The sequence below is a fragment of the Serratia sp. L9 genome (assembly GCF_050632285.1).
In the GTDB taxonomy this organism is placed as follows: Bacteria; Pseudomonadota; Gammaproteobacteria; order Enterobacterales; family Enterobacteriaceae; genus Chania.
The window spans coordinates 4259427-4317097 of the sequence record NZ_CP192591.1 but is presented as its reverse complement, the minus strand read 5'-3'; the positions used below and the strand labels follow the sequence as shown (position 1 = coordinate 4317097).

The following is a 57671-nucleotide window of genomic DNA, read 5'->3' as shown; positions in this document are numbered from 1 at the left end:
CCAGCAAAGCACCGGCTCGCCGATCTGCCGACAGCAAAAAATAGGTCTTGTAGCCATAGTGAGAGCCGCCATGGCCAAGCAAAGTGTGGCGGCCAAGAGGGATTTGTGCCAGCCCGAGCCCATAGCGGCTGACCTGGCCCTGGTTAAGCAGACGTGGGGAACTGAGCTGTGCCAGTACGCCTTCGCCAGGTGGGGTGTCAGCCAATAAACATTGCATCCAACGTGTTATCGCGTTGGCACTGCCGGTCAGGCTGCCAGAGGCAGAAAGATGCAATCCGGCACAGGTCTGTTGCCACCCCTGGGAAGTATGCCAATAGCCTGGCACCAGTCCTGGCACCACATCAAACCAGCTCTCAGGCGCTTGCAGTTGCACATCAAGCGGGCGGGCCAGATGTTGCTGTACCAGATGGTTAAAATGATATCCCTTGGCCTTGAGGGCCTCTTCTACCAAACGGTAGCCGGTATGGGTATAGGTGATTTCGTTGCCGGGCAGGTAGTTGAGCCGAGTCAAACTCTGGATGAATGCCATCACGGGCTGGGCATCGCTAATCGTGCTGGCGGAAATACCAAGCAGGCCCAAGGTTTCACCAACGTCGGGCAGGCCGCTGGTCATATCCAGCGCCTGACCAACGGTGACTTGTGCCAGTTGACCCTTTAAGGCGGGTAACAGTTTGCCAAGGCGATCATCAAGATGCAGGGCGTTGTCGGTGGCGTTGAGAGCTAATGCGGCAAAGATATGTTTTGTCATCGAGGCATAGCGCACTACGCTATCAGCGGTAAAGGGTTCATGACGTGCCAGATCGGCCAACCCGGCACAGACCACTGCCTGAGTTTTCACTTGGTCGAAGAGGGTAATAGCCCCACCTGGTTCGCCTTGAGTTTGCCAGCCAGCTAACAGTTGCGTGGCTTTTACCTGCGCAGCACGCCAGTTTAGCGGGGTATCGGTCATGGTTACCTCCTGAATTACTTGTCGAGACAGGCCATTCTGGCCAGATGAGTGCTCATACTCCCCACAGCAATAATCATCAGGTGGAGAGAGTGAGGGGCCCGGGTTAGATCTTTTGTGTTGCAGGTCTAATTTGCTATCGCCCTCTGTCACGAGCGGATGGGCTAAAATAGCCAGATTTTTGCCCGATTGTGGCGCATGGCAAGGGATGCGGGCCGCTGTTTTGTGCGTTGTTCGGATCCGCTCAAACTATTTCAGGCAGAATTGCGATGGAGTGCTCAAAATGCAGAGGGACAAGGGGAATATTGGACGAAAATGCTCCAGCCCAGAGGGGCCGGAGCGGCAAGATAACCTGCAGTCAAGCCCGCAGTTCTCCCCAGGTCAACATGCTTTCCAGCATTTGCTGCAGCAGGCGCTGCAAGGGCGCCGCACGCACGGCGTCAAAGGCGAACGGATACTGTTCGGACATATAATTAACCTGCGCCAGCTCCAGTTGCACTGCATGTACGCCTTCCTGAGGTTGCCCGTAAGCGCGGGTAATATATCCTCCTTTAAAGCGCCCGTTGAGCACGTGGCTGAACTGTTGCTGCTGTTCACAACAGGTGACCAGCCGATCGCTCAACGCAGTGGCACAGCTTTCGCCGCTGTTGGTGCCCAAATTAAGGTCTGGTAGTTTGCCTTCGAACAGGCGCGGGATCACGCTGGCAATCGAGTGGGCATCAAACAGCAACGCATAGCCATGTTTTGCTTTCTGGCGTGCGAGCTCATTTTGCAGTTGTTGGTGATAGGGCTGCCAGATGTTTTGCAGATATCCAGCGCGTTCCTGGTCATCAGGGGCGGCATCAGGGAGAAAACTAGGGCGGCCATCGAACAACACATCGGGGAATAAACCGGTGGTGGCGGTGGTATAGAGCGGTTTGTCATCTGCCGGGCGGTTAAGATCGATCACAAAGCGGGAATAGTTACCAACCAGAATGCTGGCACCCATAGCGCGGGCAAATTCGTATAGCCGTGGAATATGCCAATCGGTGTCCGGTAAGGGTCGTGCGTCGTCGGTTAAGCCCTTTTCTACTGCCGGTGTCAACCGGGTTCCTGCGTGAGGGATACTGATCAACAGCGGCAGATTTCCGCCCTGAAACTCAAAAGGATCGCGAATCATCATTTACGGACTTCTCCTCGGAAAATTACCGTGCAAGGCAGTTGACCGCCTAGCCAATATGCCAGTTCCGCCGGGCGCGCCAGCGGCCAATGAACAAAATCGGCCACTTTGCCAGTTTCCAGTGAACCATGACTTTCCTGCAGGCCCAAGGCAAGGGCAGCGTGTAGCGTAACCCCCGCCAGCGCTTCTTCCGGCGTCAAGCGGAACAGGGTACAGGCCATATTGATCATCAGGCGCAGTGACAAGGCGGGGGAGGTGCCGGGATTGGCATCGCTGGCGACAGCCATAGCGACGCCGTGTTTGCGGAACAATTCGATCGGTGGGCACTGCGTTTCGCGCAGCAGGTAATAGGCCCCCGGCAACAAAACCGCTACGGTGCCGGCCGCTGCCATTGCGATGGCGTCTGCTTCGGTGGCGTACTCCAGATGGTCGGCAGATAATGCATGATGCCGCGCCGCCATTGCGCTGCCGCCTAGAGCGGATAGCTGTTCGGCGTGCAGTTTAACCGGCAGGCCAGCTTTCTTTGCGGCAGCGAAAACCCGTTCGACTTGTGCAGGGGAGAAGGCCAGATGTTCGCAGAACGCATCCACCGCATCGGCCAGGCCTGCTGCTGCCGCTTCTGGAATGATGCTATTGCAGACCAATTCAATATATTCATCGCTGCGCCCGGCGTATTCCGGTGGCAGGGCGTGGGCGGCCAGGCAGGTGGTTTTTACCTCGACGGGCAATAATTCACCCAGTTTGCGGGCTACGCGTAACATTTTGAGCTCACTTTGCGGTGTTAACCCATAGCCTGATTTGATTTCCACGCAGGTCACGCCTTCGGCCAGCAATGGACTCAAACGGAACATAGCCTGTTCCAGCAGTTGCGCTTCTTGCGTGTCTCGCGTGGCATTCACGGTAGAGAGAATGCCACCCCCTGGGCGGCGATTTCGGCGTAGCTCACCCCATTAAGCCGTTGCTCAAACTCACCGCTGCGATCGCCGCCAAATACCAGATGTGTATGGCAATCAACCAGCCCAGGAGTCATTATCCCACCGTCAAACTTCGTGGTTTTTGCCGCGGTTATGGCAGGCATTGACGCCAGCTCACCTATCCAGACAATTTTGCCTTCCCGTACGGCGATAGCACCATCGCTGATGATGTGATACTTGCCTTGGCGCATGGTGACAATATCGGCGCCTTGCCACAGGCTGTCACAGTGGATCTCAGACCTCATGGTATTTCCGCTCCCACATGGTTGTATATACAATTAAAAATAACCTAACGTATTCGCCAGCATGCTACAAGAGAGAGGATAAGAATTTGTTACCGGGATGTGATGAAAAGCGAAAAAACGGGTGCGGGGTGCCGCACCCGAGGCAGAATTCAGACCTGGGTGGTAAAACGGCCAAACAGTTGGTAGCGGCTGCCTGGGTAGAGCAAGCGTGCGGAGGTGACCACGGTTTTACCCGACCAGGTGCGGCGGTGGATCAGCAGGCCAGGCTCATGGTCTTCCAATTGCAGTAATTCGCGTTCATGCCGGGTTGGCACCACGGCTTCAACTATATGCTCGCCCGCCGTCAGCGGGGCAGACTGAGTCAGGTAAATATAAGGTGTGACCCGGTCGAAATCCTGTGTCATGTAATCGGGGGCTGCCTGCGGGTTAACGCAGCGATCTTCCACCTGCACTGGCACATCATTTTCGTAATGCACAATCTGGGAATAGAACAATTGCTGGCCCGGTTGTATCCCCAATGCCGTAGCCTCTTCATCGCTGGCTGGTCGCGCTTTAAACTGCAGGATTTTGCTGCTGTGGCGATGCCCACGGGCGGCAATTTCATCGGCTATATTATGGACTTCCAATAAGGCAGTATGTGCCTTGGCTTCGGCAACAAAGGTGCCGACGCCCTGCATACGGATCAGAAATCCTTCGCTGGTCAGCTCACGCAAAGCGCGGTTAATCGTCATGCGGCTGACGCCCAACTCAGCCACCAGTTCGCTTTCTGAGGGGACGCGTTGATGTGGCTGCCAGTGGCCTGCACGGATCTGGCTGATTATTGCCTGCTTGACCCGTTGATAGATTGGGGCGGGGGTATCGCTCATTGCTGCAACCAACTGCACCAGGGTCTGTTGATCTACCACGACGTTAACCTCGTCAAATAAAAAAATAATAACATCAGTTTACTGTTGATGTTGGAGTACGTATATGTATATACAAGTAGGGGCCAATTCACCAGATTAATGAAATTGGTTCACATTTTTTTACCTGCGCGCTTGCTGCGCGTTCTTAGCCGTTACACCTACTTTGGAATACTGCTATGCCTGCTTATTTTGCCTCTCGCGCACTGCTCCCCTCCGGTTGGGCACATAACGTGCGGCTCGATGTTGACGCGTCCGGCCAACTGACCCAAGTGACCCCGAATGCTGAACTCGCTGATTGTCTGCGCCTGCACGGTGATGTGGTGCCCGGTATGCCGAATCTGCATTCCCATGCTTTCCAACGGGCGATGGCCGGGTTGGCGGAAGTGGCAGGCGATCCGCAGGACAGCTTCTGGACCTGGCGCGATCTGATGTATCGCCTGGTACAACGCCTAACCCCGGAGCAGGTTGGGGTTATTGCCCGTCAACTGTATATCGAAATGCTCAAGGGCGGCTATACCCAGGTCGCAGAGTTCCATTACCTGCATCACAATCCGGACGGTAAATCCTATGCCGATCGCGGCGAAATGACGGGCCGCCTCAGTTTGGCTGCCCAACAGGTCGGCATTGGCATGACGTTGCTGCCGGTGCTTTACAGCTATGCGGGTTTTGGTGCTCAACCCGCGCAACCGGGGCAAAAACGTTTTATTCAAGACGCCGACAGTTATCTGGAGCAGCAACAGGTGATTGCTCGCCAATTGGCAGGGCAACCATTGCAGAGCCAAGGGCTTTGCTTCCATTCTTTGCGCGCGGTCGATCTGGGCCAGATGCAGCAGATCCTGGCGGCTTCGGATGGTAATCTGCCGGTGCATATTCATATTGCCGAGCAGCAAAAAGAAGTGAATGATTGCCTGGCCTGGAGCGGCCAACGGCCGGTGGCCTGGCTGTTTGAGCATCTGCCAGTGGATAGCCGTTGGTGTCTGGTGCATGCCACCCATCTGGATCGCGAAGAACTGGAGCAATTGGCGCGCAGCAAAGCGGTAGCCGGGTTGTGCCCGACCACCGAGGCCAACTTGGGCGACGGTATCTTCCCTGGCGATAGCTATCTGCATCACCAGGGGCGTTGGGGGATTGGCTCAGATAGCCACGTCTCATTGAGCGTGTTAGAGGAGTTGCGCTGGTTTGAGTATGGTCAGCGGCTGCGCGATCAGCGCCGTAACCGTCTGACGACGCCAGAACAACCTGCAGTAGGGGATGTGCTCTATCACCAAGCATTACAAGGCGGTGCGCAGGCCTGTGGTGCGGCGATTGGCAAACTGGCTGTGGGATATCGGGCGGACTGGCTGGTGCTGGATGGCGATGACCCGTATCTGGCTGCGGCACCGGACGCATCAATCCTCAACCGCTGGCTGTTTGCCGGTGGTAAAGAACAAATCCGCGATGTGTTTGTTGCCGGCCGCCAGGTGATTGAGCAGGGGCGCCATGCGCTGCAGCAGCAAAGCAGTGCCGAGTTCCTGCAGGTGTTAAAAACATTCATGCAGGAGATGTGATGAAACTTACCTGTTTTAACTTTGCCGAGCTGCCGGTCAGCCCGTGGCGTAATGGCGGTGGGGAAACGCGTGAAATCACCAGCCAACCCCCAGGCGGCGAGTTTGATTGGCGTGCCAGTATCGCCACCATTGCACAAGATGGCCCATTCTCGGCTTTTAATGGCATCGATCGCTCCATCACTCTGCTGGAAGGTGATGGCGTGCATCTGTACAGTGCAGGGCAGATTGACCACGGGCTACAGAAAATCGGCGAACCCTTTGCTTTCTCCGGCGATGTGGCGTTGGACGCCAAGCTACTGGGTGGCAGCAGCCAGGACTTCAACATCATGACGCGGCGTGGTCGGCAAACGGCGCAGGTGCAGCGGATTGTTGAAACCATTGGCCTGTCGCTCCAGCATGCCGGTGTGCTGTATGTGTTAGGTGGGGAATGGCAGTTGCCTGACGGTAAGCGACTGGCCATTCGGCAAGGTTGCTGGTGGTTGCCAGGAGAAGGGCCGCTGCGGTTGATTGCTCAAGGGAACGACGCGGTAGCTCTGTGGGCCGATATCCTGCCAGCCGATCTGGCGTAATGTGACGGTGCTAATCGGTTAATTAGTGACGTTGTCACACGACGGCAATGCCCCAGCCTGCAAGTTGTGCTGGGGCAAAGTAGTGATGGAATTACAGTTTAGGCCCCGCATTAACCAGTTTTTTGCCCGTAGGGGTAACGGTATATTTACTAAAATTATCAATAAAGCGTTGAGCCAGATCCTGTGCTTTCTCCAGCCACAGCGACTCGTCGGCGTAGGTTTTGCGTGGATCGAGTATTGAGGGATCTACACCAGGCAATGCATCAGGCACCGCCAGTTCAAAGATCGGCAGGGTAAAGGTTTGTGCCTGCTCGATATCCCCACTGAGAATGGCATCGATAATGCCGCGCGTGTCTTTAATTGAGATCCGGTTACCGCTGCCATTCCAGCCGGTATTCACCAGATAAGCCTGTGCGCCCGCCGCTTCCATACGTTTTACCAATACTTCGGCGTACTGCGTCGGGTGCAACGCCAGAAAGGCGGCGCCAAAACAGGCTGAGAAGGTCGGGGTTGGGGTGGTAATCCCGCGCTCGGTGCCTGCCAGTTTGGCGGTGAAGCCAGAAAGGAAGTGGTATTGCGTCTGCGCCGGGGTCAGGCGCGAAACCGGTGGTAATACGCCAAAGGCATCCGCGGTCAAAAAGATGATTTTCTTCGCGTGACCCGCTTTGGACACCGGTTTGACAATGTTGTCGATATGGTAAATCGGGTAAGAGACCCGCGTGTTCTCCGTCTTGCTCGAATCGTCAAAATCAATGCTGCCATCGGCCAGCACCTGAACGTTTTCCAGCAGCGCATCGCGGCGTATCGCCTGGAAGATTTCCGGTTCCGCCTGAGCAGAAAGCTTGATGGTTTTGGCGTAACAACCGCCTTCAAAATTGAAGATCCCATCATCATCCCAACCGTGCTCATCATCGCCGATCAACTGGCGTTTAGGGTCGGTAGACAGCGTGGTTTTACCGGTGCCGGAAAGGCCGAAGAAGATCGCGACATCCCCCTGATCCCCCACGTTGGCCGAGCAATGCATAGAAGCTATGCCTTTCAAGGGCAGCAGGTAGTTCATGACCGAGAACAACCCTTTTTTCATTTCGCCGCCATACCAGGTACCGCCAATCAGTTGCATACGCTCGGTCAGGTTGAAAGCCACAAAGTTTTCCGAATGCATCCCTTGTTGTTGCCAGTCCGGATTGGTGCATTTGGCGCCGTTGATAACCACAAAGTCAGGTTCAAAATTGTTAAGCTCGGCCTGCGAGGGGCGGATAAACATGTTTTTGACGAAATGCGCCTGCCAGGCCACTTCGGTAATAAAGCGCACTTTCAATCGGGTATCGGCATTGGCTCCGCAAAATGCGTCCACCACAAACAGCCGTTTATCGGAAAGCTGCTCACCTACCAGGGTCTTCAGGCTCTGCCAGACTTCTGGCGTGAGCGGCTGGTTATCATTTTTGCCGGTGCCGCTGTCGGCCCACCAGACGGTATCGCGCGTAGTGGCGTCACGTACAATGTATTTGTCTTTTGGCGAACGGCCTGTGAACTCACCGGTATCCACATTGACCGCCCCAAGCGTAGTAAGCACGCCGCGTTCCAACTGCGGTAAGTCGGCGCGGATCTCTTCGGCAAACAGTTGCTCGTAATCAGGATTGTGGACGATTTCGCTAGTGCGATAAATACCGTAACGGGCGAGGGTTTGTGGGGTAATAGTTGCAGACATATCGACTTCCTTATTGGCCTATGTTGGGCCTCGCTTGGCACGGTGCTGCATGCAAAAGCAAGGCGCAGTTCCGTTGTTCGGATCAGGCTTGCGCCACTCCCGTTCTAAATACCTGCCAGACGGTAATCAGGGGCACACTGCATCATCGCGCAGAGCTGCCTTCTAAAGCATAGCAGTGAAGGATGTTGGGTGTTGTTGATAATGGGAAACCGTAGCGGGCAGGTCAGGGGGATGATTAACCTGAGTCAGCGGCTAATTCCCGACAAATCCTATTAATACGCGGCGCAAAGCATGAGAATCTAGCGCTAGAGAGGCCGGGCTTGCATACCTTGGGCTTTCACGGATCGCCAGCCATCCGGCTGGCGATTCACTTCCCATCTTTCAGCATGTTTATTGCGGCGCTAATCAGGATCCGTTGTTCAATATCTTGGCTCTGGGCCAAGTGCTGCATCAGTTGGTTGGACAGGCTGGCTACCGATAGCACCTCGCCGCGATGGCGCAGTTGCATCACGCTGTCACCAATCAACCTGGCAACCTCATCCCATACCGGTTTTATCTCCTGCTCCGAGAACTTCATTAGCTAACCTCGGCTGGCTTATTTTTGGTCAATGTAGCAGTTGCACACCGGGTTCGCCACTTGGCTGGTCGTAGGGTAATAAAACCGGAAGGATAAAAAATAATCCGTCAGTGTTTCTTCTTGTTTTTATAGTCGATACTGGTTTTGTCGAAATCACATGAGGGCAAAACCATGAAACTGGTCGAACAATTGGCTGCTTATTATCAGCTTAGCCAACATGCAGAAGTGAAAAACCGTTGGTGCCGTTGGTGGCTACCACAAGGGGAAGCGCGCATCGCTTATTTGCGGGAATTGCTGGAGCCGCTGGCAACAACCTCATCTGGCCGAGAGGCGAAGGTGAAAAAAACAGCAGCGGATTAGCCGAAGACCATCGCGGCCCAACGCAGTAATAACAGTGCGGTACAGATCAGAACCAGGATCACAAACATCTTCCAATGCTTGGCACGCATACGCTTGGTTGGCAATTTTACCTCCTTGATTCTCTTTAGCTGCAGAGATACCAAATAACCAGGCCAGCAATTACGATGACCATAAAAATGATGATTTTCAGTAAATCGCTGAAAGTGTCATCAGGATCTTTCTCTGCATTGTTCATATGGCTGCCCGGTAGGCTGCGGTTAACTACGTCTTGTTGCACAGTATGCATGCTGCAGCGTATTACGCCCAGAGCATTAGCGAAAAAACACGTAAAAAGCGATAAACTCCCCGCCTTGGCGGGTGCAGGCAGCAGGGAATACAGTGTACTATCCTGAGTGCATTGGTGACTCAATAAAAAGGTAAGGCAATGGCTGTTCCTGAAAAGTATGAAAATGTAGAACGCTGGGCGTTTGGTGATACCGAACAACAGGCGGATGAACTGGCCAAACTGGTATTGGCAGGGGTAAAAACTGCCACATGCTCCAGCCTTGACGGTGAAGGGATCCCACAGCCTGGTGATGTCTTTGTGATCGTAGAGGGTAAGAACGAGCCAGTTTGTGCGATAGAGTTGACCACGGTAGAGATGAGCACCTATGAACAGGTTGGCGAAGCTCATGCCTTGGCGGAAGGTGAAGGCGATCGAACCCTGGCCTACTGGCGCAAAGAACATAAACGCTTTTTTGAAGAGTACGAGCTGTTTTCGCCGGATATGACCCTGGTGCTGATGCACTTCAAGGTTATCGAAAAGTTCTGAGTGACTGCGCCTGCCGCAAGCATCCTGTTTTGCTTTGGAAGAGGCCATCGAATAAAAAAGCGCGCTGTGCCCAATGGGAGCACAGCGCGCTTTTTTTGTTTGCATGGTTTATTCAAGCCGCATCACCCATGCATCGTTTTTCCGATCATAATGGTGTTTGTACAGCAGTGACTGTTTGCCATCAAGGGTCGCCGGGATGCTGGTGTGCTCGTCCCAGCCATCCAGTTGCATACACAGGTCGGGGTCTGATTTGCAGGGAATGGTAAGCGTGCTTTTCCCTTCGGCATGTTGTGATGCAGACGTCAAATGTGCGTCATCAACCTCGAAACTGCCTATTTTTACCACGGTTTTGCCCATTGGAACTCCTTGCTCATGCTGGTGGTATGAGGTGTGACCAGTTTAGGTCGACCGTATGAGCATAGACAAAGGGGCCAAGAAAGCCACAAAAATTTCTCACAGGTGCGAGGTTTAATACTCCACCACAAAGCTGACATTGTCCTGATAAGTGCCAACCGCTTGCTCAGGTTGTGCCGGATTGATGGCCGCTTTATAGGATATCGCCTGCGCCAGGCCAGTGCCTGAGCCGCTTTGTTTGTTGGTGCTGTCCCACACCGTCGTCGTGTCAGGCAGATAGATCTGGTATTGCAGAAAGTTGGTCGTGCCGCTTTTCATCTGCCGCCAGCCGGTTACCGGGTTATTACCGTTGGTGAAATAGGTATTGTAGCCTTCGGTTTTGGTGCAGGTCAGGTTGATACTTTGGGTGATCGGATTAAATTGTCCCACCAAAGCCATGCTGCCGAAGTTGATATTGCTGGTTGTGCCTATCAGGCAATCTTTGGTGATGGCTGCAGTGACGGAAACCGAATTGAGTACATTGGTGTCGCTCCAGGAGCCCAGGCAAACCAACACTCCTGTATAGCAGACGGTATAGGTCCAACTCAGGTTAATGGTGTCGGTGTAGGTGCCAGCGCGCACGTTAGCACCCACGGTTGTCTGGATATACAGCGGGATCGAGACGTTGGAAGAGACGAAAATCAGTGAAATCAGGTTCAAGGAACCGTAATTGATGGTCTGCCCGGTGGTATAGGGATATTGGTAGTTGGCATCAGGATAAATCAGGTAAGGGATTTTATCCCCAGAGCCACTGTTATCGAGCAGAAACATATTGTTGGTCGTAGTGAGGATTTTCACTATGACCGAGTTGGAGGTCAGCACATTCAACCCAACGCCGGTACAGTTCAGGCCACCGCTACCCTGGGCATGTATCAGTGAGCTATACGCGCTGATTGAGGTATTGCTGCCCAGATTCACCGAGCCTGCTGTTACAGCACACGCGGCCAGCGCTTGGTTGCAAAAAACAACATGGCGCACAGTAATAGCGTGGGTAATCCCCTCATCATTCTCTTCCTCATTAATTATCTCTGTCAGCTATTGGCAAATGAACGGCCCGATACTCTGCATGCCTGCTGTTTTCTCCAGGCTGAATTCTGCCTGGCAGGGCGGGCTGCCGTCGGCGGGGATCACGCTCAGGCGGTTATGCTGCTGCACCGGGTCCAGATAGGTCATGCCGTCCCAACCCACGTAGCTCTGTTGATGGCTGCCCATTACGGCGACCTGGCTACCGTTAGCCAGAGGAGCGCCATGTTTGTCGACCAGTTTGACGTCCGCCGCCGCGACTTTTTCAATCGGGAAATCGACCAGATAGCCACTCTGCTGGCGGATGGACACCGTTTGCTCCACCTGCGGGATGGCGACATCGGCGGGTAAGGTAAGCGGGTCAATCTGAAATTTGGCGTGATAATACGAGGTGACAGTTGGCACCAGCAGATAGCCTTGGCTGTTGGTGGTGCCAATCAGTTGATTTTCATAATGCACCGGAATACCGGCATAGCCCTGTGTGGAGACCAGTGCGAAGGCGTCGCTGATGGTGTTGGTGGCGTAAATGCCGCCATTCATCGCCACCAGCGAGCCGCTGACTTCGCCCCAACGAGTATAGGCGCCGCTGTTGCCGTAGAATCCTCCGCGGGTTTCTAACAAGCGGGTACGCCAGGTGACGTCTGCTTGATGATAGGCGCTGCTGTTTTCCTGGCCATTGGCGTAAGACAAGTTCCAGCCCAACCCTCCTTCAGTCGGCGCGGCACGGCTGTAGTTTACGCGCTCGCTCCAGCGGTTGTTATTGTCGCGTGTGCTGCTGACGTTGGCTGTCCCCCAATTATTTAACGGAATGGTGAGCTGCAACTGGCTGCTGAAACCATTGCTACCGATTTCCCGGTTTACAGACGCATACAGACTCAGGTTACGCCAAAGCGACAGACTGTAAGAAAAGTTCACCAACCGCGTGCGCTGGCCAATCGCATCGCGCACATCAAAGTAACCAGCCCCAATGCTGCCATATTGGTCAAGGCCAATGCTGCCGGTAAGCTGATCGGAACGGCGGCTCAGACGGAAGTCACTTTTATAGACGGCAAGATCGCCATAACCGGCGCTGCGTAAAATCCGCTGGGCGTTCAGGCTATAACGCTGGTTGCTGTAGGTGTAGCCAACGCTGGTCTGATCGCCATGATGACTGGAGTACTGAAACACTGGTTCGGGTTGCGAATCGGTGAGCGGCCTACCGGTCAATGGATCCAGCGGCTCTGGTGGGTGGTAAGTGCTATCGCTGTTAAAGGCGCCGTCGCTGGCCTGGCTGAGGCTGTAAGAGGTGTTCAGTACTCCCCATTGCCCCAGACGTATGCCGATACCCGCACCACCAACCGCCAGTTGTTCTGCACCTTCGGCCCGCCCTTCCAGCGTTATCCAATCTGCCAGACCATGACGGCCACTGGCGCTGGCGACCCACTGGCCATAGTCGGCCGAACTGATGCCATAATTGCGCCGCAAGGCCCCGGTCGAAACACTGAAATCACTCAGTCCAGCCTTGAGCAGGTTGCTGGCAACATAGAAGGGCACGACGGTGCTGACCTGGCGCCCCAGTGCATCGGTGGTGACAACGGTCGCTTGCCCGGCGCCGTTGATAAACGGCACGGTATTAAGCGTAAAAGGCCCGGGGTTAACGTTTACCGAACTGCTTTTATAGCTGTTGATAAACAGATCAACGCTGGTGGGTACTGAAGCCTGGCCCGAGAATTGGGGTAGCGGATAGGTGATCAGATCCGGGCGGGTAGCAAAGTTGCGCGCCAGTTGGAGCCCACCCAGACGCACTGCGCTGGTCCAAGGCAGCGAGCCGGTCGTCAGATCGCCGCTGGTATAGCTCAGCATGCGGTCGTCATCGTTATAACGCCACTGACTGTCATAACGGATATAACGGCTGGCCTGCTCTCCATCACCGCCGTTAATCGTGCCACGGAAAATACCGGTATTGGCGATCACTCCGAACCCATCAAACAACCGTTGTTCACTCCAGGCCGAAAGGTTACCTGGCTGATGGGTGCTGCCGGTTTGGCTGGCATAAACATCATAGTTGAACAAGAAACCGAGGCTGCTTTGTGCCTTGATGCGCTGCTCCTGGTTTTGGGGGTTGAAGTGCTGTGCTGGCAACCAGTCATTTGGCACATTGATCAATAACTGCTGGTTTTCCCCGCTGTAACTGACGTCAACCTGTTGCCATTGATCGACGGCGATCGCTTTCGCTTGCTTATCTTTAACCGGTAACCCGGCTTCAGCTAATTGTTGTGGCGTGAGGTAATAGTGGCCCCCACGGTAGATTACCGGGATCACTTTGCCGGTTTTACGGCCATTGATCACCGGCTCCAGGTACAAAGTTGTATCCGGCATGGCAATTGCGCTGGGCGGAGGCGGCAGGTCATCGGCCTGGCTGGCTGGGGACCAGAGGCCAACAACTACGCTTAGTACCGCCAGAGCCAGGGGGTTCATAATAAACCCCTGGCGTACAGGTAATGGCATCAGCTGAACCAGGGGTCAATAAACCGGGATGGTCAGTGGCTGTTTGTTGTCGTTTACCGTTGCCAGCAGTCGGCCACCGGCAAAGCCCCTGAAGGTGGCAAGGCAAAGCGCATCTGCGAACCTGGCAACACATAGCCTAGCAAGCCGCCATTGAGGGGTTTCCCTTCTAGCGTGACTTTGGAAATCCGCGCGTGAACCTTCCCCTGGTTGCGGACCTCCAGCCAGCGATCGCTACTTTGTTGCAGCAGGCGATAGCTCAGTGTCGGCTGGTTGGCTTGGGTGTAATCACGCGGGCGCTCGTAGTCTTGTTTTGTCCAGACGCCCGCACCGCTGACGAACAGAGGAACCGAATAGCGCATCTGGAATTTCAGCCCCAGTTGCGCTCCGTTATCTGTGTCATTTCCCTGCTGATCTTTGATCGGAACTTCATCGATCAGGACGCGGTAGGCGTGTTCCTGGCCAGCAGGAACCGGGGCCTGTTTGATCAACCGAATGAGCTGGCGTTTGCCCGGCGCGATGGTGGCTACCGGCGGGCTGGCTACCACCTGGTTTTGATTGCTGTAATCATCCTTACCTGCAATTTGCTGCCATCCCAAGACCCGGATCTGCATATACACCGTTTTGCTGTCACGGTTTTCCAGCCACAGGGCAGTGGCAGGTTGCGATTCTTCGATAACCGGGTCGATAGGCCAAATCAATATGGAAGCGGCGGCCATTGCTTGCTGTTGCATGGCCAATAACAAACCTGCCATCAACGGCAAGCGGTAGGGGATTCGCATGGCTCAATCCTTTTCAAAAAACTTAATAAGTCACCGTCAACAAGACTGTATCGCTATAAGTGCCGCTGGTGGGCAGGATACTGGTCGAAAACAGACGGGCATAAACTTTGATTTCTTGTGTGCTGCCAGAGGCGGTGATCACCTGGGTTGTTCCGCCGTTACTGCCATCGCCCCAAATGCTGGAGTAATTGCTGTCTTGGTAGAGCTGGTAAAGCAGCGTTTCAGTCGTAACGCTGTTTTGCAGTTTTCGCCCGGCACTGATGGAGCCGGTCACATGGGTGCCGATCCCCAACCCCAACGTGACGCTCAGATTAGGGTTGCAACGCAATACCACCGAACCGGCATTGGCGCTGGACACCACGCTGATATTGCTGCTCAGGGAAGAAACCTGCCCGAAGCTGAGCGTGCCGAAGGTGCTCACATCGCTGACGCCGCTCCCTAACACGCAGCCTTTCACGATCGATGCGTTGACGGTGAAGGGCTGGCTCTTGCTCAAATCGTTTATGCCGGTGTCACCGAAGGCTGCCATGCTGCAGAGCAATAGCCCGCAAAAGGAGAGCCGCATAATATTCACCAATTGATGGTTACCTGAACGGTGTCGGAATAACTGGCGATAGCAGGAGACGCCTGCACCGGGATACGGCCATAGACAGGCAGCCAGGTATCCTGGCCGTTGGCAGTTTGCGATATCCCGGTAAGGTTGTCCCACACCACGCTATAGGCGGCGCTGGTATACAGGTTGTAATTCACGCGTCCACCAGCACTGCTTTGCATATAGCGCGATGCGGTATTGCCACTTTGGCCGCCGTTAAGTAACACGCTGTAGCTGGTCCCGTTGTTACACTTCACCCGGATGGCACCGGCATTTTGTTGGCCGGTCACCGTTATCTCGGTGGTGAGGAAAGAAGCGGTGCCGAAGTTCAGGGTGCCAAAATTGACATTGCCCCCAACGTTAGTACCGGCTTCACAGGAATTCACCAGCGTGGCGCTGATACCAATGCTGGCGTTTTTGCTGTCCGCCAGGGTAACCATGCTCAGTGTTAATAAACTGAACGTGAAAACAACCCGGATCACGATTACCAGGTTACCGTCATGGTTACAGTATCGTTATAAGCTCCGGTATCCGGTGTTGTACCTGAGGCAGGCACGCGGCCATAGACGATTAACGGTACGGCGGCGCCGGTGCCGGTACCACTCAGAACACCTGTGGTGCTGTTCCATGCGGTCGCATGGCTGGCATCCTGGTAAAGGTTGTAGTTGATATAGGCGCCAGCCACGCTGGCCATACGGCGTTGAGTGCCAGTGGGATTCAGGCCGTTATTCAGCGCAACGGTATAGGGCGTGGTAGCCGTACAATTGAGCGTCAGAGTGCCAGTGCCGCCGCTGCCGGTAGAGCTGGCATCGATGATGTTGGCCAGCGAGGAATAGGTGCCGAAACTGATCGAGCCAAAATCGTTGTTGCTGCCACTGCTGTTACCGCCACCCACCACACAGCCTGCGCCGATGGTTAAGGAAACACCGAGATTGCCTTGAATAGTGCCTGCTTGTGCTGCGCCATTAACGCACAGCAAGGTTGCCACTGAGGTCAATGCCATCAGAACTTTTTTCATAATTATTCCTTCCTCTGACAAAACAACTACGCAAAAGCGCCATCGCTTGGTGTGGATGAACGCATTAGTTTCTTTTAACAGTTAATTAATAGAAGAAGAATTGAGAAATGTCTTGGCAGGAAATGAAAAACTTTGCGGATTGTGATTTTGGGATGTGAAACCCATAACAATAGGAGTAGTAAAGGGAAAGTATAAGAGGGGGAAATCACAAACGCATTTCCGGGAGTGATTCTCCCGGAGTTCACATTTACTTTACTGATGGAAATCCAGGGTACCATCGCGAACCAGTTCCCGTGGCAAGCTGTTTTTTATCCGGGAGCCTATCCGCTTGGCTAACCCCAATGGTTGGTGCTGGTAGGTGACTATGCACTCGTTACCCTGTGGCGGTTGCTGCGGATATAAGTCACGGCCATGGAACCATTCCTGCGCCAGTGCCGCGTCCAGTTCGAAACTCTGAGGGTTGCCACTGGTCGCCAAGGCAATCACCGCCTCATGCTGCCAGCGGAACCCTTTTGGGAAGCTTTCCGCCAATTTCAGGCCAATGCGGGAGAAACGCACTTTGCCGATCAAGGGCTCTAATTCTGCTGGAAAAAGCCAGACTTCTTTATCCCTTGCCCAAAGTTTGCTGGTTTCATTCCAGGCTAATCCGCAAGTTGCGGCAGCTTGCGCCACCTGGGCAGCATCCTTGGCGGAAAGTGGAGTGAAAGGGAACTTGCCCACTTTATAACCCGGCTTGGCCAGAGGCGTGACACTGTAATTTTTACGCAGGCGGGCCACAAAAAAACCTTCGCTGTCATAAATTTGCGGGAAAACGTGCAGGAACCCTTCGGCGGTTAAGGCTTTATCCGCTGCAGGGAACAGCTCACCCAAGGGTTCAATGCTGACGGCGTCACCATAGGTCGCCAGCAGATGGTTTACCACTTGCTGATTCTCTTGTGCGTTCAGGGTGCAGGTGGAGTAAACCATCACGCCGCCTGGGGCCAGGGCGTGGAATGCGCTATCGATCAATTCTCGCTGGGTTTCGGCGATGCTGGCAACGCTTTGTGGTGACCAGTTGCTCATGGCATTCGGATCTTTGCGCACTACGCCTTCGCCAGAACAGGGGGCATCCAGCAGGATCGCATCAAAGCTCTCCGGCAACGCGGCACCAAACACCCGCCCATCGAAATGGGTCAGCGCCACATTCTTCACGCCACAACGGCTGATATTGGCATGTAGCACCTTCACGCGGCTGGCCGAGTATTCATTGGCCACGATCCCGCCCTGATTATTCATCAAAGCGGCGATCTGGGTGGTTTTAGAGCCCGGTGCGGCAGCCACGTCCAGAACCAGGCGCGGGGTTTCGCGGCCGGCAAACAGGGCACTCACTGGCAGCATGGAGCTGGCTTCCTGAATGTAGAACAGCCCGCTTAAATGCTCGGCCGCACTGCCCAGGCGTAACGCTTCATCTTCACGCTCGATCCAGAACCCTTCAGGGCACCAGGGAATGGGTTCTAACCGCCAGTCATAGTCCTTGACCAATGCCAGAAAGTCCGCAACGCTGATTTTCAGCGTGTTGACACGCAGACTGCGCCGCAAAGGCTGTTGGCAAATAGCGATGAACTCATCGAGGGATAAATGATCTGGCATGATGGCGCGGGTAGCGTCAAGAAAAGCAGGAGGCAAAAAAGCAGGGGCAGACTTAGCCACAGGGAACTCTCAGGGCGGAAAAAACCGAAGGGGCTAGTCTATCATAAATTGCCACACTGAGAATATCGGCGGGGCTCAGTAAATTGAGCCCCGCATCAACCTGTACTTAATCTCTGGGGATGGCTGTACCCCATTCACGCCAGTCTTTTGGCTCTTCAGCGTTAAGCAGGAAGTGTTTATTCGGCGTGGCCTTAGGTGCCAAAGGGATGCTTGGCGGCGTGGCAAAAGCTATACCGCCGCGAATAAACTGCTGGAAAGTGCCACTTTTGATCACTCCACCCGTCAGGCCGAATTGCAGGTTATAACCTGATGCCAACCAGAAGACGCTGTTATTACGCACCAGATGCTGGAATCGCTTGCTGATGCGCAGTGAGACATGAACGCGATCCGACATGGCTCCAAGATAGAAACCTGTCACGGTACCCACTTCAACCCCCTGAACAGCACCGGAGTGCCAATTTGCAGTGAACCAGTCTCTGCAGCATCCAGGATCACGCTTAAGCCATCCAGATAGCGGGAGTCAGTGATACTGGCTTCCTGCAGTTCAAAAATGCGTAATGTGCGGCCATGCCCCGGTTCCACGTTGATATAGGGCTGCAAAATGGTATCCAGGTTATTGACCCCGGCGGCGGAAATCTCTGGGGAGACGATGGCGAAGCGGGTTCCTAAACGGGCGAAGGACTCCACATACTCAGGATACAGCACGGCTTTGGCCAACACTTCGTTGCGTTCCGGCGCGAGTTTCAGTGATTCAACCTGGCCGATATCGATACCGAGATAACGCAGCGGCATGCCCGGCGACAGTTTGCTGGCATCATAAGTACGCAAAGTGATCTGGCTACCCACGGCGCGGGCCGAAGACTCTGAGCCATACAACACCCGCTTGGAACCTTTATCCAGCGTGACGCCCTGCAGGTTATCAAAGCTGATCGCCCCTTTCAGGGCACGGTTAAGTGGCGAAGCCTGCACCGTCAGACCGCTGCCATTCAGTTGCACCTTGGCACCGCCTTCGGCCCAGAAAATGCTTTCACTGGTTAATAGCTTGCGGTATTCAGGGCGGATATAAACGTCAACGTCAAACTCGTTGGCTTTTGGACGGATGTTGACAATCTCACCCACCTGGAATTTTCGGTACAGCACCACCGAACCGGTCTGCACGTCCGGCAGGCTTTTCGCCGTGAGCGTCAGCGTTGAGGTTGGAGCGTTGCCGACGATGCCTTCTTCGGCTTTCTCGGTATTGCTATAAAGTGGGTATTGTGCGGCTGGCTCCCCGTTGCTGCCAGGGATAATGCGTACACCGCCATCGAGCCATTCCTGTGCACCGGCACCCAGGATCTGTACGCCATCCAGACCGAATTTGACGTCTATGCGGCTATTGACCACGAACTTGCTGTCTTTATGCAGCACATTTCGGTATTGCGCTTCAATGGCGGCGGTAAAGATCACGCCATCATCGGTCAGGTTGCGCGTCAGGATCTGGCCCACCTTGATACCATGCACGATTAACGGCTGGCCAACGTCGATACCGTAACTTTGTGGCGCCGTTAACGAGACCGTCACCACTCCAGGCTGTTGCAGCAGCGTTTTATTGCTGTCGAGTACGGTGAAATGTTTCTGTGGCTCACCTTCGCCGGGGACCAGTTCCAGCGTATTACCGGTCAGTAATTGGCTGAGCCTGGTATCGCTAAAGCTTATTTTTGGGCTACGCATTTCAATGCGTGTGCCACTGCGCATCAGATCGACTACCGATGGGTCGATGGTCAGTTCGCCGGTGACCTTGCTGTCTTGCTGTAGCGTCAGGCGGGTGAGGGTACCGACCTGTAACCCTTGGTACATCAGCGGGGTACGGCCCTCGCTTAGATTATTGCCGTTGGGCAGATCCAGTGTGATATTCACGCCGCGCTGGCTGTGGGCAAGGTCCGGGTACAGGGCAAAACTTTGGTCGGCCTTGGCCTGCTTGCCGTCGGGCGGAGAGTCAAAAGCGATCGCGCCGTTCACCAGCGCCGCCAGGCTTTCCATTTGCACAGTGGCGCCGGAGAGGCTGAAATCACCTTTAAAGCCGGACACATTCCAGAAACGGCTGTTGCCCTTCACCAGATTGGCGAAGCGGCGGTCGATCAAGACATCGATAGTGACACCTTTATTTCCCTCAGCAATGGTGTAGTCATACACTTTACCCACCGGGATTTTGCGGTAATACACCACCGAGCCTGTGTTCAGTGAACCAAGGTCATCGGCGTACAGATGGATCATCAGCTCACCGGTATTAAGGCGGTATTTTGGCTGAGTATCCAGTGCGGTGAAGTGGGTTTGCGGTTTGCCACGGCCTGGCATCATGCCGATGTAGTTACCACCGACCAACGCATCCAGGCCGGAAACCCCGGCCAGTGAAGCCTTGGGGGTAACCAGCCAGAACTGGGTGCCTTCACGTAAAGAGTCTTCCAGATCGCTTTTTATACTGGCTTCCACCACGATACTGCGCAAATCTTTGCTTAACGAGATGCTTTGCACGGTTCCTACTTCTACGCCCTGGTAGCGAACCGGCGTGCGCCCAGCCACGATACCGGCTGCGGACTGGAAATCAATGGTGACGCTATTGCCACGTTCCTGGAAATTGCTGTACACCAGCCAACCGGCAATCAGCAGGGCGATAAACGGCAGTAACCAGAATGGTGAGATCCGGCGCTTGTTTTTGACCCGCGCCTCAGTCGGCGTACTCGGCGTTTCCTGTTGCATGTGCATCCCAAATCAATCGGCTGTCCAGCCACTCTACGGCAAGGATAGTTAAAATGACCGCAGATCCAAAATAAAAAGCGGCCGGCCCCATGGTAAAAGATAACAATTGATCGCGGTTGACCAGTGACATCATCAACGCAATAACGAACAGATCGAGCATAGACCAGCGACCTATCCAGGTGATCAGCCGCAGCAGGCGTATACGTGTTTTCAGGCTGTGCGAGGTTTTGAAATGAATACTGCATAGCAATACCAGCAACACAATAATCTTGGTAAAGGGCACCAGGACGCTGGCAATAAATACGATAGCGGCAATGGGGACGTTACCCGAGGTGGCCAGCGAAACCACACCGGAGAAAATAGTGTCCTCCATGCGAGCGCCATTGGCATAGACAATCGAAATGGGCAGCAGGTTGGCGGGGATCAGCAATACAACAGCGGCAATCAGTGCCGCCCAGGTTTTCTGCAGGCTGTAGGGACGCCGCTGATACATTGCAATATGGCAGCGGGGGCAACGCCCCCGTTCGTCGGGATAACCGGTGAAATGACATGACAGGCAAACATGCAGGGCTTCTGAGTTGCCTTCCGGTTGTTCCTGCGGATAGTAGCGTTCCCACAGTTGTTCCAGATTAAGGTGGATCAGTGTCAAAATGCTGAGCAGGGTGAGTGCAAGATAGGCGATCAGCGCGCTACCCGTATGGATGTCGGCATATTCCTTGACCTTGATAGCAGCAACCATCATGCCAATCAGATAAATATCCAGCATCACCCATTCTTTGAGGCGTTCCAGCATCAGCAGGACCGGGCGCAGATTCATGCCGAATGCGTGGCCAAACCACAAATACAGCAATGACAATGCCAGCGTCAGCGGGGCGCCGATAGTACAGAACGCGACCATGCTGGCGGTGAGTGGATCCCCCTGGCGGCTCATCTGCCAGATGCCTTCCAGCAGGCTGGCATCAATACGGGTCCCCAGCAGGCGGATGCTGATCAGCGGTTCAGAGAAGGCGAAGGGCATCAGCAATAACATGGTCACGGCCATGGCCGTCAGGCGAGTCATCGACCAGTCGCGGCCATGGACTACCCTGGCATCGCAGCGCGGACAATAGGCTGCCTGATTCCTGGTCAAGGGCGGAAGCATGAACAGCAAATCGCATTCGCAACAGCGTTGGTGGCGAGCCTTGGACAGTGGACCGATAATGGTTTGTATCTTCATCATGAAAGGCGGTTCTGAGACCTACAGGTTTACTTAGCGTAGCTGGAAAATAATCCTTACCCCGTCAATTATCGCGTAAACACGGCTGACAAAGCAGGTTACAAATGTTTTTTGCGCGGCAAACATACCCTGTTAGACAGTGTTTTGTGAAGTAACAGATGATTAACCTTGTGGGTATACGCATTTAATGCTTATTTTATACGGGTTAAGTTAGGCTATCTAAGAGCATGAACGGTTAATACATGACAAAAGAAGAATTCTACGCAGAATTAAAACGTGATCTAGGTGCATTGTTGGCAGGAGAAACTCATCTCATCGCCGCATTGTCCAATGCCAGCGCATTGCTCAATGAACGTCTTGATGACGTAAACTGGGTGGGTTTCTACCTGATGGATGGCAATCAACTGGTGCTGGGCCCGTTCCAGGGCAAGATCGCCTGTGTGCGTATTCCGGTGGGTAAAGGGGTTTGTGGTACGGCAGTGGCAGAAAACCGTGTGGCGCGTGTTGGCGATGTTCATGCGTTCCCAGGGCATATTGCCTGTGATGCCGCCAGCAATGCGGAAATTGTGTTGCCGTTAACTGTCGGTGGTCAGGTCATCGGTGTTCTGGATATCGACAGCACTGTTTATCAACGCTTCGATGAGCAGGACGAAATCGGCCTGAAAGCAGTGGTAGCAGGGCTTTGCGCACAGTTGGAACAGTGCAATTGTGCGAAATATGTCACTGTAGCAGCAAGTTGATCTACGGATAACGTGGCATTTAGCGATGGCGTCATTATAATGACGCCTGTTCATGCCTGCGGCTTGTTGGCAACCCGTTGTAATCAGGAAATTTCATGGAAAATCAACCCAAGTTGAACTCTAGTAAAGAAGTCATTGCTTTTCTTGCCGAGCGTTTTCCGCTCTGCTTTAGCGCCGAAGGCGAAGCACGTCCGCTGAAAATCGGTATTTTTCAAGATCTGGTAGATCGTGTGCAAGGGGAAGAGAGCCTCAGCAAAACGCAATTGCGTTCAGCCCTGCGCCTGTACACTTCAAGCTGGCGTTACCTGTATGGTGTTAAAGTCGGTGCACAGCGTGTTGACCTGGATGGCAACCCGTGTGGCGAACTGGAACAGCAGCATGTCGATCATGCCCGCCAGCAGCTTGAAGAAGCTAAAGCGCGTGTTCAGGCACAGCGTGCTGAGCAAAACGCCAAAAAACGTGAAGCCGCTGGTGAGTCTGCCACTGCTGAGCCCCGTCGTCCGCGTCCTGCCGGTAAAAAGCCAGCCGTACGTCGTGAAGGGGGTGCCGCATCAGAGAACCGCAAGCCGCGTCCACAAACTCGCCCACAGCAAGCTCGTGAACCTCGTGCAGTAAAAGAGGAAAACCAGCCGCGTCGTGTGCCAGTCACGGATATCTCTAAACTGCAAATTGGCCAGGAAATCAAAGTCAGAGCAGGTCAGAGCGCGATGGATGCAACCGTACTTGAAATCGCTAAAGATGGCGTACGTGTGCAGCTCTCTTCCGGTCTGGCGATGATTGTGCGCGCAGAACACTTGCAGTTCTGATACGGAGGCCAACCAAGGCATGAACAAATTTGTCAGATTAACAGCAGTTGCGGCTCTGCTGTGGGCGGGTGTCAGTTACGGAGCGGATACAGCCAACATCCGCATCGATCAACTGCCTCAGCTCGAGCAGGAAACGCAACATGCTACGGTGAGTGAGCGCGTAACATCGCGCTTCACTCGCTCTCATTATCGCCAGTTTGCCCTGGATACAGATTTCTCAGGCAAGATCTTCGATCGCTACCTGAATATGTTGGATTATAGCCATAACGTGTTGCTGGCTTCCGACGTTGCGCAATTTGCCGACAAACGCAATTCGATAGGCGAAGAGCTGAAATCCGGCAAACTGACCACTCCTTATGCGCTATTCAACCTGGCGCAGAAACGCCGGTTTGAGCGCTACCAGTATGCGTTGTCGCTGCTGGCTAAGCCGATGAACTTTACCGGCAATGACACCATTGATCTCGACCGCAGCAAAGCGCCATGGGCAAAAGACACCGCCGAGCTGGATCGCCTGTGGGATGCCAAGGTCAAATATGACCAACTGAATCTGAAACTGGCTGGCAAGACGGATCAGGAGATCCGTGAAACGCTGACCAAGCGTTATCAGTCTGCCATTAAACGTCTGACGCAAAGCAACAGCGAAGATGTTTTCACTTTGATCATGACGGCGTTCGCGCATGAGATCGATCCGCATACCAACTACCTGTCACCACGTAATACCGAACAGTTCAATACCGAGATGAGCCTGTCTCTGGAAGGCATTGGGGCGGTTTTGCAGATGGATGATGATTACACCGTGATCAACTCCATGGTACCTGGTGGCCCGGCAACCAAGAGCAAAGCGATCGCCGTAGGTGACCGTATTGTGGGTGTCGGCCAGGCAGGCAAACCGATGGTGGATGTGATTGGCTGGCGTCTGGATGATGTGGTTTCGCTAATCAAAGGGCCAAAAGGCAGCAAGGTTCGCCTGGATATTCTGCCGGCGGGCAAAGGCACCAAAACCAAAGTGGTCACGCTGACGCGTGAGCGCATCCGCCTGGAAAATCGTGCAGTGAAAATGACCATCAAGACCGTCGGCAACCAGAAGGTCGCGGTGATGGACATTCCTGGCTTCTATGTCGGTCTGACCGACGATGTGAAGGTCCAACTGCAGAAGATGGCCAAGCAGAACGTTAACAGCCTGATCATTGACCTGCGTTCCAACGGTGGTGGGGCACTGACCGAAGCGGTATCCCTGTCTGGTTTGTTTATCCCGAGCGGTCCGGTTGTTCAGGTTCGTGATAACAACGGCAAAATCCGTGAAGATGCGGATACCGATGGCGTCGTCTACTACAAAGGCCCGCTGGTGGTACTGGTTGACCGTTTCAGTGCCTCTGCCTCCGAGATCTTTGCAGCAGCAATGCAGGATTATGGCCGTGCGCTGATCGTCGGTGAACCAACCTTCGGTAAAGGCACCGTGCAGCAGTACCGCTCATTGAACCGTATTTATGATCAGATGTTGCGTCCTGAATGGCCGGCGCTGGGTTCAGTGCAATACACCATTCAGAAGTTCTACCGTGTTGACGGCGGCAGCACCCAACGTAAAGGTGTGACGCCAGATATCCTGATGCCTACCGGTATCGATCCGGCAGAAACCGGCGAGAGCTTTGAAGATAATGCCATGCCTTGGGATAGCGTCAATGCCGCTACCTATACCAAGACCGGTGATTTGAAGCCGTTTGAGCCGGAATTGCTGAAAAATCATGGGCAGCGTATCGCCAAGGATCCGGAGTTCCAGTACATCGCGCAGGACATTGCCCGTTACAAGGCGCTGAAAGACAAACGCAACACCGTTTCTCTCAATCTGGCCACGCGTGAGAAAGAGAACCATGACGATGATGCAACGCGTTTGCAGCGTATTAACAACCGCCTGCAGTTGGAAGGGAAGAAGCCGTTAAAAGCCCTTGAAGACTTGCCGAAAGATTACAAAGAACCAGATCCGTATCTTGATGAGACGGTAAAGATTGCCCTGGATCTTGCCAAGATTGAAAAGCAGCAGCCCTCACAACAGGCGGCGGCCAAGTAACTTATCCTGGCTTATCAGTTAATGAGCGCACCTTCGGGTGCGCTTTTTTTAATCAGAATCCGCAGTAAAATTTTCGAGAAACTCTCGCCCCTTAACGCAACAATCGTTTACAATTTGTAAAACGGTTGTGCCGCGTCAATTTTGTAAAGTTTCGTATTTTTAGTAGGTTAATGGCGGCCAGCTATTGAAACTGTGACGAATGCCCATACGATCTAGGTATCTGAGGCAGCGTTTTGTTAACATTTATGAGGAAGTAAACATTCTATGATGCGTATAGCTTTGTTCCTGCTCACCAACCTTGCGGTGATGTTGGTTTTCGGGCTGGTACTTAGCCTGACAGGGATCCAATCCAGTAGCGTGCAAGGCCTGATGATCATGGCCGGTCTGTTTGGTTTTGGCGGTGCCTTTATTTCACTGCTGATGTCCAAGTGGATGGCGCTTCGCTCCGTGGGCGGAGAAGTGATTGAACAGCCGCGTAATGAAACTGAACGCTGGTTACTGGACACGGTACGCCGCCAGTCACAGCAGGCCGGTATTGCCATGCCGCAAGTGGCTATCTACCATGCGCCAGACATTAACGCCTTTGCTACCGGTGCGCGCCGCGATGCATCGCTGGTTGCCGTTAGCACCGGGCTGCTGCAAAGCATGAGCCGCGACGAGGCCGAGGCGGTTATCGCTCATGAAATCAGCCACGTTGCCAACGGCGACATGGTTACCATGACCCTGATCCAGGGGGTGGTGAACACTTTCGTGATCTTTATTTCACGCCTGATTGCGCAGGTGGCTGCTGGCTTCCTCGGCAACCGTGATGGTGAAGGCGAAGGTAATGGCAACCCAATGATTTACTTCGGGGTGTCGATGGTGCTGGAGTTGGTGTTTGGTATTCTGGCGAGCATTATCACCATGTGGTTTTCACGCCACCGTGAGTTTCACGCCGATGCGGGTTCAGCCAAACTGGTTGGTCGCGAGAAGATGATTGCGGCATTGCAACGGCTGAAAACCAGCTATGAGCCGCAGGAAGCAGGCAGCATGATGGCTTTTTGCATCAACGGCAAATCCAAGTCGTTCAGTGAGCTGTTTATGTCACACCCGCCGTTGGACAAGCGTATCGAAGCGCTGCGTTCCGGCCAATACCTGAAGTAACGCTCTATTGAACACGAAAACCCCGGCTGGTCCGGGGTTTTTTTATGCCCGTTATTCAGGCTAACTGCTGCGCTCAACGGGGGCAGAGCGGGGCTGGGTGATACGCAGGCAACTCACCACGGCGGCCACGCTGGCGAAGGTGCCAGCCAGCACCAGCGAAGCATGAGTGCCGCTGGTGGGGAACAGGTTAAACATCAATGCCACCAAGGCTGCGCCAGTCGTTTGCCCCAGCAAGCGGGCAGTGCCGAGCATGCCGCTGGCTCCGCCGCTACGATGGGGCGGTGCGGCAGAAATAATGGTGTGGTTATTAGGGGATTGGAATAACCCAAAACCTGCACCACAAATAACCATACGCCAGATGATGTCCAGATCCGTCGGATTGTGCGGTAACATGGCCAGCAGGAATAAACCGAGTGCAAAGGTGGCAAGGCCAATCCCACCCAGTAACCCTGCGTGAATATGCTCCACCAGGCGGCCTGCAATCGGTGCTACCACGATAATTGCCAGCGGCCAGGGGGTTAACAGCAGACCTGTTGCTACCTCATCACGGCCCAGTGACGCTTGCAGGAAGAAGGGTAATGACACCATCGCCAGCATTTGCGCGGCAAAAGAGCAGATTGAGGTCCCCATCGACAGGGCAAAAATCGGGATACGCAACAGATCCACCGGCAACAAAGGCGATTCCTGACGCAGTTGGCGGCGGACAAAGAAGTAACCAATGACCAGCAGAGCGGCGATCTCCACGGCAATCAATTGCAGGCTCTGCCCTTGAGCAAAGCCACTGATGGCGGTGATCAGCAGGCCAAAGGTCAGGGCGTTCATTACTGCACTGGTGAGATCAAAGCGCTGGTTGCGGCTCTTTTGGTTGTTGGCAGGCAGAAACTTCAAACCCAGCAGTAGCGCGACAATGCCTATCGGTAAATTGATAGCAAATAACCACTGCCAGGAAGCCACTGACAGGATCGCAGCGGCTATCGTGGGTCCGGCTGCCGTCGAGAACGCGACAATCAATGAGTTGATGCCGATGCCGCGCCCGAGAAAACGCTGTGGATAGATAATGCGAATCAGAGCGGTATTGACACTCATAATGGCTGCGGCACCAAACCCCTGCAGCACACGGGCAATCGTCAGCGTAACCAGTGAATCGGACAGGGCGCAGAACAGAGAAGTGATGCTGAATACCAGCAGGCCAACCAGATAAATACGCCGATAACCAATCAGATCGCCCAATGAAGCCAGCGAAAGTAATGAAATAGTGACTGCCAATTGGTAGGCGTTGACCACCCAGATAGAGCTGGCCGGGCTGGCTTGCAGATCGCGGGCAATGGTTGGCAGGGCGACGTTGGCGATAGTGCCATCGAGCACGGATACGGTGATACCGAGCGCAATAGCGAGGATCGCCCCATATCGTTGCGGGACAGGCAAACCGTCAGAACAAGGACGCGTCATAATCAGGGTGTTTAATAAACTGGGGAAGTATTACCATGCTAATCGTATTAGCGGTTTATTGCACTCGCAGTTTCAGCCTAAATAGTAAAAGTAGTGAGAGGTACCCCGCTAATCGCTTCATAAATGGTGGTTATCGGGCAACTTCCATTGCGCAGGGTTAAATGTTCCCATTATACTGAAACTCTTGTTCAAATTTCCTAAAACAAAAACGGTGAGTAAGGTATTGACCATGGCTAATGTAGATCTAGACAAACAACCGGACTCGGTTTCGTCAGTGCTGAAAGTGTTTGGTATCCTTCAGGCACTGGGTGATGAACGCGAGATCGGCATTACCGAGCTATCTCAACGGGTAATGATGTCCAAAAGTACCGTTTACCGTTTCTTGCAAACCATGAAGTCGTTAGGGTATGTCTCGCAGGAAGGAGAATCTGAGAAATATTCGCTTACCCTCAAACTGTTTGAGCTGGGGGCAAAATCCCTGCAAAACGTGGATCTGATCCGCAGTGCCGACATTCAGATGCGTGAGTTGTCCAACCAGACCCGTGAGACCATTCACCTGGGGGCGCTGGATGAAGACGGGATTGTCTACATTCACAAGATTGACTCAATGTATAATCTGCGTATGTACTCCCGTATTGGCCGCCGCAACCCGTTGCACAGCACCGCTATTGGCAAAGTGTTGTTGGCATGGCGCGATCGGGCTGAAGTGGAAGAGATCCTCTCCCACATCGAATTTACCCGCAGCACACCCCATACCATTGCCAGCACCGCAGCCTTATTGCCGGTTCTGGATCAAGTGCGTGAGCAGGGCTTTGGTGAAGATATCGAAGAACAGGAAGAAGGGTTGCGTTGCATCGCGGTGCCGGTGTTTGACCGCTTTGGCGTGGTGATTGCCGGTTTGAGTATTTCCTTCCCGACAATTCGATTCTCTGAAGAAGCCAAAGATGGCTATGTCGCTCAGTTGCATACCGCCGCCCGGCTGATTTCCGCACAGATGGGTTATCACGACTACCCGTTTTAACTGTTTGGCAGAGATAAAAAAACCGGTGCAGAACAGGCACCGGTTTTTTTATTGTTGATGTACCCGCTAGCGGTGAGCCAATTCCGTTTCTTCGTCACTATCCAGAATGGTTTTGTCAGTCTGTTTCATCAACTGGCTGGTGACAGTGCCTGCCGTCATCGAACCGCTGACGTTCAACGCAGTACGGCCCATATCGATCAGCGGTTCAACCGAAATCAGCAGGGCAACCAGGGTTACTGGCAGGCCCATGGCGGGCAGAACAATCAGCGCGGCAAAGGTCGCACCACCACCCACACCGGCAACGCCGGCAGAGCTGACGGTCACAATACCGACCAACGTGGCGATCCATAACGGATCCAGCGGGTTGATACCCACCGTAGGGGCAACCATCACCGCCAACATGGCCGGATAAAGACCGGCACAACCGTTCTGACCAATGGTGGCACCAAACGAAGCCGAGAAGCTGGCGATAGATTCTGGAATGCCCAGGCGGCGAGTTTGCGCTTCGACGTTCAGCGGGATGCTGGCTGCGCTGGAACGACTGGTGAAGGCAAAGGTCAGCACCGGCCACACTTTACGGAAGAACTTGAGTGGGTTTACCCCGGTAAAGCTCAACAGCACAGCATGTACCACGAACATGATGGCCAGGCCAAGATAAGAGGCTACAACAAAGCTGCCTAACTTGACGATGTCGTGGATGTTGGAACCAGCAACCACTTTGGTCATCAACGCCAGTACACCGTACGGGGTCAGCTTCATCACCAGCCGTACCAACTTCATCACCCAGGCTTGCAGGGTGTCAATGGCAACCAGAACGCGCTGGCCTTTCGGTTGGTCATCCTTCAGCAACTGCAATGCAGCCACACCCAGGAAGGCGGCGAAAATCACCACGCTGATAATAGATGTAGGGTTAGCGCCAGTCAGATCGGCAAACGGGTTTTTCGGTACAAATGACAGGATCAACTGAGGCACGCTCAGATCGGCCACTTTACCTGCGTAGTTGCTTTCAATCGCCGACAGGCGCGCAGTTTCTTGCGTTCCTTGCACCAGACCCTCGGCAGTAAGGCCAAACAGGTTGGTTACCAGCACGCCCACCAGAGCGGCAATCAGCGTGGTGAACAGCAAAGTACCGATGGTCAGGAAGCTGATCTTGCCCAGAGAAGAGGCATTGTGCAATTTGGCTACCGCGCTGAGGATCGAAGCGAAAACCAATGGCATCACGATCATTTGCAGCAGTTGCACATAGCCGTTACCGACGATGTTAAACCAACCGATGGACTCTTTGAGTACCGGGTTGTCCGAACCATAAATCAGCTGCAGTGCCAAACCGAACACGACGCCGATGACCAGACCAACCAATACTTTTTTAGCCAGGCTCCATTGCTTATGGCGGGTTTGCGCCAATAGCAAAAGCAGGGCAATAAAAACCAGCACGTTTAATACGAGCGGTAGATTCATCCCAATTTCTCCAATCTTCTTTTCTTATTGTCTACGTGCTACGCACCGATGAGTAGCAATGTGAATATCGTAACAGTTTGCTGAGAAGCTCATTTATATCCAAATGGAATTTAATATAACTTTTACATCAAAATCGGTTAAGTATTCATCGGAAGGGCGAATAAATCAGCAATACTTTGTGATCAGAGTCGGATATTTTTTATTTGTTCAAAATATGACTGCACGGGAATGGTGCAACCTCCTTGCCAATAAATGGCAAAAGCGACCAGGCCTAAACACAAAACACGCTCTAACTGGTTGCCTTTTTGTGAGTTGAGTAACGGCAGGCAGAAACGCCAGCGGCAGGGCCAGAGTAGCGGGACGCCGGCGGGGGTTAGCATATCGGCAAGCAGATGGCTGAAGTAGCCGATGATCATGGCGTGCAACACATCGGCGGGAACGAGCCAACCGCGCGGTACTTCCAGTTGAAAAAGCATCATCCCCCCAGCGATGGCCAGCAGGCTGTGGGTAAAACCACGGTGGCCAAAAGCACGCGAGATCGGGACAGCGATCCAGCGCAGGCGCTGGCCCAATACCGACTTGGGGTGATCGATATCGGGTAATAATGAAGTCAGCAGCGCAGCAGGAATAATATGCCACCAGTCGCCGTTGGCGAGCACGGGCGTCACCTCTGCTTTCTTGGCGAAGATCGCACAGGCAACAGAGAAAATGAGATGTCCTTCCGCGGTCATGCTGCTGTATTCCGGCCATTAAACTGTTAATTTATCCAGTATATGGGAATTTTTACAGTTAAGGAACTGTTACCCTGTAACTGATTGTGAGTTTTATACCGTTTTACAACCGGTTGAACACAATACGCTCGGCAATAAAAAGGCTCTGTAAACAGAGCCGGGGAGAGGCAAAAAATCTAAAGAAGGTTTTAACGGGCCAGCCAGCCACCGTCAACAGCCAGGGTATAACCATTCACGTAGTTGGAGGCGGGTGATGCCAAAAAGACAATGGGCCCCATCATATCTTCCGGCGTCCCCCAGCGAGCGGCAGGGATACGCTCAAGGATTTGCTGATTCCGCTCTTCATCTGTGCGCAGTTGCTGGGTATTGTTGGTTACCATATAGCCGGGAGCAATGGCGTTGACGTTAATATGATGTTGCGCCCATTCGTTCGCCAGCAGGCGGGTTATCCCCATCACCGCACTTTTGGATGCGGTGTAAGAAGGGACGCGTATACCGCCTTGAAAAGAAAGCATCGAGGCTATGTTGATGATTTTGCCGCCACTGCCCTGGCAAATGAGCTGCTTGGCAACCGCTTGCGCCATAAAAAACAGGGTCTTGATGTTAACATCCATCACATCGTCCCAGTCTTTTTCGCTGAAATTCAGAGCGTCTTCACGGCGGATAATTCCAGCGTTGTTGACCAGAATATCAATCTTGCCAAATGTATCGACGGCGGTTTGCACCAGCGCCGGGATAGCGTCAATTTTGCCTAGATCGGCGTTCAGATTCAGAAAGCGGCGCCCGGTCTGCGTGACTTTGGCCATCGTCTCATGAGGATCGCTGCGGTTAACGCCGACAATATCGCAACCGGCCTCAGCCAGTCCAACCGCAATGCCTTGACCTAAACCGGTATTACAACCGGTGATCAAAGCCACTTTGCCCGTTAAGTCAAAGGAACTCAAAATCATAACCTTGTTCTCTTACCGTATTGCGCAGCTACGCCGTGCAGATTTTTGCAGAAAATTTTCAGCATAGCGCTGTGCATTTCGCTGTCAGGGAAGAAAGCACCGGGCTTTCGGCTGGACCGCGTGGCAGTGACAGTGTCACCAAAGGCCCGGCGTTTTCTTTATCGGATAAGCATAGTGCGGATGGACTTTGAATTCAATAAAAATGAAATGATGTTTCATTTATTTTTTTGCGGGAAAAATGGCACCGGTGGGGCCGGTGCCATCAGGTTCATGCAAAATGTTCGGCAGTCAATTGCTCCAGACTTTGCAGTTTATAGTCAGCCAGAGACCAGCGCGGATCCTGGCTGTATTCCTGGGCAGGAATAACAATTGAACACATACGGGCCGCTTTGGTGGCAATCATACCGTTGAAGGAGTCTTCCAGCGTGATACAGTGCTGCGGCTCACTGCCAAGGCGTTCAGCAGCAATCAGATAGACTTCCGGGTGGGGTTTGCTGTAAGGCAAATATTCGGCGGAAACCAGTTGATCAAAATAGCTTTCCAGATCGAACATTTTCAACACCTGCTGTTGCATATGCAGCGGGGAGGCGGAGGCCAGGCCGATATTCAAATCCAGGCTGCGACACAGCTCCAGCGATTGTTGCACCCCAGGCAGCAGCGGGCGTTGTTCACTGACCAGCTCAATCGCCCGCTCGATAATACGCCTGGCCACTTCTTCTTGAGAAACGCCTTGCCACGGCATGGCCTGGAACCACATTTTCACCACCAGATCGATACGAAGGCCAAGGGTATCGGGCAGATTATGGCGGTCTGACAAATCCAACCCCAAAGAGCTGAATATATCCAGCTCCGCTTGTAGCCACAGAGGTTCTGAATCAATCAGCAAACCGTCCATATCAAAGATAGCGGTCTCTATGCGTTGCGAATAAGCCATTAATGATTAACTCCAACTGAATCGGTAAAGGAAAAGGTTTTCTTCACTTTATCATCTTTGTTCGCGCGCCTGTACCACCCGGGTTTTGCGGGATTTGCCAAAACGCAGGATATGCCAGAGTTCAGTCAGTTTGCTCAGCCAACGCTGGTCCTGCCGTTCAGTAACCTGTTGCAGCATACGGGCGTAATCCAGCACCAGACCTGGAGTCCAGGTCATGCTCTCGCCACGGCTACGCAGAATGGCCAGCATCCACAAATTGGGGTCAAGCACCAGAGACAGAAAGCGCCACCACAGGTTTTTACCACCGAGTACGCCTTCCAAAGCGCTGTCGAGAGCCAGGATAACCGCAGTAGAACAGTTGCGGCGCGTCAGGTTATAAGTGGTGTTCTGGCGGTAGCGTAACCAGAAGTCGCGCAGGGCTGCGGGGTTATAGCTGCGAAAATGGATTTTCTTGTCTGGTGGGCACCAATCGGCAATTTCTTGCTGCAGGCCCGGTAAAAATCGCCCAGGCACATTATTTTGCTCTCCGGCATGCAGCAGAGCGCGAAAGCCCTGTACCGAATGGCTGATATCGTTAAGCGGGTAGTGGCTGATATAAACATCTGGTGCCAGCGACAGTGAAGCGTGCCCGGTAGAAATAGAACCTTTACCATCAACGGCGGCAATATAACGGTCGACGATATAGCGCCGCTGTGCGTCTGTTGCGGCGGCTACCGGCGTCCAGACGTGTACCGTCAAGGGTTGTGCCTCGTCGGTAATAGCGGGTTGCTGCTGGCTCTGATTAAGGGAAAAGTGTTTGAGCCTTTTAGCCATACGCAGCAAGGCCCACCCGGAAAGCATGATCATGATACCGACGCAAAAAGGCATGGTCATACGATGGGGCACTGGCCAACCGATAAAGATCACCAGCGAGAGGATAATTTCGAACCCGCCAGCCAAAGCGACGATTTTCCAGCGACTGTGCTGGATAATGGTGGATGAAGCGATTCGTACCGCGCCATCCAGCAGCAACGCGGTGCCAAACACCAGTGTTGCGACAATATTATCGTCGGCGGGAACATCCCACATCAGAAAGGCCAGGAAAAGGAAGCCGACTCCTTTCAATAACACCGGACGACTGGCGGTGGCTCCAATCATCAATGCTACGGATATGGCCACAATGCCTTCCAGTACCAGCATGACGGCCAGTGCATCCAGCGCCAGCACAGAGCGGCCATCCTGTAAAACATCAAACAGCATTAATAGACCAACCGCCATCCAGAACCCGCCGAACAGGGATAACACGCGGCGCTGGCTGTGTAGTGCCTGAGATCCCAGAAGCAAAATGATCAGTTGAATCATGGCGAACCCTTATGACAAAGATTGCTTTAACTATATATCTATTTAAGTAAAAACTCCGTGGTGCCGCTCGGACAGCAGCATGCCTTGGTTTTCATCATTTTTGCTCAACGGCAGGAAAAGAAAACGGTGGGCGAGTTTGATTAACTACAGGTAGACTTACCCCAATAATGGTTACGTCACTTACAAGGGGAACACATGACGTATCAACAAGCTGGGCGCGTTGCCATACTGAAACGTATTTTGGGATGGATTGTTTTCATCCCGGCGCTACTCTCAACGCTGGTTTCTCTGTTGGGCTTTGTGTATCAGCACAGTGAAAAATCCGCAGGGATCAACGCAGTGATGCTGGATTTTGTCCACGTGATGGTCGATATGGTGCGCTTCAATACGCCATTCCTGAATATCTTCTGGTATAACTCGCCGGTGCCGGACGTCGAGAAGAGCCTGTTTAGCGGCCCAAATCTGATGTTTATCATTATCTATTTTCTGATTTTTGTCGGGTTGGCCCTGCAAGCTTCCGGGGCAAGGATGTCGCGTCAGGTGAAGTTTATTCGTGAAGGGCTGGAAGATCAGATGATCCTGGAGCAGGCAAAAGGGAGCGAAGGGCATACCCGTGCGCAGTTGGAAGAGCGGGTTACGTTGCCGCACCATACCATTTTCCTGCAGTACTTCCCGTTGTACATTTTGCCGATCACCATCGCCGTGGTGGCTTATTTTGCACTCAAGCTGTTGGGGCAAATGGCTGGCGCTGCCTGAGCAGGCGGATTAGACGATTGAGGGCGCTGCTTGCAGCGCCCTTGCTGTTTATAGCGTTTCTGGATGTAGCAGCCTATCAATGGCCCGTTGTGCCGCAACCAGATGTTGGCCACCAAACAGATTGCTGCGATTAAGCAGATAATAAAGCTGATACAGCGGTTGGCGCTCAATAAATCCGGGTTCCAGAGGCCAAACGCTTTGGTAACCGTCATATATCTGAGCGGGCAAATCGGGGTAAAGCGGTAGCATAGCTAAATCGCACTCCCGATCTCCCCAGTAGCAGGCCGGATCGAACAAGAAGGGGCCATCGGCGGACAGGGCACAGTTGGCTGGCCACAAATCGCCATGCAACAGGGATGGCTGGGGTTGATGGTTCTGCAACCGCAGATACACGACATCTATGATTTCGTCGATATCACCGAAGGTCATGCCTTTTTCCGCCGCCAATTGCAGTTGCCAGCCGATACGCTGCTCGGCAAAAAACTCGGCCCAGCGGCGCTGCCAGGCATTGGGCTGTGGGGTAGTAGCAAGATCGCTATCGAAGTCGAGACCGAACTGAGGCTGTTCGCTCCATTGGTGCAGGCGGGCTAACTGCTGGCCAAGACAATGCGCTGCGTGCGCATCCAGGGGTTTAAGCGGTTGGTACTCCATCAGCAGAAAACTGTAATCACGATCGCTGCCAACCCCATACACCTCCGGTACACGCACGGTTTTACTGCGTGCCAGCAGGGCTAGCTGATCGGCTTCCGCGGTAAATATCGGCAGTATTTCGCGGGTATTACATTTAACAAACACCTCGCTGTCACCGTAACTCACGCGCCACGCCGCATGGATTTCACCCCCGGGTAGTTCAGTCCTTTCGCGGATTTCTGCGCTGCCAAGATGCTCACTTAACAGACGGCTAACGGCTTGCCACATAGTAATCCCCTTCTGTGTTGCCTGCGATTTCATTAGGTTAGCGTCTTTCCTGCTGCGAAAACACGATGTGGCGCACAGCCACGCTATCTAGCGGTGAAAATATCGCCGCCGCATGTCAGGTCAAAGTATATACGCTATTGATTAATTTAAGTACGGATGTGCTTATAACTTGCTCAGTGGCAGGGGAGCGAAAGGGAATTACCCTTTCGCGAAGGTATGCCGAACCGGCTTAAAGTGGCTGTAAAGCAAAGCACCGACGAACAATAGTGCCTGGACGATCACGATACATGGCCCGGTTGCGCCATCGATGTGGAAGCTGATCAAGGTTCCCAGCACGCAGGAAAACACCGAAACCACCGTGGCGACGATCAGCATCCGGTCAAAGCTCTGGCACAGCATAAAAGCGATGATCCCTGGTGCGATCAGCATGGCGATCACCAGTATCACCCCAACTGCCTGCAATGATGCCACAATGGTCAACGCCAGCAGACACAGCAAACCGTAGTGCAGTAATTTCACCGGCAGGCCGATGACCCGTGCATGATTGGGATCAAAGCAGTAAAGCATAAAGTCTTTGCGCTTCAGCACCACGATGGCCAGCGTAATACCAGCAATCCACAGCGTTTGTTTCAGCTCACCGTTGGTGATCCCCAGCATATTGCCGAACAGAATATGGCTCAGATGTTGATCGGTATCGATGCGTGCAAACAGCACCAGCCCAAAGGCAAACATGCCGGAAAACACGATCCCCATCACCGTATCTTCTTTTACCCGGCTGTTTTCCTTTAAATACCCCGTGGCGATCGCGCAGAAAATACCGGAAAGAAACGCACCTATCGCCAGCGGGATCCCAAAGACAAAAGCCAATACAATCCCCGGCAAGACGGCGTGCGAGATGGCATCCCCCATCAGGGACCAGCCTTTCAGCACCAGATAGCAGGACAACACGGCGCAGACCACACCGGTGACGATGGCCGCCACGATCGCCCGCTGCATGAATGAATAGGCAAACGGCTCGGAGAGCCATTGATATAGCATTTCCATCAGTTGCCCTCCTGAGAGTGGCCACGTGATACGCGGCGTTTTGATGCCAATAGCCCGTGCTTGGGGGCAAACAGGAATGCCGCCAGGAACACCAGCGTTTGCAGTGTGACAATCACACCGCCTGTTGCTCCGTCCAGAAAGAAGCTGAGATAGGCTCCAATCCCGCTGGTCAAGGCACCAATTGCAATGGCGATGATCACCAACCGGCCAAAACGGTCCGTCAGCAGATAGGCGGTAGCTCCAGGGGTAATTACCATGGCGATCACCAGGATCGCCCCTACGGTTTGCAGCGCGGCAACGGTGCAGGCGCTGAGCAGGGTAAAGAACAGGATCTTCAGTTTCAGCGGTGAAAGCCCAATCGATACCGCATGGCTTTCATCAAAAAATACCGCCAACAGGTCTTTCCACACCAGGCACAAAATCAGTAGCGAAACGCCGATGATGATCTCGACTTGCAGCACGTCTTCGTCGGCGATACCAAGAATATTGCCGAAGATAATCGACTGTACGTTTACCGATGTTGGATTGAGAGAAATAATCAGCAGCCCGATGGCGAAAAAGGTGGAGAAAATAAAGCCGATTATCGCGTCTTCGCGCAGGCGGGTGATATGGCGTACCAGCGTCATTGCCAGTGCGGCCAGCATGCCGGTGAAAAACGCCCCAGCCGCGTAGGGCAGGCCAAGGGCGTATGCACCCGCTACGCCTGGAACCACGGAGTGTGAAAGTGCATCCCCCATCAATGACCAGCCTTTCAACATCAGGTACGCCGACAAAAAGGCACAGGCCGCACCGACAATGGCGCTGACCCACATGGCCTTGACCATGTAGTTGTAGTTAAAGGGTTGCAGCAGAATTTCAAGCATCAGGGGTTATTCTCCTTTTGCTGACTCTGTGCTGGAGGATCGCTCTTGGTGTGGCCGTAGAACACCGCGGGGCGTTCGTCGTCGGTTAATACCGTCAGGGTGCGGGGATCGTTATCATCATGCAGGTCGGTACCGGAGAGGTTGATATGGCGCAATACGCCGCCAAAAGCCAATTCCAGATTGCTTTGCGTGAAGGTGGTCTCAAGCGGCCCTGAGGCCAGCACGGTGCGGTTAATCAGGATCACCCGATCGCAAAACTCCGGTACGCTGCCAAGGTTATGGGTTGAGACCAGGATCATATGGCCTTCATCGCGTAGTGAGCGCAACAGCTCGATAATGGCATTTTCGGTTTTGACATCCACGCCGGTAAAAGGCTCATCAAGCAGCAATACCGTGCCCTGTTGGGCTAATGCCCTGGCCAGGAACACGCGTTTTTTCTGCCCACCGGAAAGCTCTCCAATCTGCCGATGGCGCAGTTCACTCAGGCCAACGCGCTCCAGCGCCTTATCGACCCGCAAGCGGTCTTCATTCTTGGCAATACGCAGAAAATTCATTTTGCCGTAACGGCCCATCATCACCACGTCTTCCACCAGCACCGGGAAGTTCCAGTCAACCTCTTCGGTTTGTGGCACGTAGGCGATGATATTTTTTCAACGCCGTGGCGACCGGTTGTTGGTTCAGCAACACCTGACCGGAAGTCGGTTTAACCAGCCCCATGATGCTTTTAAACAGCGTTGATTTCCCGCTGCCGTTAACGCCTACCAAAGCGCAAATTGAGCCGCCGCTAAGGGTAAAACTGGCATCTTGGATCGCCGTGTGACCGTTGTTGTAAGTCACGGTTACGTCATCTACGCTAAGCTCAGGACGGACAAAAACCTCTGTGGTCATTGATTAAATCCTTTGGCGATAGTTTGCACGGTGACATTAAGCAGGTCGATATAGGTCGGGACTGGCCCATCCTGAGAAGAAAGGGAATCGACATACAGCACGCCGCCATATTGCGCACCGGTTTCTTTCGCCACCTGTTTGGCTGGCTTATCTGAAATCGTGCTTTCGCTGAACACCACCGGAATATGGTTGGCGCGCACGGTATCAATAACGCGGCGCACCTGTTGCGGTGAACCTTGTTCGTCGGCATTGATCGGCCACAGATAAACCTCATTCAATTGGTAATCTTTAGCCAGATAACTAAACGCACCTTCACTGGTCACCAGCCAGCGTTGGCTTTGCGGAATGCGTGACAAACGTTCCCGTAGCGGGGCATCCAGCGCGGCCACCTTTTCTGCGTAGGCTTTAGCATTACGGTTGTAGGTTTCAGCATTGTCAGGGTCGTGCTGCACCAGAGCTTTGCGGATGTTCTCGATGTAGACAAGTGCGTTGGTCGGGGACATCCACGCATGCGGATTAGGGTTGCCGTTATAAGGGCCTTCGTGGATTGGCATCGGCGTGATCCCTTCGGTGATTATTGCCGCGGGCACCTGCTTGATATTTTCAAAGAAGCGCTCAAACCATCGCTCCAGGTTCATACCGTTCCACAAAATCAGATCGGCGTGCTGGGCTTTGACGATATCCCGCGGAGTGGGTTGGTAGTCGTGGATTTCAGCACCGGGCTTGGTGATGGATTCGACGATAGCGGCTTCGCCCGCCACGTTCTGGGCGATATCCTGAATAATGGTGAAGGTGGTCACTACGCGCAGTTTATCTTTTGCCTGCGCCCCCTGGCTAAGTGCTGCGGTGCTTAACAGTAAGCAAAACACGGCGCAAGGGCGGAGAATGGCTTTGTTAAAATAGTGAAGGGAAAAGACTTTGCTTTTCATGAACATGATGACGTTTCCTTACTCAAATGAAAATGATTATCAATATCATTTTGTCTAAAGTCAAGCGTCGCTATCCTGCTGCGGGAGGCTATTTTGTTGTTAATGGAATAATACCTCCCGGTGACTTATCGAGTTTTATGTATCAGCATGTAACTGCCTGATGTAGTCACTGCAGGTAGTGATGGTCACCCCTGGCTTTTTGCCTAAAGCTACCTCGCCGAGAGCCTCTGCCAATTTTTTCACATCTTGCTGATCTAATGGGGTTATCAGCGCGAAACTGTTGATCCCTAGCTCATGAGGAACGTGATTTTCATCGGTAATGGAAGTGGTAAAACCCTCCAGGGTCATTTGCCCGGTCAGCTTGGCTAAATCGGCTAATCCGTCTTCCTGATAGTTGAAAACCACCACAAAACATGTGGATGAAGATTGACTCATAAATCACCTCTTGCTATATGAATAGCCTGAGAATAGACCAAAAAAGTTATGCAGGTATCCTTACCGGTTGTATATGCTACGCAACTCATTGAAAGGAGTGAGGGATTCTGTGAAAACAAAAATAGGTTGCCTGATGGCAATCATACTATTAGCCGGTTGCGCGAAAGAACCGCAGACAACGGGCAACACAACAAGCAGTGGCACTTCGGGCGGTTGGTTAAAACCCCCTCCGCAAACACCAAGCAACCGCACCGGCACACCGGTCGCCTATAACGATTATATTCGTCAGGCCGCCAGCAGTTATGGCGTCGACGAAACGCTGATTAAGGCGATAATTCAGGTGGAGTCCGGGTTTAACCCGAACGTAGTCAGCACCTCGAATGCCGTGGGGTTAATGCAGTTGAAGGCGTCAACCGCTGGGCGTGATGCCTATCGTCTGAAGGGAAAAAATGGGCAGCCAAGCTCGCGTGAATTAAAGGATCCGGCGGTAAATATTGATCTGGGAACAGCCTATATCAATATTCTTCAAAGCCAGCAGCTAGCCGGGATTACGAACCCACAAACGTTACGCTATGCCACCATTGTTTCTTATGTGAATGGGGCGGGAGCGATGCTGCGGACGTTCTCACCGGATAAACGTGTGGCGGTAAACCGCATCAATCAGATGAGTCCGGACGAGTTTTATCAACATATCCAGAAGAAGCATCCGGCACCGCAGGCGCCGCGTTACTTATGGAAGGTCACCACCGCTTATCAGGCGATGGCTGAATAACATCAGATTCTTTGGAACCGGCCCGTTCGCGTGGCCGGTTTTTGCTTTTCTCGGGCAAGAAAAACACCTTTTAGCACGCATTTCTCATTATTCCCTCGTCTTGTCATCTAAATATCGCACAAATTGTTAATGATGTTTTAACAAAGAAAACTTTACGGTCATTCAGATAGTTACCGGTAACATTGTCGGTGGCGCTCACATTATCGCCTTCAATAAATAGACAATAAGGTTACAAATTATTTTAAAAACCCGTATCGGCCGCAAGGTTGAGGTTAAATAGTTGTGATTACTTTTGGATGGGATGTGATATGTCGGAAGATAAAACAAGCAATTCTCGGCGCGATTTCCTGCTGAAATCGATGACGCTGATCCCCGCAGCCGTGATCGGCGGCAGCGGTGTTATGGCCTTGACGACACCAGCACCGGTGCAGGCCGCCAGCGATAAACCGAAGGAGGCCGATTACCAGCCAACCTTCTTTATCCCGGAGGAGTGGGCATTTATCAAGGCGGTAGTTGCTCGCTTGATCCCCGCAGACGATCGCGGGCCGGGTGCTCTGGAGGCCGGTGTGCCGGAGTTTATCGATCGCCAGATGAATACCTCTTATGCCACTGGCTCAATCTGGTATATGCAAGGGCCGTTCAATCCAGATGTACCAACAGAAATGGGTTACCAACTGTCGCTGGTACCCAAGCAGATTTACAACCTGGGCATTGCCGATGCCAATGCCTACAGCAAGAAAACCACCGGCAAGGTGTTTGCCGACCTGGACAGTACGCAACAGGATGCCATGTTGCAGAAGTTTGAGTCCGGTGAAGCCGAATTTCTGCAACTGCCGTCCAAACTGTTCTTCTCCTATCTGTTACAAAACAGCCGTGAAGGCTTTTTCAGTGATCCTATCCATGGCGGTAATAAAGACATGGTGGGTTGGAAACTGATTAATTTCCCAGGCGCACGTGCCGACTTTATGGACTGGGTTGAGCGAGGGGAACGCTATCCCTTCCCGCCAGTATCGATTCGGGGAGAGAGGGGATAAGCATGGCAACGGTAATGAAGAAACAGGACGTGGTGATCGTCGGGTTTGGCTGGGTTGGCGCCATTATGGCAAAAGAGTTGACCGAGGCTGGTCTGAATGTGGTGGCGCTAGAACGTGGTCCGATGCGCGATACCTACCCTGACGGTTCTTATCCGCAGGTGATAGACGAGCTGACCTATAACATCCGGCGTAAACTGTTCCAGGACCTGTCGAAAAGTACAGTGACTATTCGTCATAACAACAACCAGACGGCAGTGCCTTATCGCCAGTTAGCGGCGTTTTTGCCGGGTACTGGCGTCGGTGGGGCTGGCTTGCACTGGTCAGGCGTACATTTCCGTGTCGATCCCATCGAATTGCGTATGCGTAGCCATTATGAAGAACGCTACGGCAAAAATTTTATCCCGAAAGAGATGACAATCCAGGACTTCGGGGTGACTTACGATGAACTGGAACCGTTTTTTGATAAAGCTGAGAAAGTGTTCGGCACTTCTGGTACTGCCTGGACGGTGAAGGGGCAACTGGTGGGTAAAGGCCTCGGCGGCAACCCTTTTGCGCCAGATCGCTCCAATGATTTTCCATTGAAGGCACAGAAAAATACTTTCTCCGCCCAGCTGTTTGGCAAGGCTGCACAGGAAGTGGGATACCATCCTTATAATCTGCCTTCTGCCAATACTTCTGATTCTTACACCAATCCTTATGGCGCGCAGATGGGGCCTTGCAATTTCTGCGGCTTCTGCAGTGGTTACGCCTGTTACATGTATTCCAAGGCGTCGCCGAACGTCAATATCCTGCCTGCGTTGCGGATGGAAAAGCGCTTTGAGCTGCGTACCAACGCCAATGTATTGAAGGTTAATCTGACCGCCGATAAAACCCGCGCCACAGGTGTCAACTATATCGATGCCCAGGGGCGTGAGATTGAACAGCCTGCCGACCTGGTGATCCTTGGCGCGTTCCAGTTCCATAATGTGCACCTGATGCTGCTTTCCGGCATCGGTAAACCCTACGACCCGGTTACCGGTGATGGCGTGGTGGGGCGCAACTTCGCCTATCAGAACATGACCACCATCAAGGCGTTCTTCGATAAAGACGTTTACACCAATCCGTTTATTGGTGCAGGCGGTAACGGAGTCGCCGTGGATGATTTCAACGCGGATAACTTTGACCACGGCAAAGAGGGTTTTGTCGGCGGCTCACCATTCTGGGTCAACCAGGCAGGCACCAAGCCTATTTCTGGTCTCCCGACGCCCCCTGGCACGCCAGCTTGGGGCAGCAAATGGAAAGCCGCGGTGGCCGATGCCTATACCCATCACGTTTCGATGGATGCGCATGGCGCGCATCAGTCGTATCGCAGCAACTATCTTGATCTCGATCCAAACTACAAAAACGTATTTGGCCAGCCGTTGTTACGCATGACGTTCGACTGGCAGGAAAATGACATCAAAATGGCGCAGTTTATGTACAGCAAAATGGCGCCGATTGCCAAAGCGATGAACCCGAAACTTATCTCTGGCAGCCCGAAAAACGCCAACAGTCATTTTGATACCACCAGCTATCAGACCACCCATATGAACGGTGGGGCGGTGATGGGGGAAGATCCGCAGACCAGCGCGGTAAACCGCTACCTTCAGAGCTGGGATGTGCATAATGTGTTTTCGATCGGCGCATCGGCCTTCCCGCAAGGCTTGGGTTACAACCCAACGGGCACCGTGGCCGCGTTGGCTTATTGGTCCGCCCGTGCTATTCGCGAGCAGTATCTGAAAAACCCAGGCCCATTGGTGCAGGCATAAGGATGCGAGTGATGAAAGCATTTGTTCCCGCACTGGTTCTCAGTGCACTGAGTTTCTCTGTGTTGGCCGAGGATGCTACGGTCAGCAGCGAGTTGATTAAGCGTGGCGAATATCTGGCGCGAGCTGGCGATTGTGTGGCGTGTCACACCAATGGCAAAAGTGGCGTAACCTTTGCCGGTGGCTTGGCGATGGAAACGCCGATCGGGACTATCTATTCCACCAATATCACGCCAGATAAGAAAACCGGCATTGGCGATTACAGCTTTGAGGACTTCGACAATGCGGTACGTAAAGGTGTGGCCAAGAATGGCAGTACGCTGTACCCGGCAATGCCATATCCTTCATTTGCGTTGGTAAAAGAGGAGGATATGCGTGCCATGTACGCCTATTTCATGCATGGCGTGCAACCAGTGGAACAGCTCAACAAGGACTCGGATATTCCCTGGCCGCTCTCCATGCGCTGGCCGCTGAGTATCTGGCGGACGATGTTTGCACCTTCACCGGCAGATTTTTCTGCGGATGCCAATGCTGATCCGATTATCGAACGTGGTCGCTATCTGGTGGAAGGGTTGGGGCATTGTGGTGCTTGCCACACTCCACGCAGCATCACCATGCAGGAGAAAGCGCTCAGTAATAAAGAGGGCGACGATTACCTTGCCGGCAGTAATGCACCGATCGACGGTTGGGTTGCTTCCAGCCTGCGTGGCGATAATAAGGATGGTCTAGGCACCTGGAGTGAGGCTGAACTGACCGAGTTCCTGAAAACCGGGCGTAACGATAAGTCGGTGGTGTTCGGGGGCATGAGCGATGTTGTCGAGCATAGTTTGCAGTATCTCAGCGATGAGGATTTGACTGCGATCGCCCGCTACCTGAAAACGCTGCCGCCACGAGACGGAAAACAGCAGGCGGCACCGGTTGAAGATAGCGTCGCTAAAGATCTGTGGCGCGGTAATGACAGCAAGCCCGGAGCCGCGTTGTACGTCGATAACTGCGCTGCCTGCCACCGCACCGACGGTGTCGGCTACAAACGTGCCTTCCCGGCGCTGAAGGCCAATCCGGTGGTACAAACCGAGGATGCAACCTCGTTGATCCATATTGTGCTGACCGGGAATACCACACCTGCGGTGCAGGGGGCGGTGTCCAATCTCACCATGCCGCCATTTGGCTGGCGTTTGAATGACCAGCAGGTAGCGGATGTGGTGAACTTTATCCGTTCAAGTTGGGGCAACAACGCCAAACCGATTGACGCCGCTGATGTGGCCGACGTTCGTAAAGATCGCTCAATGATCCGCGATGAGAAAGCGATGGGCAGTGCAACGCTGCCGGAATCCCTCCGCGTGGTGATAAGTAATCTCGCTTAGGGCCTCATTCGAGGCCCTTTTTACGGCAGGCTGGGCCTGCCTTCTGAAGGTAATCCTCTGTTTTATCAGCATGAAATACTCTGTGTGTTTATTGTCGATTCTAGTGTTGTCTTATGTTGACAAGAAGGATTTCATTGATGGTGATGAGGTGAAAGATATATGCGATGTACGTCGAATGTCTGCAATTGACGACACTAGGGATGTGACAGCATCATTAACTATGCCGTTTATTTTGCCATTTATATATCTGGTGGTAAGAAGAAAGCTTAGATCGTCAACTTTAAATGTTGCATTATTTTTATTGATTGCTTTCTGGTTGTGGCGTTTCTTTATTAGATTTGCGATGTGCTAGCCCTTTGATTAAGGGCTGTCAGGGTAATCAATAAATTCGGTTATCCCAAATACTCTAGCCAGAGGTACCTGCCGTGAGGTGCTGCCTAGTTATGCGAGGGTGCGATTAACGGTTAATAGCGAGGACCGGGAAACTATCAAATTCATTACTTTGAAAGATATTAGCAAAACTCAATAAGTTAACTTATGTAAGTTGCATTTTATGCAAACGGTATGTAGTGTGAAAAGTTAGAGAGCGTGAAGTAGTCGCAGTGAAATCAAATTTCGCATTTCATGCTGGGATATTCAAAATTACAGTGAAATGATGTGCTTAAAGGTAGGTATTGCTGCATTGCCTAACGGGAGTCAAAGGGAATGACAAAAAGAGCAGACATACAATCTGGCCGGTTAATTGACACTGAACACCTCGGATGGATTGATAAAGGGCATGCGAAAGGGGATGATACCAGAGCCCTATGGGCGCAGTTGCTTAGTGAAGAGCCAAACCCGCTGATTAAGGGTTATTTTCTGGTTAACTACTCCCAGGCTATGGGAACAAAACATATCCGAACCAGTGTTCATTCCCAATGGAAAATGAAGAAGAGACTGTCGATAGCAACTAAACACGCTATCGCACTTTCTATGATGTTTTGTGTTTCGCAACAATTTGAGGGAATGCAATCGAGCTCTTTTTATTCGAGCTTCACGAATAACGTTTTCAGTTGTGAAGATTGGGTGTCTAATCTTCTCGGCTTTTATTCTGTTATTCTTGCTCGTAACTATCTGTTGATGATTAAACCAAAATCAAAAGAATATGCATTTAAAATATGGAATTATTTTGGGTCGATTGGAAAATATAAAAACAACCAGTTGAGGGTGTTTCTTTTCCCTGATTCGGAAGAATCCCCTAGTAATACATACCCTATAAAAGAGGCCTTCCCTCTTACTTGTCTTCCATTAAGCCACTTTTTTCGTATGAGAACGATGTAGTAATAAATACGAACAACTCCAGCTTATATTTGGGTGCGAGCTAAAATGAAAGTCATGATGACATTTATAATAACTGTATTCTTAGTTGTTTTTTATTGGGCGTGGTTATTTATGATGCCTGATGTGACTTATACAGAAAAAGACTTCTTCAAATATTACCTTCTGACGCGAAAAGAAATAAGAGATGCACCTCGATTATCAGAGGATTATTATTTCGAATATGGACGAAGTGATGAAAGCGACCTAGAAAGCAGTAGTGTTTATATGTGCGGGGTACTTAATATTGATGGGAGTTATGAAAGATTGCTATCATATATAAAAAATACAGGTGTAACGTTGAGTGAAGGGTACTCATGGGATAATCCGCCTAAGCGTGGCGATGAGTATTTTTTCTTAGCAAGATACGTCGTAATGGGGGGAAGAGTGTCTGATGTTGATGTTTTCTGAAAGCTTCAATTGAGCGATTATTCCGATGCCTGCCCGCTGCGGCAGTGATGGAAAGTGACAGCCATTTCCGCGTGCGTATTCAGCAAGCCTGATCGACCTGTCGTAATGATGCTGCGGTCAGATCTGCTGGTTCGTCTCTTTCCCCTTTGTTTAGGAGATATTCCCATGGAAAAGCAGAAACCATCGCCCCCGCAAATCCGGGGCATTTTTCGAAGGGTGATCAATGTGTTGAAAATATAAGATATAAATCCTTTTTTTCAAAAGGATAACCTTATACCAAGGGGCGTTTTTCGAGACCCTTTTATGGCATGTTAGTTCTGTTTTACATTGACTTTTAATATATTAATTAAGTTAATCATTTGTGTGATGTCTATTATTTGACTCTTTTTATTCATTTTATTGTGGGCGATTGCTCTGATTTTAGAAGCGTTGCTTGTCAATGTTAGGTTTTTGTATCGAAACCAAAAGCTACCTTACTGTTTTTACAGTGTTATTTGGGCTGGGTTTTTCTCGTGAATAATATATTCATTAGTGATATTAATGTTTCTTGAAAGGGATATCATTAAGGAAGGGATTGTGATGGGAGTTTTAATTTTGCTTTTATTGATGGTTCTTTATGTCTCCATCGCTTTTGAAATTGACAGGAGGAAACGGATCAGTATTAAAACTGGCAGTAAATATGTCTATCGAAAACGCAGAAGTATCAAAAAAATGTGTTTGAGGTTGCTTAACATACTTACTTTCAATACTTGATTATTTCCTTCTTTGCTATTTTGGTATTGAAGAGTGAATAGTCTCGGCCAGTATAGCATCGCGTTGTGAGAATAAGCTGGAAACATCCTGTTTTCAGCTTGCTGGTTGGTGGGGTGTTAGCAGTATGCTATTGCTTCAAGTCAGGGCGGACGGTTTTCAGATCGGTGTCAGAAAAAACGCCTTGTAAGGTGCAAAGCAAAGATGTGGTCCCATCCTCATTTTTCTCAATGAAAAACAGCTTCTCAGCCACTTCTTTACCCGGGAGTGTGCCCGCGCTCGGCTTACTGTTTATCGACCATTGAGTGTTATTGACTTCTTTTATCATCGGATTGTGGATATAAATCCCACCATTATCGAGCAGTGAAACTTGCTTTCCGACTTTTTTGATCACCGAATCGTAATTTTCGCTGGTTTCAAACCCCCAGAAATAATACTCACCAGAACCTTCCTGGTGTTTATTCATGTTGCTATATCTGTTGATGTATTTATTAAGCGTCAAGTTGCCATCCCGATAATTTTTTGCATCTATAGCAATGTTTTCTTTTTCCTTGATATTACCTGCATTTGAGAGCTGAATTAATTAATTTATCTGTTTGCTGTTCATTTGTGTAAAAAAGAAGCATCGCAGGCCGACAGGTCCTGAATCACGGTGCCCGAAAAGGATGAAAAACTGACAAAAAATGTCAGCGCTATTGTTCTCACAATGGTTTTTTTAAGCATAAATTCCCTCATAAAAGCTGGCACGAAACGTAAAGCGATCCGTTTTTAATGCAAATGTATCAGTAAATTATCTATGTCATTATAGTCACTTCCTGGTTCGTCATAAGCGAGTGATTGCGTGATCTGGTTACCTAAAGGGCAGAATCGGAATTTACTGATCAGCGAGAAAGGCTTTTGTGATCCTGACGGTAAAACGTGGTAAATCTGCTAGGTGCCTCCATCCTCTGCTTTAATATGGTTTAAATTATTGAACGTTCTCAGAGGCGGTTCCCGATGGAGAAGATCGACTTACATATGCATTCCAGCTATAGCGATGATGCAGATTTCCCGGTAGAGGTGGTGGTTGCACGCTGTAAGGCCAATGGCATCAGCACCCTGGCAATAACCGACCATAACAGCGCCTATTCGGTCCCGGAAGCCAAAGCCTTGGCGTCATCCAGCCTGAATGTGTTGTCTGGTATTGAGATTGACTGCACATTCGAAGGACGCAACTTCCACTTGTTGGGTTACGGTTTTGCACCCAGTAATGACTTTGTGGAGATCCACCATAATTTCAGCGCCATCCAACGTGAGTTGACGCCGAAAAAGTTCGAAAAGCTGCGTGAGTTGAATTTTTATCTCGATGAGCAACGGTTGGAACAAGTTTGTGGTGGCGCGATCCCGCAGGAAGAACAGATGGGGGAAGTGATCCTCGAAGATGAGCGCAATGATGAACACCCCTTGCTGTTGCCTTACCGGGTTGGTGGTGAAAGGGCAGATATGCCGCTGATCAACTTCTATTGGGATTTTTTGGCCCTGGTAAAATTTGCTACATGCCGGTTTCTTACCCTGAGATGAGCAAGATGGTTGAGGTGATGCGCCATAACGGTGGAATCCCCATCCTGGCGCATATCGGTGCCAATATTAAACAGGATCATAATCAGGTAATCGATAACATGCTGAAAATCGGGGTGATGGGGGTTGAGGTGTTCTCCAGCTACCATTCGCCGGAACTGGCTAACCGGTTGTATGAGTTTACCGTTGGTCGCTCAGCATTTGTTACCTGTGGCAGTGATTTCCATGGGCGAAACAAACCAAAAATTGAGGTCGGCCAATGCGCGTATGGCCCACAGCATATTGCAGAGATCCGGCGATTTGTCGCTGCCGCCAGCGCATAACCCTTTTATCACTCGTGAGCGGTATTGACTGCTCACGAAGCATGCAGTCAGCCGCCTTAACATAGACCCCGCCTGCTATTTTAATTATCCTTTGCCGTTCTTTTATTGGGGGAAGAGTTTCTTTCTTCAGTAATTCTCTGTTTTATATCAATATTTAGCGAGGAAAGGAGTCTCCGCTGAGCGCAATCGTTGTCGCTGTAGATTAAGGTAAGCTGCCTCATGAGTACTATTTCTTCCGATCATGGTGGGTTGGTTGCTGTCCAACCCACCAAATGGAACAAGATTGACACCGTCTGGATGTTCGGTTTATATGCCACCGCCGTCGGTGCCGGAACGTTGTTTCTGCCGATTAATGCCGGTTTGAATGGCCCATTGGTGCTGTTACTGATGGCATTGTTCGCTTTCCCGCTGACTTATTTACCCCATCTGGCGCTAAGCCGTTTTGTGCTTTCGGGATCAAGCCATGACGGCAACATTCAGGATGTGGTGATCGAACATTTTGGCGTGCTGGCTGGCAAAATCATCATGGTGCTGTACCTGATGGCATTTTTCCCCATCGTGCTGGTCTACAGTATTTCGATCACCAATGCGCTGGACAACTTCCTGACTCACCAATTTCATTTCGCTTCGGTTCCACGAGTCTGGCTGAGCTTGGCGGTGGTGGTGGTGCTGAATCTGATACTGCTGCGTGGCAAGGACACGATCGTTGCCGCAATGGGTGTTCTGGTGTTCCCTTTATTGGTGTTTTTATTGGGCATTTCGCTGTATCTGGTACCCACCTGGCAGACCGAAAATTTTATCAGCGGTTTGGCTGGCACTCAGTTTAACAGCCCTGATTTGTGGCACTCTTTATGGCTGGCGGTGCCGGTAATGGTGTTTTCATTTAGCCATGCCCCGATAATTTCGTCCTTTGCCTCCACTCAGAAAAGCTTATATGGCGAAAAGGCTGAACGCCGCTGTGCTCGTATTATGCGTTACAGCTACGTGTTGATTTGCGTCACCGTGCTCTTCTTCGTTTTCAGTTGCGTGCTCAGCCTTTCTCACCAGGAAATGGAGCAGGCGAAAGCGCAGAACATCACGGTGCTGACCACGTTAGCCAATAAGTTTTCCAATCCGTTAATTGCCTATCTTGGGCCGGTGATGGCGATGCTGGCGATGGCCAAATCTTATCTGGGCACTTCATTAGGCGTGACAGAAGGGGCGACCAGTTTGATTGATGGGCTCACACGTGCCGTTGGCAAACCGCTGAGTTCTGCGGTTACCCATCGCGTATCCGGCGTCCTGCTGTTTCTACTGACATGGGTGGCTACGGTCTGGAACCCAAGTGCTTTGCATATTATTGAAACTATCAGCGGCCCGTTGATTGCCGTGATCCTGTTTATTCTGCCGATGTATGCGGTGCGTGCCGTTCCTGCCATGCGTCGTTACCGGGCCTTGAGTAATATCTTTGTGCTGGTCATGGGGCTGATTGCGTTGTCAGCGTTGGTATACGGGCTGGTATAAAAGTGGGCTCCGCACAGATGCGGAGCCGGGCAGGTCAGGTCATGGGGACGTAGGTAGAGATCAGCTCCAATATACCGTTGATAATAAACTGCACCCCCATACAAACCAGCAGGAAGCCCATTAAGCGGGAAATGGCCTCGATACCGCTTTTGCCAACCAGTTTCATAATACCGGTTGAGCTACGTAAACAGACCCACAGAATGACCGATATGGTCAGGAAAATTGCCACAGGCGCGACCATCAACACCCAATGAGCAAAACCCAACGTGTTTTCTTTAACACTGGATGCGGTGCTGATAATCATCGCGATAGTACCCGGCCCGGCAGTGCTTGGCATCGCCAGCGGGACAAACGCGATATTGGCCGAGGTTTTCTTGCGTAGCTCTCTGGTTTTGGTCTCCACTTCCGGTGCCTCATCGGCGCTTTGTTGCGGAAACAACATGCGAAAACCGATAAAGGCGACAATCAGCCCACCGGCAATACGTAAGCCGGGGATGGAAATACCAAAGGTTTTCATCACCAATTGGCCTGCGTAGAACGCCACCGTCATGATAAAGAACACATATATTGACGCCATCAGCGATTGCTGGTTGCGTTCTTCGTTGGTCATATTGCCCGAAAGGCCAAGCAATAACGCTACGGTGGTGAGAGGGTTGGCTAGTGGCAGCAACAACACCAATCCTAATCCGATAGCCTGAAACAACTGAAAAATACTCGACATAAAACTAGCCCCAAAAAAGTGATGAATTTTGAGCGTAAACCTTACGCTCAGGGTGATATCGTTTGTAATCAGCGTCAGACCAAACGTTCAATTTTCCTGTGCCGCCACACCAATCTATAGAATGTTGTTTGCAACGCCAGCATTGTCACATAAGCGATAGGAAACGCCATCCATACCCCCTCCAAGCCAAAGTGATTACTGAGCAGATAAGCGGCGGGCAATTGCACCAGCGCGATACAGAGAATCGAGATTGTTACTGGCACCACGACTACGCCACTGGCCCGCATGATCCCCCCGACAATGGCCTGGAAGCCGAACACCAGCATGCTCCAGAGCATGATATGCAGCAGATGCTGTGCCTCGGCCAGTACTTGTGGGCTGGTGAGGAACAGGCCTAATAACCAGTGCGAAAGCAAATAGACAATAATAATCAATGAACCGGTTAACCAAAGGTTGATAAACAGCCCGGTACGCAAGATTGGGGCGATCCGTTCGGTACGCCCAGCGCCAATAGCCTGAGCCCCAAGAATGGAGGCGGTGATGGCGATTGATAGCGCTGGGAATTGTACATAGTTGACGATTTGAGTCACCGCACCGTAGGCGGCTGTCGCATCCGAACCGTGGCGGTTAACCAGCGTTAAAATCACCAGCTCAGATAACGAAATCACCACCATTTGCAAACCGGTTGGCAAGCCAATACGCAAAACTTTGCGTAATACCACAATGTCCAATTTCAGTGCGGCCAGCATGGCACGGTCAGGGGCTAATACGTGCCGTTTACGGCGCAGGCGTACCGCCAGGTAGGCCATCGCCAGCGCGTTACCCACCATTCCGGCCAAGGCCGCACTTTGAATACCCATCGGAGCAAACCCCAACCAGCCGCGGATCAATGCTGGCGTGAGCAGTAAACCTACACAGGTAGACAAAAGCAGGGCCAGCAGAGGTGAAATTGTGTCACTGACGCCACGCAGAAGTTGCGTGAATAAAACAAATACCAGCAGCAATGGCATGATCAGCATCATGATGCGGGCGTAGGCAACAGCCTCTTCGAGCACGTCTGGCGGGGTTCCCAAAACCTGTAACGCCTGGCGGGCAAACAGACTGCCAAACACCGCGGCCAACAAGCCGAGTAACACCCCCAGCATCAGCGCAGTTCCGGCAATGGTTTTTACTTTCTCAGGCTCATTGGCTCCCCACGCCTGCCCAATCAGCACGGATGCACCGGCACCGACACCGATCACCAGAGAAATGAAAAAAACACCACCGGAAACATACCGGAGATGGCGGCCAGCGCGTGGGTACCGAGCATCTGGCCAATATAGATCCCGTTAAGCGTGCCAGAGAATCCTTGCAGAAAATTGGACAGGACCATGGGCACCAAAAAAATCAGGTAGATGCGCCAAAGCGGTGCCTGTTTCTGCTGTGGTCGGGTTTGCATTTAGTCTTTTCCTGCGCCTAAAGGGCTAATGAAGGGCGTGAATGGTGCCCATAAACAGTATGCATGTTGCATGAATATAGCCGTTAACGAGTAAAAATATTGCGGGTCATCCAAGCCAGATGCGCCTGGATGTCGTCTGGCCATTGAGCAATGCGCTCAGAAAATATACGACCGTCCTGAGCAAATAGCGTACGCACGGCTTCTTCGTAGCCAGGTAAAGAACCCGCAATGGCGCTCATAAAACGGTAACAGTTCTCTTTTATGCGGCGTTCATTGTCCTGCTCAACGGTATTACGGCGGGCTTCGTCAACCAGGCGACGTAATGCCGCAGATGCGCCGCCACGCTGCTGCGCCAACCATTCCCAATGGCGTGGCAAAAGCGTGACTTCGCGGGCTACCACGCCGAGTTTGGGCCGTCCTACTGAAGGGATACCCGTGAGTTCTCCGTTATGGTCATCACTTTCGCCTGCCGGTTGAGGCCAAACGTAGCCCTCTGGCCACGGGTAATCCACCTGTGAGCCTGTAGCATCATCAAATACCAGCAGGCCGCCATCCGAGAGGTCTAATGCCGCCAATGCCTGAGCGACTTCTGGATAGGAACCTGTTGCAATTCGTTGATAGCGTATAAAGGGGTTTGGGGAGTAACGGAACTCAAAACGCCGTTAATTAGCCAATTAAAATAGCTAATTATGTTAAAATCAAACCATTACTCTTCTTTAAACGCCCTTAACTCTCCTCTGCTCACTGACTCTGGTACCGTGAAGGAATAACGCCCCTGCATGTTTATATGCCCACATAACAGGGGCGACAGTCTGGCAACATCTTCTTCCAGAACGGGATAACCTTCCTGGCGCAACTGCTGTAACGTAGCATCCATGTAAATGGTATTCCACAGCACGATCATGTTCAGTACCAGGCCCAGTGAACCAAGCTGATCTTCTTGACCTTCGCGGTAGGCTTGTCTTAACTCACCTCGTTTTCCGTGAAAAACATTTCTGGCCACCGCATGACGACCTTCTCCTCTATTAAGCTGCTGCAGGGTTTTACGTCGTTTGTTTTCATCATCGAGATAGGTCAGCATGACCGGGCAATGTAACGCTCAAGCAACGAACACGCTGGTAGTAATACTTTGTGCGATAAAAGCCAACTGGTGCCGCGTTCAAAAAGAATGCTCGGTCTGCTTGTACCGGTCCAGCATAAGGCATATAACCATCGCGACAGAGAAAAACCCACTCGTGTATCGGTAAATTCGGTATATCCGTAAATATTGATTATTTCATCAACATGTTGTCGACGTTGTTTCCCTTCGCTATAGAGACTTATGACATTTTTTATATTATCGATATGTAACTGCTTGGCCAAAAACTCCGTCACTGCCTTGGGTATATTGTTGAACAGATCAGGAAATCGTCCCAAATAACGAACGGTACATAGCTGAACAGCAAATCCCAGGCGGTTGTGGTCGCCTCTTTTTGACGATATATGCTGCCGGTCAAAATCATCCAGATGAAAATAACGTGCCAACATATCCTTTGTCGGTTCACCCTGATAATTACCATAACTATCACGCTGTTCTGCTGAAAGAAAATTAACAGGCACGGGATACCCTCCTTAGCAAAAATGCAATTAGTCAGATTGAGTTCGGGACTGGTGAATAGCCCAGATGCGTTTAACCTGGCTTACGCTGCACCCGGCCAGGGTGGCTGTACGCACAATAGTCAGACCTGACTGACGAAACGTGATGATGCGCTCGTGGGTCGTGAGGTCAGCTTTTCGACCAGAATATTTGCCAGCGGCTTTAGCGAGTTGAACACCCTGGCGTTGCCTTGAACGCCGTAATTCATAATCATCACGGGCTGTTTGCAGGGCAAGCTTCAACAACAGTTCCTGAACGGATTCAAGCACAATACGGGATACACCGTCGCTTTCCGCAGCCAGTTCTGATAAATCCACGATACCGGGAATGGCCAACTTGGCCCCCTTTCGCCTAATGGAAGCAATAAGCTTTTCAGCTTCAGGGAGTGGCAGACGGCTGATGCGGTCAATCTTTTCGGCAATCACCACATCACCAGGCTGAAGGTCAGCGATCATTCTCAGTAACTCGGGGCGATCTGCCCGGGCCCCTGATGCCTTTTCACGATAAACGCCGGCAATGTAATAATCGTTGTCTATCGCCATCTTCTCGATAGCAGCCTGGCGAGTCAGGTCCTGCTCAGAGGTACTGACCCGTTCGTAGATGCGAGCAATTTTCATTTATGATAGCCAAATTGAGTATAGGTAATTTGGCTATCGTAAAATGATTGGCCAACAATAGCAATTATCGATGTAAATTGGCCGTTTATTTTTTGGCTATTTAAAATGCCTGAAAATGAGAGGATCGGGGGAGTAAGTATGTAATTTGAAACGCCGACGCTGTGCATCAATATTTTAATAGACATTTATTGGCAAATAATTACACTTTGAAACTAATGTAAATTTAATGTAAGTAGACTCACTGTGCGTTTCAACAAGGAATGTTGGTTTATCTGTGCCTGGCTTTTGGCAACCTCTGGCTCACTGGTGCTCGCTGCGCCTGTGATTGTCAATCCCGCCGACCAGGACGTTATCGAGAGGCGACAGCGGTCTCTGCTGGAGCAAGCCCAACAACAACGAGACGCGTTGCAAAACGGGATTTCCGTATCACCACAGCCACTGCCTGCGGCGGGCTTGCCAGGAGAAGCCTGCCAAAAAGTGCAGACGATAGTGTTTCAAGGCGTAGAGCATCTTTCCTGGTCGGTACAAGAAAAGCTGATCAAGCCTTGGCAAGGGCGCTGTCTGACGATGGCAGACATCAACCGTCTGGTACGTGACACAACCAATGCGTATCTGCAACGTGGCTACATTACCTCGCAGGCCTGGTTGCAAGAGCAAGACATTTCTACCGGTGAACTGCTCATCAATGTCAGTGAAGGACGTGTTGAATCCATCACCCTTGAGGGAGGATCACCGCTGGCCGTGAGTATGGCGTTTCCCCGCATGATTGATGCCGTATTAAACCTGCGGGATATTGAGCAGGGTATGGAGCAGCTTAACCGCCTGCCATCGCAACAGGTCAGTATTGATATCCAACCGGGTACCCGCCCCGGTTATTCAAACGTTGTGTTGCTCCCGACGGCTAAACGCTTTCCAATCGGTGTCTCCGCAGGGGCAGACAACAGCGGTCAGAAAAGCACCGGCATCCATCAGCTCAATGTCGGCATGACGCTCGACAATCCCTTGCGTATCGCCGATCAATGGTCATTGACTGCCACACGGAATAGCAACCTTAATGCTAACTACCGTAACCGCAGTTTCAGCAGCAGTGTCTCTATCCCGTACGGTTACTGGCTTGTCAGCTACCAATATACCTGGAATGATTTTTTCCAGTACATTCCCTTTAGCACAGACGCCTACCGTTATCAGGGGAATAACCAGACTCAACGTTTAGCGGCTAACCGAACACTGTTTCGGGATGGCACGAGCAAGTTTGCTGTGGATATGGGGATCACCCACCGACGCACAGACAATCAATTGGCAGGGGAACGGTTGGCTATCAGCAGCCCTACCCTGAGTTCGGTCAGTATCGGGGGAAACTACAGTGCGGTCGTGGGCCAGGGATATCTCACTACCAACCCCCAGTTTGTTCAGGGGGTACACTGGCTGGGCGCAACCCCCGACTCTTCGCTACAAACCGGTCTGCCCCGCAGCGAGTTTCGCAAATTCTCTCTCAGTGCCAGCTATTTTTATCCACTGACGCCTTCATTGTATTACCTGACATCCACCTATGGGCAAGCCACCCCGGATAACCTGTATTCCAGCGAGCGGATTTCTGTTGGCGGGCAATATTCAGTGCGGGGGTTCAAAGAGCAGTTCCTGACCAGTAACCGTGGTGTCTACTGGCGCAATGAACTCAACTGGCAGTGGATGACCCTGCCAGGATGGGGGAGCTTTCTTTAAGCAGTGCGCTGGACTCAGGGTGGGCTCGGGGTTATCGGGATGAAGCAAACGGCGGCAATGTGACCGGTGCAGCGTTAGGCGTATCACTGAATGGTCGCTGGTTTAATCAGACGATCACCGTTGGCAAGCCGCTGTTACATCCTGACAGCCTGCAACCGGATCGCTGGGTGACCTATTGGCAAGCCACTATCACATTATAACGGCAGTAAACCGCTCCGGGGATTCTGTTTATCCCAAAGCAAACATTCTCTCAAGGACATGAATGTGAATAAACTTAATCATCCATTGGCGCGTGGTGTCAGTTATCTGCTGATTTACCTGACAGCACTGCAACCCTTGCATCCGGCCTTTGCAGCAGGTATCAACGCGGCCAACGGCAATACGCAGGTTCAGCAAGGCAATGTACCCGTGGTAAACATCGCGACTCCCAATAGCGCAGGGATTTCTCACAACAGCTATAAAGACTTTAACGTCGCCA

The 57671-nt window shown here is 52.0% G+C and carries 53 protein-coding genes and 7 pseudogenes (2 of these 60 cut by a window edge); 22 read left to right on the top strand and 38 right to left on the bottom strand.

Translation table 11 applies throughout. From position 1 onward, the window contains the following. The 4 genes and pseudogenes from ACQ86O_RS20575 to hutC all read right to left on the bottom strand — a co-directional run. Nucleotides 1-949: the 5' portion of a serine hydrolase domain-containing protein gene (locus ACQ86O_RS20575; protein WP_431222644.1), read on the bottom strand. It extends 590 nt beyond the left edge of the window; 949 of the gene's 1539 nt are visible here — the first part of the coding sequence; its start codon is at nt 947-949; the stop codon falls past the left edge of the window. Between the two features lie 355 nt (nt 950-1304). Then, nucleotides 1305-2108, bottom strand: coding sequence for an N-formylglutamate deformylase (gene hutG, locus ACQ86O_RS20570; protein WP_431222643.1), 804 nt, complete (start codon nt 2106-2108; stop codon nt 1305-1307). Then, nucleotides 2105-3324, bottom strand: a pseudogene (gene hutI / locus ACQ86O_RS20565) (imidazolonepropionase). Before hutI ends, hutG begins: the two are co-directional and overlap by 4 nt. 149 nt (nt 3325-3473) lie before the next feature. Then, nucleotides 3474-4190, bottom strand: coding sequence for a histidine utilization repressor (hutC, locus tag ACQ86O_RS20560; protein ID WP_431225788.1), 717 nt, complete (start codon nt 4188-4190; stop codon nt 3474-3476). Nucleotides 4191-4405: 215 nt separating this feature from the next. On the opposite strand from hutC, the gene ACQ86O_RS20555 reads away from it, so the two are divergent. Together ACQ86O_RS20555 and ACQ86O_RS20550 are read left to right on the top strand one after the other, a co-directional pair. Then, complete coding sequence (locus tag ACQ86O_RS20555; RefSeq protein ID WP_431222642.1) at nt 4406-5776, top strand: formimidoylglutamate deiminase; 1371 nt, start codon at nt 4406-4408, stop codon at nt 5774-5776. Next, complete coding sequence (locus ACQ86O_RS20550) at nt 5776-6345, top strand: HutD/Ves family protein (protein WP_431222641.1); 570 nt, start codon at nt 5776-5778, stop codon at nt 6343-6345. Before ACQ86O_RS20555 ends, ACQ86O_RS20550 begins: the two co-directional genes overlap by 1 nt. Nucleotides 6346-6436: 91 nt before the next feature. On the opposite strand, the gene pckA is transcribed toward ACQ86O_RS20550, so the two are convergent. Then, nucleotides 6437-8053, bottom strand: a complete 1617-nt coding sequence (gene pckA, locus ACQ86O_RS20545) for a phosphoenolpyruvate carboxykinase (ATP) (protein ID WP_431222640.1) — start codon at nt 8051-8053, stop codon at nt 6437-6439. A gap of 367 nt (nt 8054-8420) precedes the next feature. Further along, nucleotides 8421-8630: a hypothetical protein gene (locus tag ACQ86O_RS20540; protein ID WP_431222639.1), complete on the bottom strand. Its 210-nt coding sequence runs from the start codon at nt 8628-8630 to the stop codon at nt 8421-8423. Between the two features lie 171 nt (nt 8631-8801). On the opposite strand from ACQ86O_RS20540, the gene ACQ86O_RS20535 reads away from it, so the two are divergent. Beyond that, a complete protein-coding gene (locus ACQ86O_RS20535) occupies nt 8802-8990 on the top strand; it encodes a hypothetical protein (protein ID WP_431222638.1) in 189 nt (62 codons plus the stop codon). Here ACQ86O_RS20535 and yniD read toward each other — a convergent pair. Continuing rightward, complete coding sequence (yniD, locus tag ACQ86O_RS20530; RefSeq protein ID WP_431222637.1) at nt 8987-9094, bottom strand: small membrane protein YniD; 108 nt, start codon at nt 9092-9094, stop codon at nt 8987-8989. The genes ACQ86O_RS20535 and yniD overlap by 4 nt on opposite strands. Nucleotides 9095-9114: 20 nt before the next feature. Next, entirely contained in the window at nt 9115-9267 is a 153-nt protein-coding gene (locus tag ACQ86O_RS20525; RefSeq protein WP_431222636.1) for a hypothetical protein, read from the bottom strand. Nucleotides 9268-9414: 147 nt separating this feature from the next. Here ACQ86O_RS20525 and ACQ86O_RS20520 point away from each other — a divergent pair, with 147 nt between their 5' ends. Further along, complete coding sequence (locus tag ACQ86O_RS20520; protein WP_431222635.1) at nt 9415-9801, top strand: ASCH domain-containing protein; 387 nt, start codon at nt 9415-9417, stop codon at nt 9799-9801. A gap of 108 nt (nt 9802-9909) precedes the next feature. Here the strand turns inward: ACQ86O_RS20520 and ACQ86O_RS20515 are convergent, their stop codons facing one another. The 10 genes and pseudogenes from ACQ86O_RS20515 to yebS all read right to left on the bottom strand — a co-directional run bounded on the left by ACQ86O_RS20515 (nt 9910) and on the right by yebS (nt 21734). After that, nucleotides 9910-10158, bottom strand: a complete 249-nt coding sequence (locus ACQ86O_RS20515; RefSeq protein ID WP_431222634.1) for a DUF1480 family protein — start codon at nt 10156-10158, stop codon at nt 9910-9912. 111 nt (nt 10159-10269) lie between these two features. Continuing rightward, nucleotides 10270-11112: a Csu type fimbrial protein gene (locus ACQ86O_RS20510; RefSeq protein ID WP_431222633.1), complete on the bottom strand. Its 843-nt coding sequence runs from the start codon at nt 11110-11112 to the stop codon at nt 10270-10272. A gap of 117 nt (nt 11113-11229) precedes the next feature. Further along, nucleotides 11230-13674: a fimbria/pilus outer membrane usher protein gene (locus ACQ86O_RS20505; RefSeq protein WP_431222632.1), complete on the bottom strand. Its 2445-nt coding sequence runs from the start codon at nt 13672-13674 to the stop codon at nt 11230-11232. A gap of 45 nt (nt 13675-13719) precedes the next feature. Beyond that, nucleotides 13720-14483 (bottom strand): annotated as a pseudogene (locus ACQ86O_RS20500) (fimbrial biogenesis chaperone). 22 nt (nt 14484-14505) lie between these two features. Next, nucleotides 14506-15048 (bottom strand): Csu type fimbrial protein, encoded by a 543-nt coding sequence (locus tag ACQ86O_RS20495; protein WP_431222631.1) that lies wholly within the window; start codon nt 15046-15048, stop codon nt 14506-14508. A 5-nt stretch (nt 15049-15053) separates the two neighbouring features. Next, entirely contained in the window at nt 15054-15557 is a 504-nt protein-coding gene (locus ACQ86O_RS20490) for a Csu type fimbrial protein (RefSeq protein WP_431222630.1), read from the bottom strand. 2 nt (nt 15558-15559) lie between these two features. Beyond that, the gene (locus ACQ86O_RS20485) at nt 15560-16093 is read right to left on the bottom strand and encodes a Csu type fimbrial protein (RefSeq protein WP_431222629.1); all 534 of its coding nucleotides are present in this window, start codon (nt 16091-16093) and stop codon (nt 15560-15562) included. Nucleotides 16094-16345: 252 nt separating this feature from the next. After that, complete coding sequence (gene rsmF / locus ACQ86O_RS20480; RefSeq protein ID WP_431222628.1) at nt 16346-17782, bottom strand: 16S rRNA (cytosine(1407)-C(5))-methyltransferase RsmF; 1437 nt, start codon at nt 17780-17782, stop codon at nt 16346-16348. Between the two features lie 106 nt (nt 17783-17888). Then, a pseudogene (locus ACQ86O_RS20475) lies at nt 17889-20518 on the bottom strand (MlaD family protein). Then, nucleotides 20487-21734 (bottom strand): membrane integrity lipid transport subunit YebS, encoded by a 1248-nt coding sequence (gene yebS, locus ACQ86O_RS20470; RefSeq protein WP_431225787.1) that lies wholly within the window; start codon nt 21732-21734, stop codon nt 20487-20489. The pseudogene ACQ86O_RS20475 and the gene yebS overlap by 32 nt, the downstream one beginning before the upstream one ends. 242 nt (nt 21735-21976) lie before the next feature. Between yebS and ACQ86O_RS20465 the strand changes: the two genes are divergently transcribed. The 4 genes from ACQ86O_RS20465 to htpX all read left to right on the top strand — a co-directional run bounded on the left by ACQ86O_RS20465 (nt 21977) and on the right by htpX (nt 26488). Continuing rightward, nucleotides 21977-22474 carry a GAF domain-containing protein gene (locus ACQ86O_RS20465; RefSeq protein ID WP_431222627.1) on the top strand — a complete coding sequence of 166 codons (498 nt, stop codon included), beginning with the start codon at nt 21977-21979 and terminating at the stop codon, nt 22472-22474. A gap of 95 nt (nt 22475-22569) precedes the next feature. Beyond that, nucleotides 22570-23280 carry an RNA chaperone ProQ gene (proQ, locus tag ACQ86O_RS20460; RefSeq protein WP_431222626.1) on the top strand — a complete coding sequence of 237 codons (711 nt, stop codon included), beginning with the start codon at nt 22570-22572 and terminating at the stop codon, nt 23278-23280. 19 nt (nt 23281-23299) lie between these two features. Continuing rightward, the gene (gene prc / locus ACQ86O_RS20455; RefSeq protein ID WP_431222625.1) at nt 23300-25345 is read left to right on the top strand and encodes a carboxy terminal-processing peptidase; all 2046 of its coding nucleotides are present in this window, start codon (nt 23300-23302) and stop codon (nt 25343-25345) included. A gap of 264 nt (nt 25346-25609) precedes the next feature. Further along, entirely contained in the window at nt 25610-26488 is an 879-nt protein-coding gene (htpX, locus tag ACQ86O_RS20450; RefSeq protein ID WP_431222624.1) for a protease HtpX, read from the top strand. Nucleotides 26489-26548: 60 nt separating this feature from the next. On the opposite strand, the gene ACQ86O_RS20445 is transcribed toward htpX, so the two are convergent. Then, nucleotides 26549-27937: an MFS transporter gene (locus tag ACQ86O_RS20445; protein WP_431222623.1), complete on the bottom strand. Its 1389-nt coding sequence runs from the start codon at nt 27935-27937 to the stop codon at nt 26549-26551. A 229-nt stretch (nt 27938-28166) separates the two neighbouring features. On the opposite strand from ACQ86O_RS20445, the gene kdgR reads away from it, so the two are divergent. Then, a complete protein-coding gene (gene kdgR, locus ACQ86O_RS20440) occupies nt 28167-28958 on the top strand; it encodes a DNA-binding transcriptional regulator KdgR (RefSeq protein WP_431222622.1) in 792 nt (263 codons plus the stop codon). Nucleotides 28959-29024: 66 nt separating this feature from the next. On the opposite strand, the gene ACQ86O_RS20435 is transcribed toward kdgR, so the two are convergent. The 5 genes from ACQ86O_RS20435 to ACQ86O_RS20415 all read right to left on the bottom strand — a co-directional run bounded on the left by ACQ86O_RS20435 (nt 29025) and on the right by ACQ86O_RS20415 (nt 34372). Further along, a complete protein-coding gene (locus tag ACQ86O_RS20435; RefSeq protein WP_431222621.1) occupies nt 29025-30416 on the bottom strand; it encodes an L-cystine transporter in 1392 nt (463 codons plus the stop codon). A 182-nt stretch (nt 30417-30598) separates the two neighbouring features. Then, on the bottom strand, nt 30599-31147 hold the full coding sequence (locus ACQ86O_RS20430) for a metal-dependent hydrolase (protein WP_431222620.1): 549 nt from the start codon (nt 31145-31147) through the stop codon (nt 30599-30601). Between the two features lie 188 nt (nt 31148-31335). Further along, complete coding sequence (kduD, locus tag ACQ86O_RS20425; RefSeq protein WP_431222619.1) at nt 31336-32097, bottom strand: 2-dehydro-3-deoxy-D-gluconate 5-dehydrogenase KduD; 762 nt, start codon at nt 32095-32097, stop codon at nt 31336-31338. A 268-nt stretch (nt 32098-32365) separates the two neighbouring features. Continuing rightward, nucleotides 32366-33031, bottom strand: a complete 666-nt coding sequence (hxpB, locus tag ACQ86O_RS20420) for a hexitol phosphatase HxpB (protein WP_431222618.1) — start codon at nt 33029-33031, stop codon at nt 32366-32368. Nucleotides 33032-33082: 51 nt separating this feature from the next. After that, a complete protein-coding gene (locus ACQ86O_RS20415) occupies nt 33083-34372 on the bottom strand; it encodes an HdeD family acid-resistance protein (RefSeq protein ID WP_431222617.1) in 1290 nt (429 codons plus the stop codon). 195 nt (nt 34373-34567) lie between these two features. Here ACQ86O_RS20415 and ACQ86O_RS20410 point away from each other — a divergent pair, with 195 nt between their 5' ends. Next, a complete protein-coding gene (locus ACQ86O_RS20410; protein ID WP_431222616.1) occupies nt 34568-35128 on the top strand; it encodes a YniB family protein in 561 nt (186 codons plus the stop codon). Nucleotides 35129-35176: 48 nt separating this feature from the next. Here the strand turns inward: ACQ86O_RS20410 and ACQ86O_RS20405 are convergent, their stop codons facing one another. From ACQ86O_RS20405 to ghoS, 6 genes and pseudogenes are all read right to left on the bottom strand, one after another. Then, nucleotides 35177-36046 (bottom strand): fructosamine kinase family protein, encoded by an 870-nt coding sequence (locus ACQ86O_RS20405; protein WP_431222615.1) that lies wholly within the window; start codon nt 36044-36046, stop codon nt 35177-35179. A gap of 198 nt (nt 36047-36244) precedes the next feature. Then, entirely contained in the window at nt 36245-37090 is an 846-nt protein-coding gene (locus ACQ86O_RS20400; RefSeq protein ID WP_431222614.1) for a metal ABC transporter permease, read from the bottom strand. Then, nucleotides 37090-37953, bottom strand: a complete 864-nt coding sequence (yfeC, locus tag ACQ86O_RS20395) for an iron/manganese ABC transporter permease subunit YfeC (RefSeq protein ID WP_431222613.1) — start codon at nt 37951-37953, stop codon at nt 37090-37092. The genes ACQ86O_RS20400 and yfeC overlap by 1 nt, the downstream gene beginning before the upstream one ends. Next, a pseudogene (locus ACQ86O_RS20390) lies at nt 37953-38841 on the bottom strand (manganese/iron ABC transporter ATP-binding protein). The gene yfeC and the pseudogene ACQ86O_RS20390 overlap by 1 nt, the downstream one beginning before the upstream one ends. Then, nucleotides 38838-39776, bottom strand: a complete 939-nt coding sequence (locus ACQ86O_RS20385; RefSeq protein WP_431222612.1) for a metal ABC transporter substrate-binding protein — start codon at nt 39774-39776, stop codon at nt 38838-38840. Before ACQ86O_RS20385 ends, ACQ86O_RS20390 begins: the two are co-directional and overlap by 4 nt. A gap of 129 nt (nt 39777-39905) precedes the next feature. Beyond that, nucleotides 39906-40205 carry a type V toxin-antitoxin system endoribonuclease antitoxin GhoS gene (gene ghoS / locus ACQ86O_RS20380; RefSeq protein WP_431222611.1) on the bottom strand — a complete coding sequence of 100 codons (300 nt, stop codon included), beginning with the start codon at nt 40203-40205 and terminating at the stop codon, nt 39906-39908. Nucleotides 40206-40314: 109 nt separating this feature from the next. Here ghoS and ACQ86O_RS20375 point away from each other — a divergent pair, with 109 nt between their 5' ends. The 7 genes from ACQ86O_RS20375 (at nt 40315) to ACQ86O_RS20345 (ending at nt 46926) form a co-directional block, all read left to right on the top strand. Continuing rightward, on the top strand, nt 40315-40977 hold the full coding sequence (locus ACQ86O_RS20375) for a transglycosylase SLT domain-containing protein (protein ID WP_431222610.1): 663 nt from the start codon (nt 40315-40317) through the stop codon (nt 40975-40977). 308 nt (nt 40978-41285) lie between these two features. Next, nucleotides 41286-42011: a gluconate 2-dehydrogenase subunit 3 family protein gene (locus tag ACQ86O_RS20370; RefSeq protein WP_431222609.1), complete on the top strand. Its 726-nt coding sequence runs from the start codon at nt 41286-41288 to the stop codon at nt 42009-42011. Nucleotides 42012-42013: 2 nt separating this feature from the next. Next, nucleotides 42014-43798: a GMC family oxidoreductase gene (locus tag ACQ86O_RS20365; protein WP_431222608.1), complete on the top strand. Its 1785-nt coding sequence runs from the start codon at nt 42014-42016 to the stop codon at nt 43796-43798. An 11-nt stretch (nt 43799-43809) separates the two neighbouring features. Beyond that, nucleotides 43810-45159, top strand: a complete 1350-nt coding sequence (locus ACQ86O_RS20360; RefSeq protein ID WP_431222607.1) for a c-type cytochrome — start codon at nt 43810-43812, stop codon at nt 45157-45159. Nucleotides 45160-45229: 70 nt separating this feature from the next. Beyond that, nucleotides 45230-45511 carry a YjeO family protein gene (locus tag ACQ86O_RS20355; protein ID WP_431222606.1) on the top strand — a complete coding sequence of 94 codons (282 nt, stop codon included), beginning with the start codon at nt 45230-45232 and terminating at the stop codon, nt 45509-45511. 353 nt (nt 45512-45864) lie between these two features. Beyond that, nucleotides 45865-46479 carry a hypothetical protein gene (locus ACQ86O_RS20350; RefSeq protein ID WP_431222605.1) on the top strand — a complete coding sequence of 205 codons (615 nt, stop codon included), beginning with the start codon at nt 45865-45867 and terminating at the stop codon, nt 46477-46479. A gap of 45 nt (nt 46480-46524) precedes the next feature. Next, on the top strand, nt 46525-46926 hold the full coding sequence (locus ACQ86O_RS20345; RefSeq protein ID WP_431222604.1) for a hypothetical protein: 402 nt from the start codon (nt 46525-46527) through the stop codon (nt 46924-46926). Between the two features lie 880 nt (nt 46927-47806). Here the strand turns inward: ACQ86O_RS20345 and ACQ86O_RS20340 are convergent. Continuing rightward, nucleotides 47807-48142, bottom strand: coding sequence for a hypothetical protein (locus ACQ86O_RS20340; protein WP_431222603.1), 336 nt, complete (start codon nt 48140-48142; stop codon nt 47807-47809). 530 nt (nt 48143-48672) lie between these two features. Here ACQ86O_RS20340 and ACQ86O_RS20335 point away from each other — a divergent pair. From ACQ86O_RS20335 to ACQ86O_RS20325, 3 genes are all read left to right on the top strand, one after another. Continuing rightward, nucleotides 48673-49236 carry a PHP domain-containing protein gene (locus ACQ86O_RS20335; RefSeq protein WP_431222602.1) on the top strand — a complete coding sequence of 188 codons (564 nt, stop codon included), beginning with the start codon at nt 48673-48675 and terminating at the stop codon, nt 49234-49236. Beyond that, nucleotides 49233-49556, top strand: coding sequence for a hypothetical protein (locus tag ACQ86O_RS20330; RefSeq protein WP_431222601.1), 324 nt, complete (start codon nt 49233-49235; stop codon nt 49554-49556). The genes ACQ86O_RS20335 and ACQ86O_RS20330 overlap by 4 nt, the downstream gene beginning before the upstream one ends. Before the next feature lie 219 nt (nt 49557-49775). Beyond that, entirely contained in the window at nt 49776-51059 is a 1284-nt protein-coding gene (locus tag ACQ86O_RS20325) for an HAAAP family serine/threonine permease (protein WP_431222600.1), read from the top strand. 34 nt (nt 51060-51093) lie between these two features. Here the strand turns inward: ACQ86O_RS20325 and ACQ86O_RS20320 are convergent, their stop codons facing one another. The 7 genes and pseudogenes from ACQ86O_RS20320 to ACQ86O_RS20290 form a co-directional block, all read right to left on the bottom strand. Next, a complete protein-coding gene (locus tag ACQ86O_RS20320; protein WP_431222599.1) occupies nt 51094-51780 on the bottom strand; it encodes a MarC family NAAT transporter in 687 nt (228 codons plus the stop codon). 74 nt (nt 51781-51854) lie between these two features. Then, the gene (locus tag ACQ86O_RS20315) at nt 51855-52994 is read right to left on the bottom strand and encodes an MATE family efflux transporter (protein ID WP_431222598.1); all 1140 of its coding nucleotides are present in this window, start codon (nt 52992-52994) and stop codon (nt 51855-51857) included. Between the two features lie 23 nt (nt 52995-53017). After that, nucleotides 53018-53218 (bottom strand): hypothetical protein, encoded by a 201-nt coding sequence (locus tag ACQ86O_RS20310; RefSeq protein WP_431222597.1) that lies wholly within the window; start codon nt 53216-53218, stop codon nt 53018-53020. Between the two features lie 83 nt (nt 53219-53301). After that, the gene (locus tag ACQ86O_RS20305; protein ID WP_431225786.1) at nt 53302-53844 is read right to left on the bottom strand and encodes a DUF2239 family protein; all 543 of its coding nucleotides are present in this window, start codon (nt 53842-53844) and stop codon (nt 53302-53304) included. Between the two features lie 80 nt (nt 53845-53924). Next, nucleotides 53925-54296: pseudogene (locus ACQ86O_RS20300) on the bottom strand (Tn3 family transposase); the annotation flags it as partial. After that, nucleotides 54293-54817, bottom strand: a complete 525-nt coding sequence (locus ACQ86O_RS20295) for a DUF4158 domain-containing protein (protein ID WP_431222596.1) — start codon at nt 54815-54817, stop codon at nt 54293-54295. The pseudogene ACQ86O_RS20300 and the gene ACQ86O_RS20295, both read right to left, overlap by 4 nt. A 27-nt stretch (nt 54818-54844) precedes the next feature. Next, nucleotides 54845-55471 (bottom strand): recombinase family protein, encoded by a 627-nt coding sequence (locus ACQ86O_RS20290; protein WP_431222595.1) that lies wholly within the window; start codon nt 55469-55471, stop codon nt 54845-54847. Nucleotides 55472-55741: 270 nt separating this feature from the next. On the opposite strand from ACQ86O_RS20290, the pseudogene ACQ86O_RS20285 reads away from it, so the two are divergent. Next, nucleotides 55742-57393 (top strand): annotated as a pseudogene (locus ACQ86O_RS20285) (ShlB/FhaC/HecB family hemolysin secretion/activation protein). Between the two features lie 64 nt (nt 57394-57457). Beyond that, a pseudogene (locus ACQ86O_RS20280) lies at nt 57458-57671 on the top strand (DUF637 domain-containing protein); it runs 4919 nt beyond the window's last position.

Bases quoted from the DNA above. Each gene is read 5' to 3' on its own strand.
- hutG (WP_431222643.1), bottom strand. From the start codon at position 2,108: ATGATGATTCGCGATCCTTTTGAGTTTCAGGGCGGAAATCTGCCGCTG.
- hutC (WP_431225788.1), bottom strand. From the start codon at position 4,190: ATGAGCGATACCCCCGCCCCAATCTATCAACGGGTCAAGCAGGCAATA.
- ACQ86O_RS20555 (WP_431222642.1), top strand. From the start codon at position 4,406: ATGCCTGCTTATTTTGCCTCTCGCGCACTGCTCCCCTCCGGTTGGGCA.
- ACQ86O_RS20550 (WP_431222641.1), top strand. From the start codon at position 5,776: ATGAAACTTACCTGTTTTAACTTTGCCGAGCTGCCGGTCAGCCCGTGG.
- pckA (WP_431222640.1), bottom strand. From the start codon at position 8,053: ATGTCTGCAACTATTACCCCACAAACCCTCGCCCGTTACGGTATTTAT.
- ACQ86O_RS20540 (WP_431222639.1), bottom strand. From the start codon at position 8,630: ATGAAGTTCTCGGAGCAGGAGATAAAACCGGTATGGGATGAGGTTGCC.
- ACQ86O_RS20535 (WP_431222638.1), top strand. From the start codon at position 8,802: ATGAAACTGGTCGAACAATTGGCTGCTTATTATCAGCTTAGCCAACAT.
- ACQ86O_RS20520 (WP_431222635.1), top strand. From the start codon at position 9,415: ATGGCTGTTCCTGAAAAGTATGAAAATGTAGAACGCTGGGCGTTTGGT.
- ACQ86O_RS20515 (WP_431222634.1), bottom strand. From the start codon at position 10,158: ATGGGCAAAACCGTGGTAAAAATAGGCAGTTTCGAGGTTGATGACGCA.
- ACQ86O_RS20505 (WP_431222632.1), bottom strand. From the start codon at position 13,674: ATGAACCCCCTGGCTCTGGCGGTACTAAGCGTAGTTGTTGGCCTCTGG.
- ACQ86O_RS20495 (WP_431222631.1), bottom strand. From the start codon at position 15,048: ATGCGGCTCTCCTTTTGCGGGCTATTGCTCTGCAGCATGGCAGCCTTC.
- ACQ86O_RS20485 (WP_431222629.1), bottom strand. From the start codon at position 16,093: ATGAAAAAAGTTCTGATGGCATTGACCTCAGTGGCAACCTTGCTGTGC.
- yebS (WP_431225787.1), bottom strand. From the start codon at position 21,734: ATGAAGATACAAACCATTATCGGTCCACTGTCCAAGGCTCGCCACCAA.
- ACQ86O_RS20465 (WP_431222627.1), top strand. From the start codon at position 21,977: ATGACAAAAGAAGAATTCTACGCAGAATTAAAACGTGATCTAGGTGCA.
- proQ (WP_431222626.1), top strand. From the start codon at position 22,570: ATGGAAAATCAACCCAAGTTGAACTCTAGTAAAGAAGTCATTGCTTTT.
- prc (WP_431222625.1), top strand. From the start codon at position 23,300: ATGAACAAATTTGTCAGATTAACAGCAGTTGCGGCTCTGCTGTGGGCG.
- htpX (WP_431222624.1), top strand. From the start codon at position 25,610: ATGATGCGTATAGCTTTGTTCCTGCTCACCAACCTTGCGGTGATGTTG.
- ACQ86O_RS20445 (WP_431222623.1), bottom strand. From the start codon at position 27,937: ATGACGCGTCCTTGTTCTGACGGTTTGCCTGTCCCGCAACGATATGGG.
- kdgR (WP_431222622.1), top strand. From the start codon at position 28,167: ATGGCTAATGTAGATCTAGACAAACAACCGGACTCGGTTTCGTCAGTG.
- ACQ86O_RS20435 (WP_431222621.1), bottom strand. From the start codon at position 30,416: ATGAATCTACCGCTCGTATTAAACGTGCTGGTTTTTATTGCCCTGCTT.
- ACQ86O_RS20430 (WP_431222620.1), bottom strand. From the start codon at position 31,147: ATGACCGCGGAAGGACATCTCATTTTCTCTGTTGCCTGTGCGATCTTC.
- kduD (WP_431222619.1), bottom strand. From the start codon at position 32,097: ATGATTTTGAGTTCCTTTGACTTAACGGGCAAAGTGGCTTTGATCACC.
- hxpB (WP_431222618.1), bottom strand. From the start codon at position 33,031: ATGGCTTATTCGCAACGCATAGAGACCGCTATCTTTGATATGGACGGT.
- ACQ86O_RS20415 (WP_431222617.1), bottom strand. From the start codon at position 34,372: ATGATTCAACTGATCATTTTGCTTCTGGGATCTCAGGCACTACACAGC.
- ACQ86O_RS20410 (WP_431222616.1), top strand. From the start codon at position 34,568: ATGACGTATCAACAAGCTGGGCGCGTTGCCATACTGAAACGTATTTTG.
- ACQ86O_RS20405 (WP_431222615.1), bottom strand. From the start codon at position 36,046: ATGTGGCAAGCCGTTAGCCGTCTGTTAAGTGAGCATCTTGGCAGCGCA.
- ACQ86O_RS20400 (WP_431222614.1), bottom strand. From the start codon at position 37,090: ATGGAAATGCTATATCAATGGCTCTCCGAGCCGTTTGCCTATTCATTC.
- yfeC (WP_431222613.1), bottom strand. From the start codon at position 37,953: ATGCTTGAAATTCTGCTGCAACCCTTTAACTACAACTACATGGTCAAG.
- ACQ86O_RS20385 (WP_431222612.1), bottom strand. From the start codon at position 39,776: ATGTTCATGAAAAGCAAAGTCTTTTCCCTTCACTATTTTAACAAAGCC.
- ghoS (WP_431222611.1), bottom strand. From the start codon at position 40,205: ATGAGTCAATCTTCATCCACATGTTTTGTGGTGGTTTTCAACTATCAG.
- ACQ86O_RS20370 (WP_431222609.1), top strand. From the start codon at position 41,286: ATGTCGGAAGATAAAACAAGCAATTCTCGGCGCGATTTCCTGCTGAAA.
- ACQ86O_RS20365 (WP_431222608.1), top strand. From the start codon at position 42,014: ATGGCAACGGTAATGAAGAAACAGGACGTGGTGATCGTCGGGTTTGGC.
- ACQ86O_RS20360 (WP_431222607.1), top strand. From the start codon at position 43,810: ATGAAAGCATTTGTTCCCGCACTGGTTCTCAGTGCACTGAGTTTCTCT.
- ACQ86O_RS20355 (WP_431222606.1), top strand. From the start codon at position 45,230: ATGAAATACTCTGTGTGTTTATTGTCGATTCTAGTGTTGTCTTATGTT.
- ACQ86O_RS20350 (WP_431222605.1), top strand. From the start codon at position 45,865: ATGACAAAAAGAGCAGACATACAATCTGGCCGGTTAATTGACACTGAA.
- ACQ86O_RS20345 (WP_431222604.1), top strand. From the start codon at position 46,525: ATGAAAGTCATGATGACATTTATAATAACTGTATTCTTAGTTGTTTTT.
- ACQ86O_RS20340 (WP_431222603.1), bottom strand. From the start codon at position 48,142: ATGAATAAACACCAGGAAGGTTCTGGTGAGTATTATTTCTGGGGGTTT.
- ACQ86O_RS20335 (WP_431222602.1), top strand. From the start codon at position 48,673: ATGGAGAAGATCGACTTACATATGCATTCCAGCTATAGCGATGATGCA.
- ACQ86O_RS20330 (WP_431222601.1), top strand. From the start codon at position 49,233: ATGAGCAAGATGGTTGAGGTGATGCGCCATAACGGTGGAATCCCCATC.
- ACQ86O_RS20325 (WP_431222600.1), top strand. From the start codon at position 49,776: ATGAGTACTATTTCTTCCGATCATGGTGGGTTGGTTGCTGTCCAACCC.
- ACQ86O_RS20320 (WP_431222599.1), bottom strand. From the start codon at position 51,780: ATGTCGAGTATTTTTCAGTTGTTTCAGGCTATCGGATTAGGATTGGTG.
- ACQ86O_RS20310 (WP_431222597.1), bottom strand. From the start codon at position 53,218: ATGCAAACCCGACCACAGCAGAAACAGGCACCGCTTTGGCGCATCTAC.
- ACQ86O_RS20290 (WP_431222595.1), bottom strand. From the start codon at position 55,471: ATGAAAATTGCTCGCATCTACGAACGGGTCAGTACCTCTGAGCAGGAC.